Genomic DNA, 51,044 nt, shown 5'->3' with positions numbered 1-51,044 from the left:
CAAGCACGGTTCTGAATGGGAGAGGGTGAAGGTGACTTCACTCTCGACCCCTAACCCTTTAAGGGGAAAGGATGTGATTGAAAGCTAATGCCTAACTGTAATGGTTAGGATATGCCCACTAATCACGGTGTGGATATAGAGACCGCGATAAGTAGGAGTTTAATGGCGAAAGCGAGTTTAAAGACTAACGCAAGCATATAGCTCTGAAAGTTGAAGTACGAAAGCAAGGGGTAGTAACCTTGTTCCTACTGACAAATAGGGTATCCACATCAGGAGCCGTGTGATGGGAAACTATCAAGCACGGTTTGGAAGTGGAGTTGGGGAAGGTGACTTCCCTTTCGACCATAACCAGGTGGCAATACCGCTCACATCGTGAAAATTCTGCTGAAATAGCGCAGCACTTTTGAGGAGAAAATAAACAAGCAAGAGCTACCGAAAACTCTTTAAACAGGGCAGTAACCGAAAACTCGGCGAATGAATTAGTCAGCGTAGTGCTGTAGAAATATTTTTGCTGTAAGGTAGATAGGGTAGGGCATACCCGAATCTTGGTTGCAATACCAAAACGCTTGGAGAGCATGATTTAATCTCAAATTAGGTTAATATTTTAGGGCAATATGGTATAATAAGCGAGAAGAGTTGAGGATAAACCTATTGCCAGATATGTCAAACCCAAGGAAGCGGCCCAAATCCTTGGAGTCCATGAAAGAACACTCCGCAGATGGGACGACAATGGCTCAATCGAGACCATCAGAACCCCCGCTGGGCAACGACGATACAACGTTGAGTCATATACTGCCAAATCAGGCAGTGACAAACGCAAAGTCGTTATCTATGCCAGAGTTAGTAGCCGCGCCCAGCAGTCCGACCTCAACCGACAGGTGGCCGCACTGTCCAACCTCTACCCCGAAGCAGAAGTCGTCTCAGAAATCGGAGGCGGGCTCAACTTCAAGGGAAAGAAAATGCTGGCCTTACTGGGACATCATTTGTCAGGAGATGTCCGCATGGTTGTCGTTGCCCACAAAGACCGATTGGCAATATGGGGATTTGACTTGTTTCGATGGCTCTGTGAGCAAAACAGGTGCTCACTCATGGTTCTCAACCAGACAAGTCTCAGTCCAGAACCAGAAATGGTTGAGGACATCCTCGCCCTCTTCCACTGCTTCAGTTCCCGATTATACCGACGGAGTAAATACAAAACTCAGGTCAAAGAAGATCCGGATTTACCCCAGCCCAGAGCTAAATCAAGTCTGGCGTAAATGGCTGGCTGCTTGTCGGTATTGCTATAACCAAGCAATTGCATTATCCCGGAGTGGTAAACGACTAAGCAAGTTAAAGTTACGCAATCAAGTGATGCAGAGTGACTTACCCGAATGGGTCAAAGAAACACCCTGCCACATTCGGCAAAATGCCATCTTTGATGCCTATCAGGCTTTGAGCGCCAGTCCTGGCGCAAGGTTTAGGAGCTGTCGGGCTAGTTCTCAAGCCATCAAGTTTAACGATGCTAATTTCTCTTCAGGGAGTTGGTATCCAAGACTAACGAAAGGATTAATTTTCATGGTTTCCGAACCCATCCCTAAAGCTTGCGGGCAAGGGACTCAGTTGGTGTTTACCAAAGGTCGATGGTTGGCGATTTTCCCTGAACCAGTTGCCGTTACCCCAACTGAAGCTACTGGCGTAATTGCATTAGACCCGGGTGTGCGAACTTTCATAACTGGGTTTGATGGCTCTCGGTTTCTGGAATTGGGCTCCGGGGATATTGGAGGCATTACTAGGCTATGTCAACATTTGGATGATTTGATGAGCCGAATCGCCAAGGAACCCTGTCGTTCAAGAAGGCGACGGATGAGGCAAGCGGCTCAACGAATGAGAACCAAAATCCGCAATCTAGTTGATGAAGCCCACAAACAAATTGCTCACTACTTGACTCACAACTACAGCCTAATTTTTTTGCCCACCTTCGAGACTTCCGATATGGTTGCCAAGGTGAAGCGTCTAATCAGGTCTAAGACTGCCCGCGCCATGCTGACATGGGCGCATTATCGATTCAAACTAACCCTGAGACATCAAGCCGAGATAACTGGAACCACAGTTGTAGATGTGACGGAAGAATACACCAGCAAAACCTGTACTCACTGTGGTCATGTGCATTCCCAGCTAGGTGGCTCAAAAGTGTTCCGATGTCCTGAGTGTGGGTTCACTCTACCCAGGGACTGGAACGGTGCTTTTGGAATCTTTCTAAAAGCTTTGCGGGATACCGCCTCTGTTACCTTAACGGGTAATAGTGCTATCGTCGCATTGTCAGGCAATAGCCGGATAAATGTCGCGTAAATGTATCAGTTTGGTGAGATGATAGCCTTAGCTTAAAATCGAACTATAATATGTAAAATTTTGTTAATCATCCAGCCTGAGTTGGCAAACCCATGACCTCTCGCACTCTTCTATTTTCGACCGTTGAAGCAGACCTAAAACTGCTAACCGATAACCTGAAACAACTGGTGGGCGCTCGTCACCCGATCCTGTATGCAGCAGCAGAGCATTTATTTAGCGTACAGGGAAAACGGGTGCGTCCGGCGATCGTGCTGCTAATATCTAGGGCAACCATGCCCGATCACGAAATCATACCTAAGCACCGCCGTCTGGCTGAAATCACAGAAATGATCCATACTGCTAGTTTGGTTCATGATGACGTGGTGGATGAATCAGAACTGCGGCGGGGTGTCCCGACAGTTCACAGTTTGTTTAATAACCGGGTGGCGGTTTTAGCCGGAGACTTCCTATTTGCCCAGTCCTCCTGGTATTTAGCCAACCTGGATAACTTAGAGGTAGTTAAACTTCTGTCACAGGTGATCATGGATCTGGCAGAGGGAGAAATTCAACAGGGACTAAATCGATTTGACACTAGCTTGTCCATTGAAGCCTATCTCGAAAAGAGTTACTACAAGACAGCATCTTTAATCGCCAATAGCTCTAAGGCGGCTGGTCTGTTAAGTGGAGTGTCAGCAGAACTAGCAGAAGATTTGTATAAATATGGTCGTAATATTGGCTTGGCGTTTCAAATTGTCGATGATATTTTAGACTTTACAGGTTCGACGGAATCTCTAGGTAAACCGGCTGCTTCGGATCTCAAAAGCGGAAACCTGACAGCCCCGACGCTGTTTGCTTTGGCAGAAAAGCCTTTTCTGGAAACTCTGATCGATCGCGAATTTGCTCAAGATGGGGACTTGGAACAGGCGATCGCCTTAATTCAAGAAAGTTCTGGGATTGAGAAATCCCGAGAACTCGCCATCCACCACGCCCAAGTCGCCGTAGAACATATCAAGCAGTTACCCCCTTCGGAGTCTCGTCAAGCTCTGGTGGAATTAGGGGACTATGTGGTGAGTAGAATATACTGATTTATTAGGTTCGGTGGGGGTGGCGACATCTCCCCCATCAGGGATTTGGTATCAATTTCCATGGTGAAAATTGCCAGTTGGGGAGACTTTGGTTATACCAAAACCCGGAGAGTATGGGCCGCCTGATTCAGGTTTTGAGTACCGACTTGGGTTTGTTGAATGCCACTAGCGGTTTCCACTGCTGCATGATTAATAGCATTGGTAGCTGTGACAATTTGCTGAATAGCGATCGCCTGTTGTTCAGAGATTTGAGCAATTTTTTGATTACTCGCGACCACATTTTTAATGCCATCAGCCACCTCTACAAATACATTAGCAGTATTTTCCGTCATTTTCATACCCACCTTAACGTTTTCTGTTCCCTTTTGTGCAGCTTCAATGGTAGATTTCAGGGAATTTTGAATCAGACCAACCAAATTATCAATCTCCCTAGCTGAGTTTCGGCTTTGGTCTGATAACTTACGAACCTCCAGCGCCACCAAACCAAATCCGCGACCGGCTTCTCCCGCACGCACAGCTTCAACAGAGGCATTCAGAGCCAATATATTTGTCTGATTAGCTAAACTAGATACCAAATTCGATATAGTGCTTATTTCCGCCGTATGCTGTCTCAAAACCTCAATTTGTTCTGAGATATTTTCGACATTATTAGTTAATTCAGCAATACTTGCCAAGTTTTGTTGGACTACTTGATTGCCATGTTCACTGATGTCTAAAACCTGTTGAGCCTTTCCTAAAGCGTGATCAGCATCCTCCGCTGATTGTTTAGCCCCTTCGCTAATTTGTTGAATAGCATTAGTAGTTTGATTAATGGAAACAGCTTGACTGCTGGCTAGTCTCTGCTGTTGTTCAGTAGCCACGGCAATTTCTGCTGAGGAGGTAGCCAGAACCTGTGTAACTTGTTGAATAGGATTCATAATCACACGAATCACAATAAAGCTAGTTATAGAGCCAATGGTGATTACCAGCAAAAAATTACCCCAATTAATGATTATTGCTAAATTTTCGAATACTTGATAACGCTCATTTCGGTCAATCAATAAATTTTGTTCCTCCTCAATCATCCTATTAATTTCACTGCGAATATTATCCATAAGTTGCTTACCAATTCCCGAATTAACCCAGGCTAAAAATTGTTCTGATTCTCCGGATCTAACTGAATTTATGGTTTGTTCAAGTAGCGCCAATTTTTGGTTAGTTAAGTTTTGAAGATTGGTTAATCTCTGGGTTGGTATGGAATTACCTTGCAGCAATTGAGATAAAGTGTCTAAATTACCCTCGATTTTTGTATTAGCTGAATAATAGGGTTCCAAAAAACCTTGGTCTTTGGTAATAATGAATCCCCTTTGAGAGCTTTCTGCATCGACCAAATTTTTGTAAATATCCTGCAAATTCAGCTTAACTTCGTAGGTATGAACTACCAACTTAAAGGATTGATCTAGAGTTCTTTGTTGCCACTCTTCCACTAAGGTACTGATGCCGACTAATAAAAAAATTGCACTAAATCCTAGATATATTACTTGATTAATTTTCATAATACAAAGCTGCCAGATTTTGGTGAGAAATAGTTGACCGTGTGAGCAGTTTTGATGAACGGAAATTGCTGCCTGACCCCACCCGAATCCTAGGTGGAAATAGCAGATGCAAGGGGCTGATTTAGGGAAAATTTTTGGGGGTTAATTAACAGTCACTATAATTATATAAAATACCTGTGATTTTGACAATTAAGAAACCATTAAGAAACGGAGTTTTGAGGGTCAAGGGAAGGAGAAAGTGGTACGGGGGTAAGGGGACTGATTTAAGCAATATCTGGAGGGATAGGGCGAGACTTAGAGCGACGCAGAGACTGATATTGTTGTAGGTAAACTTGGATAGTATCCTGTACATCTTGGCGTTTAACCTCAGTAGCAGCGTCAAGATGACCAGGCTGGTCAAAGAAAATAAAACTATCTAGTTGGGGGATAGCGATCGCCTGAAACAAAATGTGGGTAACGGGAACGGGGACAGCGACCACAGAAGTGGAAAGATCTATCCTAGAGTGAACGGAAGCATCATCTAAACTAGAAAAAGCATAAATAACTTGCTTTTGTAGATCGGGATTATCCACATTACCGAGAGTAGTTAATACCAAATTTTGGTCAAGACTGGTCAAAATAAAATACTGTAGGTGTGCTAATTGAGCGGCCAGTAATTTGAGACCGGGAGCGATCGCCTTAATAATGTCAGGAGTAGAACCATCCTGGGGGGCATTTTCAATCAAGGCTTGAATTTGTTGGTCGAAATCCATTGTTAAACTTGAGTAAGTGCTGATTTTCGCGCTACATGATAACCGAGAAAACCCCAATTGATCAGGTAGGCGACTAGAAAATTGCCGGTGTTGTGATCGTAACTAAACACAACCCGGTTGGGAAACCCTCCGGAAACTCAGAGGCTTTACTGGAAAGCATAGGTTAGGGTCATTGTTACTAAAATTATCATCATGGGGGAAATCTGCCAGAGCCATAAAATTTTTCAACGGTTGTCCGGTGAGCTAAAACAGGCCACCCAGGCATCTGAGCAGAACTGTCAGGATATCGCTTGGCGCTTAACAGAAGAAGCAATTCGGATCTGTACAGAAAGCCAGCGCATCCAAGCCTCGGGGGATGTGGAGACTTGGGCGATGACACTCGCACAGCATCGCTTACAACAATGTCTTCACTATTATAAACTCAGGTCAAAGCAGGCACCGTTGGAACTCCACAGCACTCTCAGTGCCATTATCTATCGATATATCACACCGCGCCAGGTTCAATCAAGTTATCACGCTAGATTGGAACTGATTAGGGACTTTTTACAGGGGTTTTATGTTGAATCACTAAATGCCTTCCGCAAGGAAAACCAAATTCCGGCCGATTATCGTCCCCAGACATTACTGGAACTAGCGGAATATCTAGCCTTTACGGAACGATATGGAAAACGGCGTATTCCTCTCGCCCGAGGTCGTAGTCAACAATTAATCATTCTACGATCGCAGACATTTTCTCAACAACAACCCAGAGAAGCGTTTGTGGATCTTGATCAAGCCGCAGAAGGTGGGATACAGGATTCTGATCAAACCTGGAACGACTCATCTGTACAAGAGGTGCGAGCCGCCATGGTGGCTGAGTCCAACGAACCAGAACTAGAATCCCTACGCCAAACGGTTGTGGAAGAGTTAATCGAATATCTTGAGGAACACAATCAAAAAGACTGTGCCGATTATTTCACCTTGCGAATGCAAGATTTGCCAACTCGAGAGATAGAGGCGATTTTGGGGCTAACCCCTCGCCAACGGGATTATCTTCAACAGCGATTTAAATATCATTTGTTGCGATTTGCTTTGAGTCATCGTTGGGAATTGGTGCATCAGTGGTTAGAAGCGGATTTAGATCGCAATTTGGGTTTACTCCCCCACCAGTGGGAGGATTTCCAGAGTCAACTTAGCCAAGATCAAAAGGATTTGCTAAGGTTAAAGCAAAAGGGGCTATCTGATCATGCGATCGCCGAAAATCTAGGTTGCAAGGCGACTCAAGTACAAAAGCGGTGGTTTAAAGTTTTGGAATTAGCCTGGGATCTTAGAAATCGTTCAGTGTCCGGAGCTAGTGCATCTACTGATGAATAACGAAATAAATCCAGATCGTCAACTCTCCGAGTGCCAGTTTTTCGAGGGGTCTGAATCACAACCCCTTGAGACTGCTTCCTCTGCTGCTGGTGAACCTGCTACCTCAGCAGATCAATTAGCAAATAGTTCTAGGGTCGAAGAACCAGGGTGGTCAGAAGCCGATCTACTGGACTATGAAGAGATTGACGTTTTCTACCCCAACGACGAACCAATTAAACTGGGAGAGATACCAACCGTGAAAGACAGATTTGAAAGCCTGTTAAAAAACAGGTTAAGAATTGAGATCCAAGAAAAACCACCGCTATTCCCTTGGGAAACTGAACTCGGCGCTGATGCTATTTACCCAGACGTGATTAGCGATCCGACTGTTCCCAATCCTTCTTGGTGGAATGCTCAAAGGGAAAACCTGAAATGGTCTACTTTTCTACCAGAAACGGTTTTTGCTGATCTTCTGACTCCGTGTCAGAAGGTTTTGCATTCAACCCTACAACAAGGCGCGAAACTGGTGGAAGCGGTGGAAAGTTTTTTCCCACAAGCCTCTGATTTGCTTAATGAATGGGCAGGTAGGCTGGTTTTAGGGGAAGTTCGCGATCCTGAATTGAACAAGCTACAACTCCCCCCCTATGAGACGGCTAATCAACAACAGCAAATGGTTTTGTTGCTACTGGCGGCGCGAGAAATCCTCGATACGCTGACGATAACTTGTTTTTTGAATAAGTCGGTAGGGCTTCAGGAGTGGCAAACTAGCTTAGGGCTGTTAACAGTACAAGCCCAATATCAGACCCGCGATTATGGCAATTGCTTAATGATTTTGGCTAAATTACCTGCCGGTGGATGTCTGCAATTGAAGGGAAATCATGGCGAAATCACGGCTAGACGCACCGAGGCTGGATATGTGACCATGGAGCTGGTAGATCCAGAGCCTAATCATATCTATCGACTCAATGTGTTGTTTTATGACTGCGAACAAAATCCCCTCTGTTTTGCCATTTACCCTCGGATGATGAGTTAAATTTTGATAGGTGAAGCTGATTTTCAGAAATATGGGTTACAGTAATCTGAGAGTGACTAGCAGATTTTCAAATCCATGACAGCCGATATCCCTATCTTCAGTCAATTGTGGCGACGGATCGAAGCAATACCTCAACCTGAGCCAGAGGACTCACTTCTGCTCCGCATTTTCGTGCAGTTATTGGTGGTTGTGGGCATTATTGCTACTGATGTGGCGATCGAGGAGCCACTAAATCTATGGGCGATCCCTGTCAGTTTGGTGGGGGCGACCTGGAGTTGGTTTCGTCGTCGTCATCGTAATGTGCCAATTAAATTTTGTATTGCTATTGGTATGTTGGTAGCAATGGCGGTTTTTTTCAGTCGTCTAGTGCTGGAGTTGATCGATACCAGGATTGTTTTGGCACAACTGTTAATTAATTTGCAGGTTCTCCATAGCTTTGATCTGCCCCGACGCAAGGATCTGGGCTATTCGATGGTCATTGGCTTGATTTTAATGGGGGTGGCTGGTACTCTTAGCCAAACTTTGACTTTTGGGCCGGTGATTTTGGTGTTTTTGGCGCTCTCGTTGCCAACTTTAATCTTAGATTACCGTTCCCGGTTGGGATTGGAAAAGTTGAACCCCTCGGAGGCTAGTTCTCCTAAATTGAGGATTCCTTCTAACTTGAATTTCAAGTTTTTGGGGGTTAGCTTTCTGGCTATTGTGGCTTTGGGATTGGTGATTTTTGCCCTTCTCCCTCGGTTTCCTGGCTATCAACTGCGGAACTTTCCGATGAGTTCCCCTATTCAAATGCCACGAGGGGAATTTGATGGCAGACAAATTTTTAACCCTGGTTATACGGGGGATTCTGGAGATGGCACGGGGTCGGGAATTGGACAAAATCAGGAGTCGGGGGCGGGTGTTTTAGATGAGGTTCAATATTATGGTTTTAACACTCGGATTAATCAGAATCTTAGGGGAAATTTAAGGCCGCAGGTTGTGCTGAGGGTTCGATCGCAAGCACGGGGATTTTTTCGGGTGATCGGCTTTGATAAGTACACGGGTCAGGGATGGGAAATTTCCCGCAATGACCAGGTAGAAACTGTCCAACGCACTTGGTGGTCCTATCTGTTTAATCTGTTTCCGCCACCGACACAGGCTAGAACTAGGGAGGTGATCCAAAGTTATACGGCGGTGATTCAATTACCTAATTTAATCCCGGCTTTAAAACAGGCTAAACAATTGTATTTCCCGACTGAGGAAATTGCGATCGACCGAGAGGGAACTTTGCGATCGCCTTTGATGTTGCGGGAGGGATTAACCTATACGGTGATTTCCAGAGTCCCCTATCGTAACCGCACCCAGTTGGGTCAAGCCTCCACTGACTACACACAAGCTATTCGTGATTACTATTTGCAGGTTCCTGATGAAATTCGGGACAGGGTGCGACAAAGAACCGAGGAGATTTTGGCGGCGCGGAATCAATCCAACCCTGAGCAACAAGCCTTAACATCTCCCTATGAAATAGCCCTTTATTTAGCTCAATACTTAAAACAAAGCCCCGTTTATAAACTACAAGAAGACCCGCCTTTTTTGAGACCTGATGAGGATTTGGTGGAGGCGTTTTTGTTTGGCTATAAAGATAGTCCAGAGGGAGAAATTATCAGAGGCGGTTATCCAGATCACTTTGCGACGGTGTTAACCATTATGTTGCGTTCTATTGGCATTCCGGCGCGACTAACGGCGGGTTTTGAACCGGGTGAGTTTAACCCATTTACGGGGTTATATGTGATTAAAAATACTGATGCTCATGCGATGACGGAGGTTTATTTTCCTGAATATGGTTGGTTTGCTTTTAATCCCATTCCGGGGATGGATTTAATCCCGCCTTCTATTGAGGAAAATCAGACTTTTAGTGCGCTGAGGGCTTTTTGGAATTGGGTGGCGGGATGGCTACCTTCTCCGGTAACAAATAGTTTACAGAGGATATTGGCGACTATTTTCGGGGCGTTGGATACGGTTGTCGGCTGGTTTATCGATCTGTTTACTAGGGGGTGGGTTGGCTTGTTTACGGCGACGATAACTTTATCTGGTGTCGGGTTCCTAAGTTGGTTGCTGTGGGATGGATGGAAAAATTGGCGCGAGAGGCGACGCTTGGCTAAATTACCCCCGGAAGAAAGACTATATCAAAAACTGTTGGCATTATTAGCCCAACGGGGTTATCCGAAACATCCCGCCCAAACTCCGGTGGAGTATGCAGAGGCGATCGCTAATCAATGTTCTGTTGATGAAGCTGAGGCGATATCAGAAGTTTGTCAAACTTATGTGCATTGGCGATATGGACGCAGAAACACTAATTTAACTCAACTGCAACAGTTAGTTAAAAACTTGGAAAAAGCCGGGATTAAGCGATTTCAGCAACGATACAGACGCAGATAGTTAGTGGCTATTGTGTTCTGGGTAATTCGCGATCACATATTGGTTTCTGCCATTGTTTTTGGCTTGGTAAAGGGCGCGATCGGCATCAAAAAGAAGTTGGGTTGGTGATTGTTTGTGGCTGGGAATTTTACTGGCAATTCCCATACTCACAGTCACCCGTTGGAAGTTAGCAGGAATTGCGCCGGGCTGCATATTTAACTTGAACACAGCTTCCTGTATTTGTTGGCTAATTTCTAGACCACCTTCTATGGGTGTGTTGGGTAATAAAATCACAAATTCTTCGCCACCATAACGGGCGACTAAATCCCTCGGTCGTTTCAGGGAATTTTTGATGGCATTAGCTACCCTTTGCAGGCATTTATCCCCGGCAATGTGTCCATAAGTGTCATTATAACACTTAAAATAATCAATATCACACATGATTATTGATAGGGGTTGTTTTTCCCGTTGCAGTTGTAACCATTCCTGCTGTAAAATATGATCAAAATGGCGGCGGTTAGCGATTCCGGTCAGAGAATCGAGATTGTAGACTTTCTCGAGTTCCTCATGGGCTATCTGAAGCTGATGATATAGTTCGCCTTGTTGAATGGCGATCGCTAACTGTTCTGTTAGTTGTTTCAGCATATCGATTTCTGCGGGTTTATAGTTGTTATCTTCTGAGGAAAAATAAGCGATAAGTAGTCCCCAAAGTTGCTCGGCTTCTAACCAAATGGGGAAGATTAAATGAGTCGGTCCTTGAAATTTTTGCCACCTTTCCACAGAAGCATTAATTTTTCCGGTGCGACAAGATTGGGCAATTTCCAAAATTATTTGGTCAATTTTGATAGTCATGACCGGATCTATTGCACAAAAAAGTAGGTCAGAGTCCCTAGATAGTTCCCTAGAATGAGCGATGATTTCATAACTCCAATTTAACTGGAATTTGCAAACTAAAACTATGTCATTTCCCAGAAATTTGGAGACTTCGACAACGGTGGTATTAAGGATATCCTGAACATGGAGCGATCGCCTGATTCTATTGGTGACTTTTGATAAGATATCCTGTCTCTCAGATTGTTGTTGAATGGCAATTTCTGCCTGTTTTAATGAGGTTAAATCTCGGACAGTGACAATCACTTCATTTACTGTGCCATCAGGTTGCAAAATCGGGGAATAGGTGGCTCCGATAAACCTGGGTTCTCCCGGAAAACTTAACCAGGCTTCATAGCGGACTATTTCTCCGGCTAGACATCTATCAAATAGAGGCTTAACTATTTCATTAAAAATCTGTTTACCTAATACATTTTCGATGATATTGCCAATAATAAAATCCTCGGATTTTCCGGTTAAATTGGCGTAGGTTTGATTAACAATTTGGTAAATATAATCCCGATTAATTAAGGCGATCGCTTCCGCAGTCGTGGCAACAATACCCTGGAAACGCCGCAGATTTTCTTCATATTTTTTGCGTGCAGTAATATCAAAAACAATGCCATGCCAAATATTACCTTCTGGGGTTGATTGGGGTTGAGCATTACATTCTACCCACTTCATTTTTCCCGAATTAGTAATAACCCGACCTTGCCAATACCAGGGTAAAAATTCCTGCAAAGATTGTTGCATTGATTCACGCAAAGACGGTAAATCATCTGGGTGGATTAAGTTAATCAGAGAATTGATGTCTGCCAGAATAGTATTAGCTTCTAATTCAAAGATATCAAAGCAGTGATGACTCACAAATTTAAAATCAGGCAGATTTTGGGAGTTGTTTGGACAGTAACTATAGACCATTCCCGGCATATTAGTTACCAATGCTTCAAACTTGGCTTGACTAAGTTTTAGGGAGGTTTCGGCTTGTTTACGGTCAGTTACATCTCTGGAAATACAAAGGATAGATGTAAGATTTTTGCCTTGGTTAATTTCTGGGACGATCGCCATTTCAAAATAGCGCCAACCATTAACTGTCTCAGCTTCAAATTCAATAATCTGTTTTTCACCAGTTGTTAATAACCGATTCGCCGCCGCCTCCCAATTCTCAGCCATGGCTGCCGAAAATGGCAAATCCCGGCAAGTTTTGCCAATCCAAGTCTGTAGAGGAATTTCGGTTAATTGGCTTAAAATGGGACTGACATAAATATGTTTAAAACTGGTATCAAAGCGTTGAATAATATCCGGGGAATTTTCGATGAGGGTTTGATATTGTCTTTGGGAGTCTAGGAGGATGGCTTCTATTTGCTGTCTGTGGATGATTTCATTTTGCAGTTGCTGGTTAATTTTTTGGGTTTTGCCAGCATAACGCCAAGCATATTGACCTAAATAGACGGTGAGTGCCATAGTCCCAACTATGATTAAACCTGCTGATAAAACCAGGGTAGGAAGGGGAGATTTTTCCTCTTCAATCCAAGCAGGTTGCGGAGAAATTTGGACTGTCCAATCGGCTCCATAGGCGCGGACAATTGAGGTTTTTTGAAAGGGAGATTCTGAGAAATCACCATTGCTATAAACTAAATCCCCACGGTCATATATTTGAATCGTATACAAGGGAGATATGGGCAAAATCCCATCAAAGAAAGATGTAAATTCAAAGACTCCCACAATAAACCCATCATGGCGCTCATTCACAAACAAAGGAATAATTACTAGAAATCCCTCGCCACCCTGAACTAATGAAATATGTTTACTCAGGATAATCTGATTGAGGTCTCTGGCTACTCTTAAACTAATTCGGCGACGGGGTTCTTGTGTCCAATCCATATCCTGGACTTGTTCGTTTCCCTCTAAAGGAACTATCCAACGGACGATAAAAGATGGATCTACCCAGAGTATGGCTTGATAGCCATGAGTATCATCTAAATAGTTGCTGACATCAGCTTCCCAAAATTCTCGGGAAGTGCCATTACTGAGTTCCCAACGCTTGGCGATACGATTTAGGGATACAATGTGGCTGGATAACTCTCGATTGAGGATAGACTGGATACTGTTGGCTTGTTGTTGCACCAGTTGTGCAAAATGCCGTTGCTCTCGGATGTAGAGTTTGTGCCAAATCAGCAGCACGGCGAGAGTGGCGATCGCACCAATGAATAAAGCTAACCAGCAGTATTTAAATCGCCTCTTAATGGACTGTAACCATCGATGTAAATGTGACAAGACCGCTGACCCCCATATAATAAGAGTCTATATTTGGTATATTATAGCCCTTGGGGTTCCCGTAGAGAGTTACGGCTGTACATATTGTAATGGCGTTTATTGGGATGATGTTGGCTTTTTGGCAGCTAAAATCAGGGTTAAATCATCATCGGTGCGCTGATTTACCCTAGGCGATCGCAAAAATGAAATTAACTGTTGTTCGGCTTCTGTGCGATCGCAGATAGTTTCCACAAATTGAAATAGAGGAGAAAAAAACGGAGCGTGCGGTTTTCCTTCAGGCATTTTTAATCCTAACATTTGTAAACCATCGGAAAATATAGCCAAATACTTAGGCATTCCAGACCATACCTGAATTTGAGCAGATTCTAACGCATTCGGGGAAACCAGAAAGGTGGTTTCGTTTAAATATTCTCCACTGGCGGGAATAGTTAAAGCCATCAAAGTTCCCTGTTGATCTTCAACTACCACCGCGCCATCACCTATCTGAACTACAGCAATGGTGGAAGCGGTAATTACCCCTAAAATTAATGTCGTTGCTAGTTCCCGCGCCAATATATCCCTGTGGTCGGCTTCGGCTTCGATCGCCTGTTTGGTTTGGCTAACAACAGCTAACAATTGACTGTTCCAGTCCACGGCGGCGGTGTCATCGACGGAGGATAGATACTCTTCGATTAATTGGGTGGCGGTTTTAACTGCTAGTTGGGCTCCCACATCAGCCAGGGAAGCTGAACCCGCACCATCGGCTACAGCGACAATAAATTGATGGGGGTCAATCTCCCGATAGATATGAGCATCTTGACAGGGAATGGCTTGCTTTTCGTGACTGGTTCCGGCCACGGAAGCTGAGATAATTTGCCAGTAGGCAGAATTTGGGTTCATGGTAAAAGGTCTGCGATCGCATGAGTTTTTGGCTAGACAGTTCCCCATCCTGGCGGTGGTAGGGCTACCTGTTCGTCAACTTTGGAGTGAGAAACTGTTTGCATACTGGCGGATAGCCAAATGAACATTTCCCGAAAATCTAACCCTTTCAGTTTCAGGGGGGTTCGTTGGGCCATCTCTCCTAAGCGCTCCATATTAGCCCCTTCTACGCCTACCGCAAAGAATGCGACCTGTTTGTTGGCTTCCTCGTCTCGAATGCGTTTAATGGCCTGTTCTGTAATGCGATCGCTTTCTCCCTGGGGTTCGCCGTCGGTAATCATGAACACCCAAGGACGATAGTAGGTAATCCCATTATTGCGATACTCCGCTTTGCGACTGGCAATCATGTCTAAAGCCTCCCCTATGGCTGTTCCCATATAGGTTTGACCCTGGGCGTTTAACAGGGGGGGTTCAAAGCGATCGGCTGTGACAAAATCCTGGATGATTTTTACCTGGTTATCAAAGGTGATGATGGCGATCTCGACCCGTTTTTTGGCGAGTTCGTCTTTGATTAGGTTCTCCCTAAAAGTCATTAATCCTGCATTGAGACCATCTAGGGGTTCTCCCTGCATAGATGCTGATGTGTCTAGCAATAACACACAGGGACACCGGGGTTCCGGGTTTTCGGCAAATTCAACCGCTTCCTCAAGTCTCATATTTTGATTTTTGACTCTGACCATCCACATCACCTAGGATATCAGTCAATTATCAACAATTAAGAATCCACAAAGTGGCGTTTTTGTCAATAGGCATAAAAAAGGCGATCGCTTTTCGCCAGAAAACTCGTGCATCGCCAGTTTAATATTTTCGTGAGAGAATAATGTTAATCGCGATATAATCGGGGTTGTAGGCTCTATTTTTGCAGAAAGACAGAGAAAGCCCTTGGGTGCGATTTATTTGATGGTATCATAACCCCCAGAATCTCGTCAACTTTTTGCGAGCAATTTTCAATAAATTTGTAATAATTCTTAACATTCTTTTGAAAATCAAATAACTTGGAGATTGATAGATTATCAGAAGTTATGAATAGCCAGCTATATCAATAACCTGTTTAGGAAGATTAGCTATAATAGTCGCTAATTAATTATTAGATAGCAAATGATGATTAGCAATAAAGAAAGAATTGGGGACGCTTTAGAGTTATTAGCTGAGGGCTTATATCCTCCGTTTAAACAGGAAATGACAAACAAATATTCAGACCAATGGCAGGAGGAAGCTCAAAAATATATCACCAAATACAAAAACATGAAAAAGCGAGAATTGGAGGAGAGGCTATCTCAAGATATCGGAGCATTACTGCAAGTTATATCGAATAAATGGGATAGTATTTTTAAAAACAATGAAAATGTGGATAATCAACATAGGGGGATAATATTTGAGTTAATTCAACTTAGGAATAACTGGGCTCATGGGAATGAATTTTCTCACCGATATACGGAACGTGCTATAGATAACATGGTGCTGCTGTTGACGGCTTTTCAGGCTGAAAACTCCATAATTAATCAATTAAAACAACATCAGGAGATTATGTTAAGTAAAATTATCGAAGACCAAAATATGGATCCTGACCGAGAAAAAAAACTGCGGCGAGAATTATCGAAATTGCTGAAAAAAATACCTTTTCAAAATGTGGATTTACTCAATCACGCCTTAACTCACAGTTCCTATCTATATGAACACCCGAAGGAAGTTAAGCGGGATAATGAATTGTTGGAGTTTTTGGGGGATTCGGTGTTAAATTTTATATCGGGGGAGTATCTTTATAATAAGTATAAAAGTGTCAGGAATGAAGGTGATTTAACTAAGTTGCGATCGGCTTTGGTGGAAAATAAGCAGTTGGCTAAGTTTGCGGAAAAATTAGCCCTACAACAATATATCAGATTAGGGAAAGGGGCGGCGCTAAATCCTTCCTTATTAAGCAATACGTTTGAGGCGATGATTGGGGCTTATTTTTTGGATTCTGGGATGAAGAAAGTACAGGAATTTCTACAACCTTTGTTCGATTCGGTGATAGCTGAAATTACTTCGCTTTCTCAAGGTAATTCGGGGAAAGTGGCGGCGGACTCGAAAAATAGATTACAGGAATGGGTGCAAAAAAATATAGGTCCAATTACACCAGAATATGAAACAATTAAGGAGGAAGGAGCCGACCACAAAAAACAGTTCACTGTCCAGGTTATGGTTCAGGGTAAGGTTTATGGAGAGGGTAAAGGTTCCAGTAAAAAAGAGGCTAGTAAAAAGGCGGCTGAAAAGGCTCTGGCTAAAATCCATAAACTGGGTTTATAATAGTGGTATTTGCACAGATGGACAAGGTTAAATTTTGATTAAATGGGAGTGACTGTAAAATGTCAAATTATGAAAATGTGCAACCGGAAGTTATCCGACTCAATGAAAAAGCGGTTTCCTATTTAAATGAAAGAAATTGGGGGGAGTCGATTAACTGTTGTGAACAAGCGTTAAAAATCGACCCTAATTTTGCGTTGTCTTATAAAACTTTGGGGACGATAAGACAGTTACAAGGGGATTTTATGGCGGCGGAGTCTTGTTATCATAGTGCTTTGAAAATCGCGCCTAATATGGCGGAAGTTTATGCTAATTTAGGAAGTCTTTACGCCCAAAATAAACGCTGGAATGAGGCGATAAATGCCTATGAAAAGGCTCTGGAAATTCGCCCTAATATGGCGGGGTTCTATCGTAATTTGGCTAAGGTGTTTACCCAATGTGGTCAGCCAGAAAGGGCGACAGAATATTGGTGTAAAGCTATTTTGTTAAGTGCTGACCCGGTGAGTTTTCAAGATTATCTGAATTTGGGGAATCAGTTACAACAGCAACAGCAATTAGAAAAGGCGATCGCTATTTATCAAAAAGCAATTGTCAATTATCCTAATCAATCGGATGTATTTTATCATCATTTAGGGGGAATTTTTAAACAACAGGAAAGGTGGGAAGAGGCGGTTAAATGCTATCAAAAGGCTATCGAAATTAACCCGAACCAGTTTTACTATTATTATGGACTAGCCCAAGTTTTGAAAACTCAGGAAAAATGGTCGGAATTAATTCCGGTCTGTGGTCAGGCGATCGCTTTAAAACCTGATGTAGATTGGCTGTATATGAGTTTAGGAGATAGCTTACTAGAAACGGGAGAAATTGAAGAAGCGATCGCTAATTATCGCCAAGCCATTACACTCAATCCTCAACTTTCTTGGTTACATCAAAAATTAGGTCACGCACTGAAATTAGCAGGTCATATTGATGAGGCGATCGTGGCTTATCAAAAAGCGATCGAACTGAAACCAGAGTTAATATGGCTTTATGGTATTCTCGCACAACTGTTAACCGAAAAGCAACGTTGGCAAGAATTACAAGACCTATGTATAGAGGGATTAAAACGGAAGCCAGACTTTCTAAAAGCATATTATTATTTTAGTGAAATACTACAGAATAAAGGTTTAAGTGACGAGGCAAATAATGCCATAGTTTTTCAGAAATTATCATCAAAGTTGATCGAGCAAATATTGCCTAATTTATCAGAACAAACCACAACCAGCCCAAGTCATCCCCGTATTCAATACATCCCCATATACCCAGCCCAGACTATTGAGATTAAACCCGCTAATATTTTAATTGCTAACCTTCCCGAAACATTTACAACCTGTCAGATATCAACCGGAGATTTCGGGGTGGCTATTGTGGAAAATGGGCGCGTGTGGGGAGATATGGCGACCAGTGCAGTTTTCACAGATGATGGCAAATTAGTCACTGATTTAGCTAGTGGTGGGGCGGAGTTTGTCGCCGTATCCGAACACCTACCGCCACCCCATGAAATTGATGGTGTGGTTGCCTTTTTATCCGTGCGTTTTGGGGCGGGATATTTTCACTGGATGTTAGATATTATCGCCCGTTTTCATTTATTAGAAGCTGCGGGAATTGACCTGAACTCAATTGATAAATTTGTGGTAAATGCTTGGGAGACACCTTACCAGAAACAGGCTTTAGAGACCCTCAAAATTCCACCCGAAAAAATCATCAGCAATAAAGATATCAATCATCTGAAAGCCGCGCAAATAATTATCCCAACTCCTAACCTTTCATCCCACCGAGGCTTACAAATTAGCCAGTGGAATTGTGATTTTCTCAAACACACTTTTTGTCCGAGTCTGGGGGATACTAAACAGCGAATTTATATAGATCGCACCTTAGCACAATCTCGCCAGGTCTTGAATAATTCCCAGGTGATAGAATGCCTAACACAGTTTAATATTAAACCAGTACAATTAGAATCAATGACTCTTAAACAACAAGCGGAACTTTTCGCTACTTCTGAAGTGATTATTAGTCCACATAATGCAGGACTAACTAATTTAGCTTTCTGTCAAACTGGTACCACAGTTATTGAAATCTTATCACCAGATTATTGTCCGTCAATTTATCGGTTATTGAGTGGTATTTGTGAACTGGAATATTATCCTATATTAGGAGATAATTTGCCGGAAAATGAACCGAAACTTATCGGCAAAAATATTAATATTGTCATCAATATGGACAGGCTTATGCAGACAATTAAAGCCGCTGGTTTAGCTTGATATGAAAAATAGGGCGGCATATACAGCAACGGACATCCCGCCCATTTCACCAGTTACTCAATTGATAGCCTTTATATCATCCATATTTGAGGATTTCCAAGGGTTTGACTTTGGTACTATACCCGCAGTAATAAATCTCCGGTTTATTGACTCCCCATGGATAGTTAAATTGTGGTTAAAAGATTACTGAGACTGGTTATTCCTGGGAACAGACATAATCAATCATATCAGAGGTAGCGTGACTGTTTGGGGAATATACTTCATCGTAACCGCTGACATACCAGGTGCGTGAGTCACAGTAAGCTATTGCATAGATGGTTTCTTCACCAATGCTATAAATAAATCTCAGTCCTTCCCGGTTGCGTGAAATACTATCAGCATTCACATATACATCTTCCCCGGTGGCAGCCTCACCCATAAAATCCAATTTTCCGCCCAAGCTGGGACTATTCCCCAAGAAAATGCGGTCACAGCTACACCTGCCATTAAAGACCAAGATTTGGTTTTCATGAAAACTATTACTCAATTTGGTTTCGGGTTTAAGTATAAATTAAAATTAGGTGAAGATCGCCTATGACAAGTCAAGATTTACAAACAAGTTAGGGTAGACTCAAAATATAGATAAGCAAAACTGCTCATAACTATTATATCACAGTTTGTTGACTATACTATCATTAAATTGATTAAGCTATTAATTACCCAAGTAGTTATAACAATAGCGCTGAAAATAGGATAATTTGTTATCTTATTAGTATTGATGCTAATGCCTTCTCAAGTAGAGTAGCGCAACTAATGTCTACACCCACTATTAAACCTTGGTTTATGTCCACTCCAACATTAAACGACATCATCCATAGAGACCCCCTAACGGTTGTTCCTAATACCTCCCTCATGGAGGTCATGGCTTTAATGAGTCAGGAACCATCAGACCAGTGGGGAACAGAAAACTTCCCCCCTAACAGTTGTGTACTGGTGGTGGAAGATGGTAAATTGGTGGGTATGTGGACGGAACGGGACGTGGTGCAGCTAATTGGTGCGGGCGAAAATCCGGGGGACTTGGTTGTGTCTGAAGTGATGAGACAACCCCCTGTAGTCTGGCGAGAAGCAGATGAGCTGGACATTTATGCAATTATTCAACAATTACAAATCCATAAAATTCACCATATCCCCGTTATAGATGATCAAGATTATTTGACCGGAATTATTACGAAGTCACGAGTATTAGAACAAATTATTGATTCCCCTCATCCCCAGATTACCAGTAGAATTCACCCCACAACTCTACAACAGCAACTAGCAAAATTTAAGGACCAATTACAAAATACCAATGCTAAACTACAGGGGGAAATCAGTCAACGGGGTATGATCCGTATGATTGAAAACAAATTGCGAACTTCGGAGCCAAATATTCGGACATTTTTTGATGCTTTGACTGATATTATTCTGATTATTAATACTCGCAGTAATTCTATTTATGTGCCGCCCAAGTCTCTGCAAAATTATCATCAATACTTAGGTCAAAAGTATGCAGGTGATACATATAAGATAATTAATCAGACTCGGGAACTATTTTCTCCGGCTGACCCCCACAATATCTTTGTTGAAAAAGTTAATCAATGTTTAACAGTAGGTACTATTATCAATTTTGAATATCATCTGAATGTAGAAGGTAATTGCTTGTGGTTTTCGGCAAATATCTCCCCGATTTCCTCGGAATCTGTGGCTTGGGTGGCTCGTGATATTACTGAAAATAAGCGAGCTGAATCAGCTTTACAAACTCTGACGGCGGAATTGGAACAACGGGTGCAAGAACGTACCTTTGAGCTGCAAAAAATTAATCAAATGCTCACTAAGTCTTTGGAGCAAAAAAAACATTCAGAAAAGGAGCTATTAAAAGCTCATAAAACAATGCGATCGCACGTGGAAAATTCTCCTCTAGCTGTGATTGAATGGGACCCAGAATTTAAGGTACAATATTGGGGAAAGCAAGCGGAAAAAATCTTTGGGTGGAAGGCTGAAGAAATCATAGGTATTCATTGGGGAGAATGGCAAATCGTTTTTGAAGAAGACTTACAATTAGTAGAAACAGTTATCGGTGATTTAATCGGGGAAAAAACCAATAAAAATATTTGTAAGAATCGTAACTATACCAAAGACGGGAGAGTAATCTACTGTGAATGGTATAACTCAGTATTACGGGATGAGTCCCATCAGATTATATCGATTTTGTCATTAGTTCAAGATGTTACGGAACGGGAATTATTAGAAATTGAACGTTGTCAGGTTGAGGATGCTTTGCGAGAAAGTGAGGCTCGCTATGCGACTCTTACAGACATTTCTCCGGTGGGGATATTTCGGACTGATGCTGAAGGTAAATTTGTCTATATCAATGAGCGTGGATGTGATTTGGTTGGCTGTTCAGTCATGGAAATGTTTGGGCATGGTTGGACTAAAAGGCTTCATCCTGATGACCGAGAGCGGGTAATTAATGAATGGAATAAATGCGTTAATAATCATCAAATGTTTCAGTTAGAATATCGTTTTTGTCATGGTGAAGGCCAGGTGGTTTGGGTTTTTTCCCAAGCTGTTCCTGAGCTAAATGATGATGATGAAATAGTTGGTTTTGTGGGAACTCTCACTGATATTAGTGAACTAAAATCCGCTGAAAAATCTCTGCAAGAATTGAACCAAGACTTAGAAATGCTGGTGGAACAGCGAACATCTCAACTACAAGAAACTAACGAAAAGTTGCGAGTTGAAATTGCGGAGCGACAAAAAATTGAGGCGGAAATTGCGACTAAGGCTTATCAGCAGGCTATGGTAGCTGAAGTTGGACAAAAAGCTCTCTTGGGTATTGACTCGGAAATATTAATTCAGGATATTGTCGGGATGGTGGGTCGATGTTTACAGGTGGATTATTGTAAGTTATTAGAAATACGGGTGTCTGAACCCGATCGCCTGACGGTGGCGATCGCTAACCATCAACACACCCATAATCATCGCTTAAAAACTGACAAATATCACCAGGTTTACTCATTTATTTTACCTGAATCATCATCAACTACACCCTCTCCTAGCCACCACCTTAACCTAGGAATAGAACCGTCGTCAAATATTTATCAGTTTCCCCATATTAATGGGATCAGTATTCCCATTGAAAGCCAAAATTCCTATTATGGCATTTTGGGGGTTTATACGACCGAAACTAGAGAATTTGTGCAGGAGGATGTACACTTTCTGCAAAGTGTAGCTAATGTTTTAGCAACGGCGATCGAACGCCAACACGCTGAAGAACAATTAATGAACTCCCTTAAAGAAAAAGAAATTTTGCTGAAAGAAATTCACCACCGAGTGAAAAATAACTTGCTGGTAGTTTCCAATTTATTAGAGTTTCAATCGGATTACACGGACAACCCAGAAGTAATCAAACTTTTGTCAGATAGCCAACAACGCATTCAATCTATGGCTCTGATTCACGAAAAACTATATAAGTCAACAGGTCTGGATAGGATTAACTTTGGCGACTATCTCAATGATTTAGTTGAGCAACTATTTGACTCTTACGGGACAGAAGCTCACACAGTTGACTTAGAATTAGATATAGAATCCGTTGAACTTAACCTGGAAACAGCTAACCCTTGTAGTTTAATTGTCAATGAGCTGATATCTAATGCTTTTAAACACGCCTTTGTCGATGAACGTCCTGGTAAACTTGGGTTAGAACTTCATCAAGATGATCTTGGTATTATTACTTTGATTATCCGGGATAATGGGGTCGGTATTCCAGAAGGACTAGATATTCGCAATGTGGAATCCCTAGGAATGGAGTTGATCTGGACCCTGACTGAGCAGATAGAAGGAAACTTAGAACTATTGGACGTAACCGAGGGAACAGCATTTAAACTGATTTTCTCGGAATTGTCCTATAGACAAAGATATTGAAATTATTAAGTTGTTATATGAGAACATCAATAATGGTGATCAATTTTGTATAATTACGATAATTTTCAGCATACCAAACCAACTAGGTGCAATACCATGAACACTGTCCAAATTCTGATTGTCGAGGATGAGTTATTAATTGCTAAAGGATTGGCCAGAAAACTCAAGTCTTTGGGATATACTGTAGTGGGGATTGTTTCTTCGGGACTAGCGGCGATCGCCAAAGTGGCGGAAACTAACCCTGATTTAGTATTAATGGATATTGTTATTAAAGGGGATATGGATGGTATTGAAACCGCCGCTAAAATTCATGAACAATATGGAACTCCGGTAATTTACCTGACGGCTTATGCTGATGATAGTACCCTAGAAAGAGCTGAATCTACTGGGTCTTATGGTTATCTTTTAAAGCCTTTTAAGGAGCGAGAAGTTCATGCAGCTATTCGCATGGCATTAAAGAGATATGAGCAGGAAGTACAAGTCAAGGAATCTCTGAATTTATTTCAGGAGTTAGAAGCTGAAAAAACACGACTGTTATCCATAGCATCCCATGATTTAAAAAACCCTCTAACTTCTATTCAAATGTCTACGGATTTGTTAGCTAAATATGACTCGAAACTAGATGAGCAGAAAAAACTTAAACATTTTCAGCGAATCCAGTCATCAATTAATAGTATGAATCAATTACTAGAAGATGTCTTAACATTAAGTAAGTCTAGTTCGGGAAAATTGACTTTTGCTCCTAAGTTAGTTAATGTGGTCAAGTTGATCCAACTCTTAATAGACCAGTTAATGGTGCAAGTGAATGACCAACACAAACTCGAATTAAGAACCTCGGGAGATTTAGATGATCCGATCATGTTAGATGACAAATTGCTGGGTCATATTCTAGCTAATTTATTATCCAATGCTATCAAATATTCTCCCGATGGTGGGGTGATTAATTTTGATGTTATTCGCCAAGAAAATCAGATAATTTTTCGGATTAAGGATGCGGGTATAGGTTTACCACCAGAGTATAAACAAAAGCTATTTCAAGCCTTTGAACGTGGTTCTAATGTCGGAAACATCAAAGGTACAGGATTAGGATTATCTATTGTTAAGCAAGCTGTAGATTTGCATGGAGGAGAGATTACTGTTGACAGTGAATTAGGACAGGGAACCACATTTACAGTGATTTTGCCAATCACAGAGGTTTCCTAAATATCTAAATATGGCATAATTGAACCTATTAACTGATTTAACCGATCTAGGTATAGGTACAAAATTAGAATAAACGAAAGCAGAATTAATATGGCTAAAGTTTTAGTAATTGAGGATGAAGAGACAATTCGGGAGAATTTGGTAGAATTACTGGAGATAGAAGATTTTGATGTGATCTCGGCTGAGAATGGCAAGTTGGGTGTAGAACAGGCTCACAAACATTTACCGGATTTAATTCTCTGTGATGTGATGATGCCTGAGTTAGATGGTTATGGAGTATTAAAGGAGTTAAGATCCCATATGGAAACGGCGACAATTCCGTTTATATTTTTAACGGCTAAAGCCGATCGCGATGATTTACGGGAGGGGATGAATTTAGGAGCGGATGATTACCTAACTAAACCCTGTTCTATGGAAGAATTGTTAACAGCGATCGCCATCAGATTAGAAAAACAGTCTTTAATCAAACAGCAATCGGAAATACAGATCCGGGAATTACGGGAAAATATCACCCATTCCCTCCCTCATGAATTACGAACTCCCCTAAATGGCATCATCAGTAATACGGAGTTACTACTCTCAAATTTAGACTTATTTGAACCGGATGAAATCAAGGAAATTTTGCAAGATATTCGGATTTCCGGTCGCCGCCTCTATCGTTTAATCATCAATTTTTTGCTATATGCAGATTTAGAAATTATCGGTTTAAATGTAGAAAAAGTGCGATCGCTCCGATCCATTCAGGTCAAAGACAGCCAATCAGTTATTATCAAAGCCGCCACCCAACAAGCCCAAGAACACCAAAGGGAGACAGACCTAGAATTTGACCTAGAAAATGCCACGGTACAGATGGCAGCTAACCAGCTTGAAAAAGTGGTAGTAGAATTGATTGATAATGCCTGTAAATTTTCGGAACCCGGTACACCAATTCAGGTAATTAGTCAAGTAGGTGAGGAATTTTTATTACTAAAAATAAGCGATCGCGGTCGAGGGATGACCCCAGAACAAATCAGTAAAATTGGCGCTCACGTACAATTTGAGCGAAAACTGTACGAACAGCAAGGCTCAGGACTAGGACTAAGTATTATTAAATGTATTGTAGAACTGCATGGCGGCCAGTGGAGAATTGAAAGCGAATCTAACCAACAAACCACCATTTCCCTAAACTTACCCCTAGGCTTGGATGTACTCCCAGGCTGAAACCAAATAGTTGACAAGGAGGAGAGGGAGTCCTCCAATAGCCGCAAGACTCCCTATTCGATGAACTGAGGATATAGGTTATAGGTTGATGGGCAGGAATTACATCATTCCCATGCCACCCATACCACCCATGCCACCCATACCACCCATACCACCCATACCACCCATGCCGTCCATATCTGGCATTGCTGGTTTAGGCTCAGGCTTCTCAACCACGAGAACCTCAGTGGTAATCACCATTCCCGCAATTGAGCCAGCATTTTGCAGGGAAGAGCGAACCACCTTGGCTGGGTCTAAAATTCCTGCCACAATCAAGTCTTCAAAGTTACCCGTTAAAGCATTGTAACCAATATTAGAGTCACTGTTACGGACTTGTTCAACAATTACAGAACCCTCAACCCCTGAATTATTAGCAATTTGACGCAGAGGTGCTTCCAAAGCTCGTGCCACAATTTTAGCTCCCAGCTTTTCCTCTTCTATGCTGAAAGTTGCAGCCAGTTGCTCTACCTTTTTGACCAAGTGAATTAAGGTTGTACCGCCACCGGGAACAATTCCCTCATCCACAGCAGCTTTAGTGGCATTCAGAGCATCTTCAATACGAAGTTTACGGGATTTCAGTTCAGTTTCGGTAGCCGCACCAACTTTAATGACCGCCACACCGCCAGCTAACTTAGCAATACGTTCTTGCAGTTTTTCCTGATCATATTCGGAATCAGTTTCTGCCAGTTGCTTACGCAATTGTTCGACCCGCTGTTGGATCTCACCTTGATGACCGGAACCAGAAACAATGGTGGTGGAGTCCTTGTTAATTGTGACTTTAGTGGCTGTTCCTAGCATCTCTACGGTGGCTGTTTCCAAGTTTAAGCCAATTTCTTCGGAAATCAACTGACCCCCGGTAAGAATGGCAATATCTTGGAGCATGGCTTTCCGACGTTCGCCGAAACCAGGGGCTTTAATAGCGGCTACATTCAACACACCCCGGGCTTTGTTGACAACTAAGGTGGCTAGGGCTTCCCCGTCGATGTCTTCGGCTATAATGAGCAGGGGTTGACCAGAACGGGCGACTTTTTCCAGGACGGAAACAATATCCTGAATGGCACTGATTTTTTTATCGGTGATCAGGACACGAGCATTGTCTAACTCTACTGTCATCCGTTCGCTATCGGTGATGAAGTAGGGGGAAATATAACCGCGATCGATTTGCATCCCTTCCACAACTTCTAATTCGGTGGTTAGGGACTTGGACTCCTCAACGGTGATTACTCCGTCTTTGGTCACTTTGTCCATGGCTAGGGCGATCATCTCTCCCACTTCCTTATCATTCCCGGCGGAAACTGTGGCTACCTGTTCGATCGCACTTCCTTCGACGGGTTTAGCTAAGGATTCAATTTCTTTGACCAGATACTGAACGGTTTTATCAATTCCCCGCCGCAAAGCCACGGGGTTCGCACCCGCCGCCACATTCTTCAAGCCTTCCTGTATCATGGCTTGAGCCAAAACTGCTGCTGTGGTAGTACCATCTCCAGCCACATCATTGGTTTTCGCTGCTACTTCTTGAATTAACCGCGCGCCTGTATTTTCTAGGGGATCTCCTAATTCGATCGCTTTGGCTACGGTAATTCCATCACTGACAATATCCGGTACGCCAAATTTTTTCTCTATCAGTACATTGCGACCTCTTGGACCGAGGGTAACACGAACTGCGTCTGCTAGGGCGTTGACTCCCCGCTCGATCGCTCGCCGTGATTCTTCGTCAAAGGCTACGATTTTCGCCATATTACACCTAATTTAGCTCTCCAAATAGTCAATTTAGCACTCATGGTGTACGAGTGCTAATTCGTGGAAACCGTACCAAATTGGGGTGGGGACAGTCCCAAGTTATTAGTCCTGTGGTTAGAGGTCTAAGCCATGACCATGCCACCATCAACATTGATAACCTGACCCGTGATATAGGCGGCGGCGGGGTCAGCAGCCAAAAATCTGACTAACCCGGCGACTTCTTTGGGTTCACCGTAACGACCTAGGGGAATAAATTTCAGGATCTCTTCGGTGTTTTTTAAGTCTTTGGTCATGTCTGTGGCTATAAAACCCGGGGCGACGGCATTAACTAACACTCCCCGAGTCGCAAATTCTTTGGCTAGGGTTTTGGTTAAACCTATGACTCCGGCTTTGGCGGCGCTGTAGTTGGCTTGACCGGGGTTCCCCATTTGACCCGCCACGGAAGCAATATTGATGATCCTACCCGATCGCGCTTTCAGCATGATTTTAGCTACCGCGCGACAGCATAGAAACACTCCGGTTAGGTTAAGGTTGATTACGGCTTCCCAGTCGGAGGGTTTCATCCTCAACAATAGGGTGTCGCGGGTGATACCAGCGTTGTTGACTAGGATATTGATGCCACCACACTGGTCTACAATATCTTTGATTAGCTGATCTACTTCCTCGGCTTGGGATACGTCCGCTTTCATGGCGCGCGCCTCTCCTCCGGCTTCGGTAATTTCCGCTACTACTTTCTCGGCGGCTGTGCTAGAACTGGCATAGTTGACAACTACTTTAGCCCCTTGTTGGGCCAGTTCTAATGCGATCGCTGAACCAATACCCCTAGATGCACCAGTTACTAAGGCCACCTGCTGTTTTAACTGCTGCATTGATTCTGGTAACATTTCCATCGGGATTTTTCCTTTCCAGTTAACTTCCAACTCAATTATGATAAGGGGAATGGGGTTTGAGGTACAGCGATATATAATGGGAAATTGAGCAATAGCTAATTCATGGGGATTATGGCAGTTAAAAAGCAGTTTCAGAATTTTCAGGAACTTCTTGAGAGTTCCGAAGTCCCTGTTTTGGTGGACTTTTACGCCACTTGGTGCGGTCCCTGTCAAATGATGGCTCCGATTTTGCAGGAAGTTAACCAAGAGATGAAAGAACAAATCCAAATCGTCAAAATTGACACCGATAAATATCCTAAAATTGCCTCGGATTATCAAATAGAAGCTCTCCCAACTTTGATATTTTTTAAAAATGGTCAACCGGTAGACCGTTTTGAAGGGGTTAAACGCGCACCAGAACTGATTCAATGGCTTTATGGGTTGCTGTAACCTACGGAGTGGCGATCGCTTGTGGGGGTGTTCCTTTTATAGGCGATCGACTATGAAACTTGAAATGCGTCAATAAATACCTTATGGTAATTAGGCTTATATTTGGTGTGGGAGTCCTGGATGTATCCCTTTTCTAGTTCCGGTTCCGGTTGTGGTGACATGAAGCCACACAATGGTAAAGTTGTCAATACTTGCACCCCAGAGATTTATGGTCTTTTACCTGTTCCCGAAGGTCCGTTAAGGATTTCTGGAGAAGTTCCACAACCAACGGATTTGGATCGTCCGTCAATTCTGCTGTCCGTAGCTATTCCCACTTTTCGGGAAAGCCAAAATATACCCATCTTGATTGATCGCCTCACCGGGTTATTAGATCAAGTCATTCCTAGACAGTATGAGTTGATTGTAATTGACGATGATAGCCCCGATCGCACTTGGGAAGTCGCCACCAACATAGCTACTTATTATCCCCAGTTGCGGGTTATGCGCCGCCGAGGAGAAAGGGGTCTATCAACCGCCGTAATTAGAGGCTGGCAGGTGGCGTTGGGTGAGATTTTAGCTGTCATTGATGCTGACCTACAACACCCCCTAGACACGATACTACAATTGTGGTCGCAAATCCAGTCTGGGGCTGATTTAGCTGTGGCTAGTCGTCATGTTTCTGGGGGTGGGGTCAGTGATTGGAGTTTGGCGCGACGGATTTTGTCTCGTGGCGCACAAATGCTGGGGTTGATGATTTTACCCGGGGTAGTGGGTCGGGTTTCTGATCCTATGAGTGGTTATTTTATGCTGCGGCGCGATACCCTGGCTAATATCGACCTCAACCCCGTGGGATACAAGATTTTGATTGAGGTATTGGGTCGGGGGAGAATTGCTAACATTCAGGAAGTCGGCTATGTGTTCCAAGAACGTCAGGAGGGGTATAGTAAAGTTACCAGTAGGCAGTATTTTGAGTATTTACAGCATTTGCTAAGATTGCGGATCGATAATTGGCCAGTGGGTCGGTTTGCCAGATTTGCAGTGGTCGGGTTTAGTGGCTTATTTGTCGATATGGCTATCTTTTATCTGTTATTAGATGGCTGGGGTTTACCCCTGACCCTAAGTGCAGTGCTATCGGCGGAAATGGCGATTATCAATAACTTTATCTGGAATGATCAATGGACTTTTCGGGATTTGTCTCGCCAACAGTCTGGCGGTCATCGAAAACTTAAAAGATTGTTAAAATTTAATCTGATTTGCCTGATGGGGTTAGGATTGAATGTAATCATACTCAACCTGTTGGTTTCGGTGTTGGGCTTAAATGCCTATATGGCTAAATTGGGTGCGATCGCGATCGTGACATTTTGGAATTTCTGGGTTAACCTCAAATTGAGTTGGCGAGTTACAGAGGTCAAACCATAAATTTGCCAATTCGAGTTAGGAGTCAAGCCCCATATTTATGGAAACAATAGATCAATTTTCATACCCAAGACTTATGTTATTTAGACCCAGACCACCTTTAACATGATTTGAAAAAATCCCCAGCAAAAATCATACCTAAATCCGTTAATTAATTAGTAAATTTCATCAAAGTCGCAAATAAAACGAGATCATTAATAAGAATGAAAGTTTCCATAATTGTTAGCGATTTATCCTCCCAAGGTGCAGGCCGGTGGGGTGGTGCTGTGCGACCATTTTTGTTGGCTAAAGCCCTTAAAAAAATAGACTGTGAGGTGGAAATCGTTGGTTTCTATCGCCGAGATAAAGAAGGGTTAAGCTCTAGTCCAGATGTGCCAATCATTGCCATCCCCACTCATCCGTCCTATCCCAGGTTTTTGACTTCAGTACCCAAATTGCTTAATCATATTACTGGAGATATTATTTACGCTTATAAGGTTAAACTACCCAGCTTAGGTATAGCTTTGCTGCATAAAATCAAAAGTGGCTATCCAGTAATTTTAGATATTGATGATTGGGAGTTAAGTTGGAATGGTGGTGATGAGTATCAATATAAACCCTCTGTATTTAAATTATTCAAGGATATCTGGGAACCTGATGGAGCATTGCACAAAATTGAGCATCCAATATATCTAAGATGGGCAGAAAAGTTAGTGGCTAAGGCTGATGCTGTCACTATTCATACTCAGTTTCTGTACGACCGCTTTGGTGGTATTTACCTACCTAATGGTAAAGATACGGCACTGTTTGACCCATCTCTATATAATCCAGAAAATAGTCGTGATAAATATGGTCTAAGTAATTATCGTATCGTAATGTTTCCTGGGGCTCCCACGCCTTCTAAAGGTTTACAAGATGTTTTAACAGCATTGGATATCTTAAATCAGCCAGATATTAGATTAGTAATTGTTGGTGGTAATCCTTATAACGACTATGATCGTCAATTAACAGACAAATGGGGGCGGTGGATTATCAAAATTCCCAAGTCCCCACCTACTGTTATGCCGGAAATTGTAGCTGCTGCCCATATTATTGTAGTTCCTCAAAGAGATACTCCCAAGTCTCTAGCTCAGTTTCCTTTAAAACTTACAGACGGAATGGCAATGGCTAAACCTGTGTTGGCTGCTCGTGTTGGCGATATTCCTGAAATTTTAGGGGATACAGGTTACTTAGTTGATCCTAGTTCACCTGAACAAATTGCGGATACGTTACAATTAATCTTTTCCGATTTAGAAGCAGCTAATAACAGAGCATTAAAAGCCAGGGAAAGATGTAAAGAGTTTTACAGCATTGAAGCTATGGCTAATGTTTTATCTGGTGTGATAGAAAAAGTCCTATAGATTGAGAGCGCATGATTCCGAGGAATGGTTCATATAATGTTAAGAATTACTTGGCGATGATTGGGGGAGCAATAATTTGCTCAGAAATGATCAATGGACTTTTCGGGATTGGTCTTGCCCACAGTCCGATCTTCGTCAAACAGTTAAAATATTATTAAAATTTGGTTAAATTGCTCTGGTTAAGTTAGCATGGAAGGTGATAATGTTCAACTGGTTAGTTTCTCTGTTGGGCTTAAATGCCTATAGGGGTAAATTGGGTGCGATCGCGATCGTGACATTTGGGAATTTCTGGGTTAACCTCAAATTGAGTTGGCGAGTTACAGAAGTGAAGATGTAAAAATTGAAGTGAGGATAACAGCAGCTCCAATGACAATGCCAAATTTTCTTATTATCGGTGCTGCGAAGTCAGGAACCAGTTCTTTAGAATATTATCTCAAGCAGCATCCACAGATTTACATGAGTTATGCTGAAGAAATGCACTTTTTTGCATTTGAGAACCAGAAATTGAACTTTCAAGGAATTGGCGACATTTCTTTGATGCGACGGGCTGTTACCAGCCTAGATGATTACCAAGCTCAATTTCAAGATGTTTCTGAGGAAATAGCAATTGGTGAAAAATCAGCTTGGTATCTTTACCATCCGAAAGTACCGGAAAGAATCAAGCATTACATTCCAAACGTTAAACTCATCACTGTACTTCGCAACCCAGTAGATAGGGCTTATTCGAGTTTTTTGCATCTCATTCGGGATTACAGTGAGCCGATTCATGATTTGGAAGTGGCTCTGGAAGCGGAACCACAGCGCATTGACAACAATTGGGAATATTTGTGGCATTATCAACAGGCTGGATTTGATTACCAGCAGCTTCAACGATATTTCGATATATTTGCTCCTGAACAAATTGGAATTTTTATTTATGAAGACTACCGGAAAAATCCAGAAAAGTTTCTTGTAACTATTTTTGATTTTTTGTGTGTAGACAAAACATTCAAGCCGGACTTGTCAAAGAAAATAAATGTGGGAAAACTAAAGGCAAAAGTTCCTAAAAACCAGACCTTCCATAATTTTGGGAGTGAACCCAATATCATTAAATCTATGGTTAAAAATTTTTTACCTATCAGCTTGAGGGAAAGGATTCGGGAGGGACTCAAACAGACAAATTTAGGTCAGCCTCCACTCCAGCCCCAAGTCAGAAAAAAAACTCTTAGATATCTATCGGTCAGATATTATGAATTTAGAAAGGTTGATTTCCAAAGACTTGTCTCGATGGTTAGAACCATAAATAGACCCATAAACTGTTTGATTGATTCAATATGAAAGTCATCCACAGTCTAAGTTGGTATTTTCCCCAGAGTTCCGGTGGTACAGAGGTCTATGTTGATGGTTTGGTGCAAGAGTTGCGATCCCTAGGAATAGAAAGTGTTGTTGGTGCTTCCCTAAATGGAACAAAGGAGCAGAGCTACCAACATAATAACATTTCCGTTTATCGTTATCCTTTATTTCCAAATCCGACTCAGGCACAACTTTACGAACTCGAACCTCCAACCGGTTTCAACTATTTTTCATCGTGGTTAGCCGACCATAAATCAGATATATACCACCAGCACTCTTGGCGATTCGGCTGTGGAGTACACCACCTTAATTGTGCTAAGGAAAACGGTTTAAAAACTTTAGTGACCATTCATATGCCAGAACCCTTATGTCTTAGGGGTACTATGATGCTACATGGCCAACATCCCTGTGATGGAAAAATTCAAGACGTGCGCTGTAGTCAATGCTTGGGATTGCCGGCAAAAGTGCCGAATTGGGCAATACAAGGATTAAGTCGAGTGCCCTCGTCTTTAGCCACGAATTTTCAAACTCAATTAAAAACTTCGAGTTCGGTTCGATTGCAGCAGTTAGGAAGGACAATAGGTACACCTCCAAAAGTTATAAATCATCAAAAAAAACTGCACAGAATGTTCGAGCTTTCAGACCTGGTTATTGCGCCTTGCCAGTGGATTTATGACGGCTTAATTGCGAACGGTTTTGCCAGAGAAAAAATTGTTTTGTGTCGCCAAGGAGTCTCGAATTTTAATAGAAATTTTGAAAAAAAGCAGAGCCAAGAAAAAAAATTAAAAATCGGCTTTTTAGGACGTTGGCAGGATACTAAAGGAGCGCAAATGTTGGCAGAAGCAGTACATCGCCTGCCACCAAATTGTCCGGTAGAACTGATTATTCATGGTATGGGTGGAAGTAAACAAGATCTGGCGAATCGAGAAAAAGTGATGGCTTTGGCATCTACCGACTCCCGAATTAAAATAGCCGATCAACTTGCGAGGGAAGACGTTCCAAAGGCTTTGGCACAATTGGATCTCTTGGCCGTACCTTCCCAGTGGTTGGAAACGGGGCCTCTTGTCGTTCTCGAAGCTTTGGCTGTGGGGACTCCAGTTATCGGTTCCAAACAAGGTGGAATTGCTGAATTAGTCCGTCACGGCATCGATGGTTGGCTGGTTCCCGTCACTGTAGAAGCTTGGCAAGAAGCCATTGCCTATCTCGCTGTGAGGCGAGATGTAGTCCACCAATTAAGTCAGTCTATAAAGCCAGTCCGGACGATGAAAGAAGTTAGTAAAGAAATGGTTGTACTTTATCAAAAAGTGTTGAATTAAAATTAGAGAACCCAATTGTATAATTGATTCACTCAAAATTCATGAAAGTCAAAAAAAAGTATGAAAGTCCAACCCCATGATTTCAAAAAATTGAAAATTTCGATCATCAGCCCAGAAATGTCGGGGGCTGGAGTGGTGAGGTCTTTTTTGCTCGCCCAAGCTTTAAAAATGCTAAATTATCAAGTAGAAATTCTGGGTTTTTTGGTAGAAGGTAAAAATATTTATGTGACTCCAGCTTTTGATGTTTCTATTTTCTCCGTAGCCGTAGATGATAATTATCAAAATTTCATATCCGCATCCCCAAAAATTCTTGAAAAAGTTGATGGAGATATCATTTATGCGGTTAAACCCAGAAGCAGCAGCTTCGGTATTTCTCTAATTAAAAAAGTCATGAGTCGTCGCCCCTTAGTGTTAGATATAGATGACTGGGAACTCAGTTGGCAGGGAGGGGATGACTGGAAGTATAGCCCAAATCCGAAGCAATTAGCCAAAGATATCTTGAAGAAAGATGGGGTTCTCAGGAATCCAGACTATCGTTTCTATTTAAAGTTGATGGAGAAATTAGTGTCCTATAGTGATGCCGTGACTGTCAATACTAAGTTTATTCAAAATCGCTTTGGTGGTGTATATTTGCCCAATGGCAAAGATACGACTTTATTCGATCCGAGCAAATATAATCCCGAGATGAGTAGAAGTCGTTATCACCTCAGCGAATATAAAATACTAATGTTTCCCGGCGCTCCCAGACCCTATAAAGGGGTAGAAGATGTATTGATGGCTCTCGATCTGATTGACCAGTCGGATTTCAAGTTGGTAATTGTTGGGGGTAGCCCCTATGATAATTATGATGATATACTCATGGAAACGTGGGGACGCTGGATTATCAAATTGCCAAACTTTCCAGCCGAAAAGATGCCGGAGATCGTTGCCGCCGCCCATGTTATTGTGGTTCCCCAGCGCGATCACCCGGCGACTAGGGCGCAGTTTCCCCTGAAGCTGACCGATGGAATGTCTATGGCTAAACCTGTCTTGGCGAGCCGAGTTGGTGACATTCCCGAAATTTTAGGAGATACTGGGTATTTGGTCGAACCGAACTCTCCTGAACAAATTGCTGACACACTCCAACTGATATTTCAAGATTTACACGTTGCTAATGATAGAGGATTACAGGCTAGAAAAAGATGTGTAGAATTGTACAGTATTGAGGCGATGGCAAATGTTCTGTCTAATGTGATTGATCAAGTCATGTAAATTTTAAAAAGGGGAATAATTTATGTCATCGGAAAAATTACTGTTAAATTTTGCTAGAAAATACCCGGTCAGAATTGTAGTTATCGTCATTCTGGGATTTTCAGGAGCCATATTTAATGGGGTCAGTACGACCTTGATTGTCCCGATTATTCTCAATATATTAGGGGTGCAAGCTAACCTAAAAGATGCCCCAGCATTGATTCAAAATATCATGTCTCCATTTGACTCAGTGCCAGAAATATACCGTCTACCCTTAATGACAGGAGCTATTTTACTAGCGATTATTTTAAAAAATTTAACTAACTATGTCAAAAGTTTGGCTTCCAGTGCGTTAACTCGTGCTTTAACCGCTGACATGAGAGAGTCAGGCTTACGGTTATTACTGAATGTAGATTTGGACTATTACTCTCAAATGAAGGTGGGGGATATCGTCAACAGATTAGGGGGTGAAATCAGTAGAGCATCAAGTACCATTAGCACATACATTGGGATGCTCATAACATCGATTACAATTTTAGTATTTGTGGCGATGCTGTTGGCAATTTCCTGGCAACTGACATTGGTAGCTACAGTTTTGCTTTTATTCGTTACAGCCATTAATCAGGTAATAGTTAATCGTTCTAAAAGATTTGGTAAAAAATTGTCAGAACTATCAAGAGGATATTCAATTAAACTATTAGAAATACTTAATGGTATTAGATTGGTAAAATCTACCGGTAATGAAGAACAGGAATATGAACAAGTTAGCCAGTTAATTCGCGATCGCGAAAAAGCGGATTTTGAGGAGCAGGTAAACTCAGCAGCTATTGGACCCATCAATGAAGTCGTTAATATTTTAGTGATTCTTTTGTTAGTGATGATCGGCAGGATATTTTTGCAAGAACAAGTATCATCATTGGCAACCGTTCTGCTCACCTATTTATTTGTACTATTTAGAACTCTTCCCCTAATTTCCGGGTTAAATAGCTCCCGAAGTCAAGCAGCCAATAAATCGGCATCCGTAGAAATTGTGCATGACTTTTTAAGACAGGATAACAAAAGTTTTATGAAGAATGGTGAGCAAGAATTTAAGCGTTTAGAGAAGGAAATTCATTTTAATCAAATCTCTTTTGCTTATCCAGGGCATAAAGATATGGTCTTAAAAAATATCGATTTGCACTTGCCACGGGGAACTACCTTGGCCTTGGTTGGGGGCTCTGGTTCAGGAAAATCAACCTTAGCATCCCTACTCCCTCGGTTTTATGATCCGAGTCAGGGTGCGGTGATGATAGATGGAAAAGATTTGCGCGATTTTGAGATAAAAAGCATCCGAAAGGCTATGGGAATTGTGAGCCAGGATACATTTTTATTTAATGCCTCAGTTCGCTACAATTTAGCTTATGCCAAGCCAGAGGCCACAGAAGAACAAATCATTGATGCAGCTAAACGAGCCAATGCTTATGAATTTATTGAAAATTTGCCCCAGGGCTGGGATACCCAGATTGGCGATCGCGGTGTGTTATTATCGGGAGGTCAAAGACAACGACTAGCCATTGCTAGAGCTTTGCTACAAAATCCCGATATACTTATCCTAGATGAAGCCACCAGTGCATTGGATACAGTCTCAGAAAGGCTGGTTCAAGAAGCGATTGAAGAACTCAGCAGAGAACGGACAACTTTAGTGATTGCTCACCGTCTTTCCACTATTCAAAAAGCTGATCAAATTGCCGTTTTAGATGAAGGAAAAGTAGCTGAAGTCGGCAGCCATGATGAACTACTAGCTCAAGGGGGAAAATATGCCCGCCTCTACACTTTGCAGTTTGCCGACGAAGCCGAACGCGATCAAGCAATTATCAAGAGTTCCTACGATGTTCGGACTCGTCTCAATCCCATGATTGGTTTCTTGCAATTACTGTCAGAGGATATGATCGATGAACCCGAAGAACGCGAAGAACTCTTAAATGAGTCTTATCATTCGGCTACCCACATTCTGGAAAGTTTAGAGTTTATCGAACAAAGTGTTAAACTTCGGCTAAGTAAAAGGCAAGAATCATCCTCAAATTAAGGAATAAATTTTCAATGGCTAAACATTACCTATTTTTTACTCAAAAGACTCTCCCTCAACCCAACGTAGCGAGTTTAGTTCAAGTGGTTCATTCTGCGAATGCCGCGGCAAATTTGGGCTACCAAACTGTTTTGGCTTATATGAGTCCCCAAAAGTCCACTTTTAACCCAATTGGGTTGATGCGACCCTTTAATCCCCAAAAGCCAGAGCCACAACTGATTGAACAATATAATATACAAGAATACCTCAAAGTCTCTCCCTTACCCATGCCGTGGCCTGTGAATGCCAAGTGGGGTGGTAAATGGACAAACTCTAGCACTGTTGTATCAAAATACTACTTGCCTGTTCATATCAAACCTGATACTAAAATTGTTCATACTCGAGATTGGAATTTCGCTAAAGCTGCTATTAAACATAGATTACCAGTCATCTACGAACAACACCATTATGATCAGAAAAAATTTCCGCCAGAAATTGTTAGATCTCCCTGGTTTCAAATAGCGGTTACAGTAGCAGATACTGTTAAAGATAATTTGATTGCTAACGGTATGCCTCCCGAAAAAACTATCAAACTTCATAACGGTTTTAATCACCTATTTATATGTAGACATGATCAAGAAGCCGAAGAATGGCGAAAAAAACTTATCCCAAATGAACGCAACCATCTAGTTGTTTACTCGGGGGGACTTTATCCTTTTAAAGGTGTGGATCTGCTCATTGATGTGGCTAAAAAATTACCCAAAATTCAATTCGCATTTGCTGGAGGTAATCAATCTCAGGTACTAGAGTACCAAACAAAAGCCAAAGATAATCAAGTTGATAATGCTGTATTTCTGGGTTTTCTCCCTCAAGATCAACTCGCCAGTTTACTGCAAGCAGCTGATGTTTTAGCTCACCCTCATCTCATGACTGAGGCAGCAACTTTTACATCTCCTTTAAAGTTTTTTGATTATCTAGCATCAGGAACCCCCATTGCCGCCAGCGAAATTCCCCCGTTAAGGGAATTTAAGTCATCAAATATTGCGGTGGGATGGTGTGAACCAGACCATCCCACCGTTTTCGCTGAGTGTATTGAAAAAGTTTTGTCAACCTATCCTAGAAAGACGGGAGGATATCCAGAAACTATTGAGTTTGCTACTCAGTTTTCTTGTGAAAATCGAATCACGAAAATTCTCAGTTATGTCGATGAATCAATGCGACCAGAGTTAGTTAATTAATCATAGGTAAAATCAAAATGGAACCCCAAATTGTTGGTATGATTACCAGTTACCCAAACGCCAATCAAACAGATTGGTTGTGGCAACAAACCCCTGATCATTTTGGCAGATGGGGAAATATCGCGATCCAGTCAACTCATCCACATCCTGATTTCTTACTCCTGTATCAATTTGATTTTCCTAAGCCTCGTCAAAAAACTTCCTGGCGCGATCGCCTGCAAGACTTGGTTAAACCACAGCAACCAGCACCCGATATCAGGGAAAAATTTAGGGGTGTTCCCAAAGAACGCATGATTTATCTGCTCCGAGAACCGCCTTTAAGTAAAGTCGTTGAAAGAACTCAATATAACTACCGGCAGGCTGAATTGTATTGTGATTATGTTTCTGGACCAGATAACTTTGCTCCAGTTCCTGATTATATGCCAGCCATTTGGTATCATCATAATTCCTTTCGAGAACTTAATGAAATGGAACCACCCACCAAAGAGCTTTTTTGTTCTTGGATTACTTCGGGAATTAATCGCAGTGAAAACCATCAGCAGAGGTTGAATTTTTTAGGACTAATGCAAGAAGTAAATGTGGAGTTTGATTTGTATGGCCGCCAGTTGCCTCCCGCCTCCAACTATCGAGGACAACTAAGTAATAAATGGCAGGGTATGGCACCTTACTACTATAATTTAGCGATTGAAAATTATGCTGACAATGATTTATATGTGAGTGAAAAGCTCTGGGATTCTTTGTTGGCTTGGTGTTTGCCAATTTATTATGGAGGACCGGCGGCCGATAAGTTATTACCACCTGGAAGTTTTCTGAGATTGCCAAGCCTGGATGAAAAAGGGTTAGAATACATTAAGGAGGTGACTGCTACTGCTGATGCTTGGTATGAAGCTAGAGAGGCGATCGCCGAAGCTAGACAAATTATTTTGCACAAGCTTAACTTACTCGCTTGGTTGGACAATTTTGCCAAAAATCATTAAGCATGGAGCAACTCAATGGCTAATAATTCTCAAGAGGGAAATACCAAAAATTCTCAAAGATTGTGGGAGTTGGATGTGCTGCGAGGAATCGCAGCATTAAGTGTGGTCTTATTTCATTACACCAGTCAGTATAGTACACTGTATGGGCATTCCGATCAAGTCTGGTTTTATTGGGGATTGGGACGACATGGAGTTGAGTTTTTCTTTATTGTCAGTGGTTTTGTGATTTTGATTACCCTGGAAAGAACGAAAAGCTGTTTAGACTTTATAATCAAGCGCTTTTCTCGACTGTATCCGGCTTACTGGGTGGGGATTATTTTGACATTTACAATTACAGCGATCGCTCAATTACCAGATCTACAAGTCAGCTTCTCAGACGCTTTATTAAATCTGACAATGTTTCAATGGTTATTTAATGTTCCCAATGTAGATAAGGTATATTGGACTCTCAGAATTGAAATTTGTTTTTATATAATGATGTTACTCATCTACAAACTGAGACTTTTAAAGCGCGTAGAAGTAGTCGTATCTGGATGGTTAGCATTAACTTTATTTTATTCGATTAAAACTTATATGGCAAGCCGAGGATTTGAATTTTCATATAGTGAAAATTACTTAGAAGCAAATAATTATTTTTTAATGGGTAGTTCAACTTTAAACAACCTTGATTATTTATCAATGGGAATAATTTCTAACTTAAAAAGTATAGTACGCGAACTAATTATCATTAAATATGCACATTTATTTATCGCAGGATTAATGATTTACAAGGTGAATAAGCAAGGTTTTTCGATTCATAGATTCCTGATAATTATGATTTGTGTTTTGGCCCAAAGGTTTGCTTATCCCTGGGAAAATTCTTGGTCTACAACTATTATAGTAGCCAGTTTTATAGTGTTACTATATTTGGGAACTCAGGGTTATTTGAAATGGCTCAGGTTGCAGCCGTTAATTTTTTTAGGCACTATTTCTTATAGCTTATACCTAATCCACCAAAATATCGGCTATGCCTTGATTAGACAACTTTACCAATATGGTTTTAATCCTAACCTAAGTATTATCCTAGCCATCATTTTGTCTATAGCTTTGGCATCTGCTATCACCTTTATGATAGAACTACCCGCCAATCAGTGGTTAAGGTTAAAATATCAAGAATATCAGAATAAGTTATTGTCATCAACTTGAACCCAACTCGCGATTTTAAGGAGGTCAGAATTATGCGTGGTATTTGCAGTCTAGGTAACGATGTTGTTTATGATCAGTTAGTAGGACTTCTCAACAGTATAGATGCAATTTTGGGTCCAGAAACCCCCGTTTGTATCTATCCATTTGATGATCGCATCGAAAAAATTGCCGCCGAAATTGCCAAGCGACCTAACGTCACCCTTTACGATGATAAGGAATCAATCCAGCGTTGGGATAGTTTTATGGCTGCGGCGGCTCCTGAAAGACTGAATAAAGAGAAATTTAGATTATATGGCGCTCATCGGCGGTTTTGTGCCTTCGATGGTCCTTTTGACCAATTCATTTATATGGATGCCGATACCCTGGTCATGAACTCTTTAGATCCCGTGTTCGACAAGTTACAAGAGTATGACTGGGTAGTGTATGATTTTCAGTTCACAGATCCGACTAAAATCTATAACTTACAGTCCCCCAAATTGCCAGAAGTTTTTGACAAACAGAGGATCGATTCAGAAATATTCTGTTCCGGTTTCTACGGTTCTAAGCGCGGGGTATTTGACGAAGCAACCAGAAACGATCTGTTATCGAAGTTAAAAGCGGGAGAGTATGAGATTCTCTATCCGGGGGCGGGGGAACAGCCCTTGCTAAATTATATGGTCATGGGTTCTGGAATTCCCAGCTACAATTTTGCCAAAGGTTTGCCAGACTCACAAAAGACCGGGTGCAGCGCCACTTCCAAACATTTTGAAGAACGAGACCACATCTTGTATGATAAAGGCAATCGACTCACTTACATCCATTATATCGGCGTTCAACCTCAGTTAATTTCTCGCGTTTGTGCGGGTGAAAATCTTGGTTTTCCATATCGGGATGTGTTTCTGCACTATCGCTATCTCCACGAACCGGAGCAGCGTCCAGTGTTTACCACACCCCCCAAAACTGAGAATTCAGAAACCCGCCAGGGTTTGATCAAACGAATTCTCAGAAAATTGAAATTAACTCGTTAAGAATAGGAGAATTTATGACCCGAGGAATTTATATTGTCGCCAACGATCGCGTCCAGGAAAATGCGATCGCCCTCCTGAATAGCATTCGTCGCCATAATCAGAGTGTTCCCGTGGTGATGATTCCCTTTAATGAGGAATATCATCAAGTTTTTAACACCTTAAATCGTCTCCATGATGTGCAGCTATTTCCTAACTTAGAATTCCTCGAAGAATTAACCCAAAAAGTGGGAGCAATTTTTGACAGAGATTTTCTCAAACTCCCCAATAAAATGCGAAAGCTGGCTGTCTGGTTTGGGCCGCTACAAGATTTCCTTTATATTGACACTGATATTATTGTTTTTGAAGATATTGCAGCTAACCTCGATTATTTATCCGAGGTCGATTTTTTCTGCTGTGACTATCATCACGCTGGCGAAAAATTGCGGAATATTTTTTCCCCCGTCGTTATCGAACAAAATATCTTCAGTGAAACCGATTTAGAAGATGTCTTTAACAGCGGTTTTTGGGCTTCTAAAAAGGGTGCAATTACCTTAGATAAACTATACCACACCTTGCAGGAATGCTCCCAACACCGGGAGTATTTTGACTTTACACAGGGTGTCACCGACCAGCCAATTTTTAACTATCTGGTACTCAAACATATTCCCAAACGTGGTAATTTGGTCAAGCGTCCCGGAGGAGATGTCGGGAGTTGGGCCGGTTCTAAACACTTTCAGGAGCGGAACCATATCCTGTATGATAAGGAGAAACCTTTAAAGTACCTTCACTGGGCAGGTACTCCCTTAAATCCTGGGCAAAACTATTGGGATATCTGGGAATATTATCGTTATCTCCATGAAGGAAAACCAGCATGGCAGAGGAAACTGAGCCGCTTATTTTCTTTTCTAAAACCCTAAAAAACTAGACCTAGACAAGGACTAAACCTATGACAGACGGTATCTATACTTTTGCCAATGATGTCGTTTACGACCAACTCGTTGCTTTACTGAATAGCATTGAAGTCAATGAAGGTCGAGAACTACCCGTATGTATTATTCCTTACAATAATCAGTTAGATAAAATTCGTGCGGAAGTGGCTAAACGTAACCATGTCACTTTGTTTGACAATCAAGAATCAATTGCTTTTTGGGAAAACTTTTCAACTCAAGCCTGGAATACCCACGACAGAGCACAAAAAATTTGGGCGGAACGGGGACTTTCCTCGCCTTACCGTCTAGCCATGCACCGAAAACTCTGTAGCATTAATGGCCCGTTTGATAAGTTCGTCTATTTCGATGCGGATACGTTGTTGATGGGGCCTTTAGACGCAGTTTATGAAAAGTTAGATCAATATGACTGGGTGACAAATGATTTTCAATACAAATCCGATATCAAATATATCTTTGATCGCCCTGAAGGGCAATTATATCAAGTTTTCGATCCCCAATATGTCAAATCCCATATTTTTTGTGCCGGTTGGTTCGCGTCGAAACGGGGTATTTTTACGCCGGAAATTTTGGATCATATATTGCATAATTTAAAAATGGGAGAATCTGATTCAATGGCGTTGTTTGGACCTGATCAATCTTTATTGAATTACATGGTTTTACGGAGCAATATTTCATACTACAATTTTGCCTACCATAATTTAGAACAAGCCACAGGAAGTCACTGGTCTTCTACTTTTGATGTCGTGGATAACGTGCTTTATGATAAAGGTCAGAAAATTACTTACATTCATTTTATGAGCATATCTGCTGGTAAGTTTACTCAGCTTTGCGGTGGTGAGGATGTCAAAATTCCTTATCAGGATGTGTTTTTGCATTATCGATATTTGAAATCACCGTCAGACCGTCCTCAGTTGAAGCCACCGAGTTGGTTGGTTCAGGTACAGAGGAACCTTAAGAATGCGATCGCTAAAATAAGCGATCGCGTCATCTCAAAAATCCGTAAAATTAAACGGGGTTTATCATAATTTGGTCCCCAGTCGGCATCAAAATTAAGGTTTCCCATGCAAAACCAAGAACAGAAGCCAATGAACATCCTGCTAATCGGATATTACGGACAAAGAAATATCGGCGATGATTTGTTTGTCAAACAGCTAACCAATTATTTTTCCTGCCAATCTAACGTCGGCAAAGTTTTCGTTTTATGCAAGGAAGATTATTACCCCAAAATTAGCGAAAAAGTTATTTATTTTTCCGAATCAAACTTGCCCAAATTAAAGAAGCTGGGATTGATTTTACGCAGTGATTATATCTTTTGGGGAGGGGGTACATTAAATATTGGAAGTAGCCCCCCTAAAAATTTATTGAGGCTGAAAACCTTATCCAAATTAATGGGCAAAGGCTTTGGTTTTTTGGGAGTGGGTTTGGAAGGGAGTAATTCCGAAAGCTACCAGTTATTTGACAAGTGCTATTTGCTCTACCTGAGAGATAAGTATTCTTATGAACTGGCTTTAAATAATTTTAAGAATACACAATTTATTTGTTTGGGAGGAGATTTGGCTTTTTTAGAACTCACTTTTTACGAACCATTTATCGCGACAAAAAATAGGTCTGAATTCAAAAATATATCATTTTCTGGTAAATATTGGTGGGGAGAAGGAAGAGGGGAGTTTTATGCCAAACAGTTGATTCCAGTTATTGAAAAATATAACTCAGTTATTCATTTACTTCCCAGTCATGTGGGAGACGAAACAAATGACAATCGGTTTCATGAATTTTTGAGGAAGTATCTGCCAGAGAAAAATTGCCAATTACATTCATGGCAAGAACCGCAAGAATTTATCAAAATTTTAAGTGAAATGGACTTTCACCTCGGAAACCGACTGCACTCCATTATCATTGCTGATATTTTAGGAGTTCCCAATATAGGTATCCAAAAATCTGGCTCTAAAATTGACAACTATCTTCAGAAAACTGGGGTATTACCACAGGAAAGAAGGGTCGATGTCCTGGGAGAGATTGGACTAGACCGGATGGAGAAAATTTTCAACCAATATCAGCGTCCAGACGCATTTATTAAAAATGAGTCTGAACAAGTCAAAAAATGTTTGGAAATCATTGGGCAGTAAAAACTAATTATCAATGCAATTGCCTCTGAAACTTTGGTTCATTCATCCATGCATTCTAAGTTAAATCGGATATATTTTCAATATTTCTCTAGCAGCATTTTCGACATCTGAGGCATCTTGAACAAATTTACAAAAGGGAATTTCGTGAGTCCAAGTTTCATAAAATGATTGATTTTTATAGTAAGAATTGGCTAAAAAAACGTGGGGAATTTCTAATAAAATGCCAAGTATATGACCGTGGAGACGGTTGGTAATTACTAAACCGTGAGGTTTAAACTGATAAACTCCATCATGCATAAATTTCCAGGAGTTCAAGTGCCAAGATGGGTTATCCATTTGCTGAAATTTGACAACGTAGGGATGGAATAACTTCCACTGTTGCCGAGAAAACCATTCCTTTAATCTACCTTGTTGAATGAGAGTGGTTAAGCCTTTCAACGATAAAGCACTGGGAGTACCTTGATACTCGTAGGATGCCCAATCCTGTGTCACCACATTCGGCAAATTCAGGGTTTTTGGCGCTGAGTCTTTGTTTAACTCTTTCCCAGTTCGACAATGGTACAGGATAGAATTAGAACGATGATTTTTGTTTGGTAAACCTGGCATATTAACCAGTTGAAAAGCCATATCGGGAGCTAAGAAAACTCGACAGCTATGGAAATATTCAAGAGCGATATTGTAACTGTAATTTTCTCGCGCAAATATGGTTAGATTGGGGTGGGAGTTAAATATATTAGCGACCTTATTTAAACGTTCCTGCTCCGTAAAATAAATGCTTTGGGGTAGGATAATTATTGGGCGATCGCCATACTCCGAAATAATCTCTTCATAAAAATTTATATGTTTATAAATATCGTTTAAATTCCCTCCACCCGTAAAGATTAGAGGAGATTGTTTGTCGAGCTTTGGCTCAATCTGACCTTTTGATAAATTCTGAACTGCGACATGGTTGATGGTACAGCCAACCACGTCAGTTAGATACAAAATTGCTCCTAGCCAAATTAAATGGTCTCCTATATTGCCATAATTGGGGTAGTTAAGCAATGCACATTTTTCAAAACTTCCTACGTTTCCTAAAGCCTGATGCAGCTCTTCCTTAATAATTTCTGGTTGGGAAATATCCATTTATTTTTCCTTATTAGTAAAGACAAGTTGGCAGATTCTAACCATAATAAAATTCCCAATCTTTCAAGGCTTTAATGCGAGCCAAGTTTAACCTTGAGTGGTACTTCAGTTTAAATTTAAGTTCGTCTCCCATGGTTTTAAGTTGAGAATTAGGCAGTTTTTCCGTTGGGTCTTTAGAAGCATCCAGGTGTCTCCTCACTTTAATTAAATCTTGAAAACCGTGGGTATTAACAGTCCATCCCACCTTAGCAGCCGCTAAACCGATCGCATTTCCATCTCCTCGATGAATTTGTCTCAATTCCAAATATCTGCCAATTCTACCCCACTGTTTAATAAACTCTTTTTCTCTGCCTTCATCCCTCGCCACAATATACAGAGCTTCTTGAATCCAAAAGGTATTCTCTAAGGAAATCCCTAGTTTGGAGGCTATTTTGTGAAAAGCTTCTCGTTCTTTCGGTATTTTTTCTCCCAGATATTTCTCTTTCGCATCAAGATGGCCGATAATATTTTGGAATTTACCTTGGCCAGATGTGATTCCAGGCTGCCAATCTATTTCCGGCACTTCTTCAATAATTGTTGTATCGGCATCAATATGAATAGCAACCCGAAATAATGACAAAGCCTTTTCAATTACGAAACGGCGATCGTGGAAACAGTAGAGGACACCCTGAGACTGATGAGGAAACGCTAAAATATTGTTTTGATCCCTTAAATCTTCCGGTAAGTCTGTATAAACGACTAATGAAGTTCCTGGAGAATACTGTTGGATATCCTGAGCCAGTTGTTTCACTAACCGTCGGTACTTTTCACCCAGAGCCAAGGTACAAAAACAAAAATCTTTATCACGGTTAATCATGATTTGTCCCTACTATGGCTATATATCCCATCTTACCATAGATTAGAGTTGAAGGTAGTTATCATTTGTGTTGTTTTGTAAAGTAATTATAACCATAACTGGGGTCTAACTCCTGAGCAAGTTTTTTCTCGATAAAATCGATGTCCTCTAGTGAGATCTTATCTTGATACCCTCCCACCTTTGCTTCTCTGACTTTTAAGGATTCTTGATCGATATTGGGATGGGTTTCATTTAGCAACTTTCTCTGAGTTTCTTTCTCTCTCATTTGCTCAAATGATGCCCGTTTGACTGCTTCTTGAATCAAGCTGTCACTAACTTGTAAACCCAAGAATTTCATGACTTTTGTCAACTCTCTCTGAGTATCTTGACGGATATCCTCATATCGTAATAGCAAAAATGATTTAGGTAGATCATGATATCCCTTCCAGGCATTACATAAAGCGATGAAGTCGTCCAGATAATACCCTTCGCGAATGAATTCAGATAAACTCTTCTGAATCCATTTAGGACTTTTATCTCTCTTGGTTTTCAGAAAATAGTTAGATATCACAGCATCTCTGGGATCTCGAACTAATAAAATTATGTTCTTGTCTCGGTAATCCTCTGGATTCTTAAATCGCTCGTGGACGGCTTTTACATAAGGAATTTTAGGACTTAATTCGGCAAAATAGGAAATATTTTCAGGGTCTATATTATTCAAGCCTGATAACGATTGGAAGACATTTCCAATCATTACCCGCAGCCAAGTTCTACCACTATTCGGCTGTGATATTATTAAGTATTTAGCGGCATCACGCTCTCTGTCTTCCTGGCTTTTATGGGGGTCAATAATGGCTTGAATTCGCTTTTTGAGAGCCAGAATTTTGGTTTTCATGATATTTAGTAAACCTTGCTAATTTAACTACAACCCGACCCGACCAGATGATTTATCAAACATCATATTGATGTGTTTAGATACACTGAAATCGGAAAAAACATGGCCATAGCCGGAAGTTTATGAGTATGGCACAATCTGAAAAATCAGACGTGGAGGCATCTTTCGATCGCACCATAACAGGAAAGTATAAACAGCACAATTGACACCTACAAATCGCCTTGGGAAAACCAGGATATACAGGCGATTCACTTCACGTAAAACTCCTGGGAGGGTTGGAAGCTCCGTGATTTATCACGGAGAGGAAAACCGACTCAAGCGGCTTTAGCCGCCAGCACCCCCTTGCGGGGTGGAGGGGTATGGTTGCCCCTCCATGGAGCTATGGTTGGCTCCGACTCCCTTGCGGGGTAATGTTTGCGCTTGCGCTAACGCGCACGCTGCGCGAACGCCAATGTTCAGAGTCGGTACTATCCAAATCGCACGTCCTTAACCCCTTAGAGATGTTTAACGATTCGGTTCATGAGCCTGGAACTAGCACGCATTCCAGGGTAGGAACTTTAACTCTTGCTCTGAACGGAGCCAGTTAAGGCTTAAGCTGGTCAGCTACCTGAAAGGGGGGCACGAAGCCCCCGTGCTTCAGCCGGGGGTGCTGACGTCTACTAAAAAACAGCTATGCTTGCTCATAGTCCCACCATTTTGAGTTTATCAATAGTTGGGTATGATGTCAAGCATTTTGGTAAAAATTTCCCAATAATAAACTAGCAGCACTGGGTTGATCGTGGCGGATTGTCTACCCTCCCAGTCGCCACACTGTCGCTGGTAGGGGTCGAAAGGGAAGTCGCCTTCCCCAACTCCCATTCAAAACCGTGCTTGATACTTTCGCATCACACGGCTCCTGATGTGGATACCCTATTGTCAGTAGGAACAGGGTTACTACCCCCTGCTTTATAACTTCAACTTTGGGAGCTATATACACTACGTAGTCTTTAAACTCGCTCTGGTCATAAGCACTCCTACTTGTCGCAGTCTCTATATCCACACCGTGACTAGTGGGCATATCCCAACCATTACAGTTAGGCATTAGCTTTCAGTCACATCCCTTCCCCTTATGGGCATACGCTTACACTTTTTACTACTCTACGAGATGTACTCGTAGAGAGCCCAATAGGGGTTTAAACGTTCCGTATATATGGGCATTCCATCTTTAGATTTGTCCTATCCACCGGGGTATCTTTAAAGGTCTGTGTAGGTAGTAAATTGAGCCTCCTACTTTTCCCCTTGTCCTTTTGGACGCAGCGTGTCAACCTATTTCGCTGCTTCATAATTACGATGGTTCAAGCCAGACATTCGGTTTCCCTAATCATGGATGGTTGGCAGTGGTCGGATTTTGGGAATGGGTTTTCCCTCACGCCTTCCGTTCCCCGCTTCAATCCCAGATTTGTGATTTCTGAAACTGGGGGTGGCTATCGCCTTTACTCTTTCCCATAATCGCCCCAAGTGAGTTATAATACTCCTCCTAGGTAATACTTGGATGGTACATTGCGATTTCTTAAAATGGGATTGACCTTGAGTTCCCTGCCTTGCTTAGAGTCACGACTTCTAAGCGTTGGGACATATATACAGTTAAGGGGTAAACTGGTCGAGTTAGTTTATCTCCCTCTAGGAGGTTATTTCAGGCATTGCAGCCTTATTTCACTCCTAAACGTCTCGCACCAATACTTCTTATGATAATAACTCTGAGCCTGACTGGCAACCGCCTGGCTGTCATCCCGACACCCACCTAAAGGGAAGGGATGCGGGGATGAAAGCGAATGGATCTAACTCTGGGGATGAAATGGATGTGCTTTTACTCCGAGAGATAGAGTTCCTCTTGCAGGACTTGTTCATAAACCCTGGGGAGGGAACTGGTCATCATATTATCCTCAATCCCATATCCTAAACTGGTCCAAGTTCCTGAGAGCAACTTCAAAACTTCATTGAGTCGTCCCTCTTGTAACATTCGGGAAATATCGACACCCCAAAAATCCTGATCCAATAACCAACGATAAACTACTAGGTCTTGATATTCTGGCTCAAAACTATAGGGATGCCAATACCAAAATCTGGCAGGTTTGGGATGGTAGCGATCGGCCATCTGTTCCCAGGTAGATGATAAAAACTGGTAACGTCCGGCCGCCGTGGTGCATTTACCTTGATTGGGTCCAGCAACAATGGTAACACAGCGATCGGGGTGGTGACTCAAATCTGAGACATACTTGCCACCGTAAATGACATGATAGGGTCGCGGATAATTAGACTCACTGGCTGAAATCGTCCGCATAAGAGATCTAATGTAAGGATCACCTCCGCGCATGACTAACGGTGGCCATTCATTACTAAGATGGTGGTCGATCGCCACCCGACCTTCACCAAATCGGGTAACAACCTGACCCCATAGCCAACCGACCCCCCAGAGTAGCAAAAAACTCAGTAACAGAAGTTTGAATAACCCTCCTCTGCGCCGAGTCCGTCGATATGGCATCCCCGCCAATGGTGATGGCATCATTTCAGGAGTCAAATCGCCGCCTGCTATAGTTTTCGATCGCACCACACGGCGATCGCGTCTTCTAGGGGATCTTGATTGGTGCATAATCAACCATTAAGGCACACTAGCGAACAACTGAGAGAGGGAGTTTTGTGGTTCTCCCGGTTTACTGACAACTTCCACAATTTTATTACCAGCCTCTGGCACAAATAAAGCCTCTACAGACACTTGAGCCACCTGAGTCCGGGGAATACTGCCATCAAACAAAGTATCCGGGGCCCCCATAACAATGGGATAATCAGTCTCCTCATTTTTCAAACCCCCAGGCCTAACAATAGTATAAGTCAACCCGCTATTTTGTAGATACTCCTCAGCTTGTTTCTTCCACAGCAAAATCAACCAGAACAGATTGAGAGGGTGAAACAACTGTGACACACACAACGACGAGACCATTACAAAATGCTGAATTCCCTTATCCTTAGAAACATTGACCAAATTCTTAGTCCCCTCGTAATCCACCCGATAGGGACTCGTGAAGTCGAAACTGGGAGTCGCACCCGTTGCACACAAAACCACCGTACTATCACCGATACAATCTACCAAAGTTTTCGGGTCCAATACATCCCCGACTACAATCTCGACTTGCTCCGGAAACATACCCTTAGCCTTCTGCAAATCTCTAACCATAGCGCGGACAGGGATTTGCCGTTCACAAAGAGCCTGGACAATTCGGCGACCTGTTTGACCTGTCGCACCTGCTACAAATGCCTTCATCTGTTACACCTATGCTCAACCCAGTGAAATGCCAGCCATTTTTCCTAAAAAAATAATGGTAGATTTATTGTAGCGGTTTTACCGAGCTACAAGGCATTCTAGTAGATAGAAGCAAATGGCATATTCGAGGAGCATGATTTAATCTCAAATTAGGTTAACATTTTACGGCAATACGGTATAATACCAAGTATGGTGCGAGACCTT

The 51,044-nt window shown here is 41.9% G+C and carries 40 protein-coding genes and 1 pseudogene; 28 read left to right on the top strand and 13 right to left on the bottom strand.

Annotated elements, in window-relative coordinates:
* Positions 1-650: 650 nt before the first annotated feature.
* From ACTIE0_RS05350 to sds, 3 genes are all read left to right on the top strand, one after another.
* Positions 651-1,256, top strand: a complete 606-nt coding sequence (locus tag ACTIE0_RS05350; protein WP_439516855.1) for an IS607 family transposase — start codon at positions 651-653, stop codon at positions 1,254-1,256.
* Positions 1,213-2,328, top strand: coding sequence for an RNA-guided endonuclease InsQ/TnpB family protein (locus ACTIE0_RS05345; protein WP_439516854.1), 1,116 nt, complete (start codon positions 1,213-1,215; stop codon positions 2,326-2,328). Before ACTIE0_RS05350 ends, ACTIE0_RS05345 begins: the two co-directional genes overlap by 44 nt.
* A 92-nt stretch (positions 2,329-2,420) precedes the next feature.
* Entirely contained in the window at positions 2,421-3,392 is a 972-nt protein-coding gene (sds, locus tag ACTIE0_RS05340; protein WP_006625848.1) for a solanesyl diphosphate synthase, read from the top strand.
* 92 nt (positions 3,393-3,484) lie between these two features.
* Here the strand turns inward: sds and ACTIE0_RS05335 are convergent, their stop codons facing one another.
* Both ACTIE0_RS05335 and ACTIE0_RS05330 read right to left on the bottom strand, forming a co-directional pair.
* Positions 3,485-4,927 carry a CHASE3 domain-containing protein gene (locus ACTIE0_RS05335; RefSeq protein ID WP_006669684.1) on the bottom strand — a complete coding sequence of 481 codons (1,443 nt, stop codon included), beginning with the start codon at positions 4,925-4,927 and terminating at the stop codon, positions 3,485-3,487.
* Between the two features lie 263 nt (positions 4,928-5,190).
* Complete coding sequence (locus ACTIE0_RS05330; protein ID WP_006625846.1) at positions 5,191-5,679, bottom strand: hypothetical protein; 489 nt, start codon at positions 5,677-5,679, stop codon at positions 5,191-5,193.
* Positions 5,680-5,871: 192 nt separating this feature from the next.
* Here ACTIE0_RS05330 and hetZ point away from each other — a divergent pair, with 192 nt between their 5' ends.
* The 3 genes from hetZ to ACTIE0_RS05315 all read left to right on the top strand — a co-directional run bounded on the left by hetZ (position 5,872) and on the right by ACTIE0_RS05315 (position 10,459).
* Positions 5,872-7,032, top strand: coding sequence for a heterocyst differentiation protein HetZ (gene hetZ, locus ACTIE0_RS05325; protein WP_006625845.1), 1,161 nt, complete (start codon positions 5,872-5,874; stop codon positions 7,030-7,032).
* Positions 7,025-8,044, top strand: coding sequence for a hypothetical protein (locus ACTIE0_RS05320; RefSeq protein ID WP_006669685.1), 1,020 nt, complete (start codon positions 7,025-7,027; stop codon positions 8,042-8,044). The genes hetZ and ACTIE0_RS05320 overlap by 8 nt, the downstream gene beginning before the upstream one ends.
* A gap of 75 nt (positions 8,045-8,119) precedes the next feature.
* The gene (locus ACTIE0_RS05315; RefSeq protein WP_006625843.1) at positions 8,120-10,459 is read left to right on the top strand and encodes a transglutaminase TgpA family protein; all 2,340 of its coding nucleotides are present in this window, start codon (positions 8,120-8,122) and stop codon (positions 10,457-10,459) included.
* Here ACTIE0_RS05315 and ACTIE0_RS05310 read toward each other — a convergent pair whose 3' ends face one another.
* From ACTIE0_RS05310 to ACTIE0_RS05300, 3 genes are all read right to left on the bottom strand, one after another.
* The gene (locus tag ACTIE0_RS05310) at positions 10,460-13,585 is read right to left on the bottom strand and encodes a diguanylate cyclase (RefSeq protein WP_006669686.1); all 3,126 of its coding nucleotides are present in this window, start codon (positions 13,583-13,585) and stop codon (positions 10,460-10,462) included.
* Positions 13,586-13,681: 96 nt separating this feature from the next.
* A complete protein-coding gene (locus ACTIE0_RS05305) occupies positions 13,682-14,464 on the bottom strand; it encodes a PP2C family serine/threonine-protein phosphatase (RefSeq protein ID WP_006625841.1) in 783 nt (260 codons plus the stop codon).
* Between the two features lie 32 nt (positions 14,465-14,496).
* The gene (locus ACTIE0_RS05300) at positions 14,497-15,159 is read right to left on the bottom strand and encodes a vWA domain-containing protein (protein WP_039933273.1); all 663 of its coding nucleotides are present in this window, start codon (positions 15,157-15,159) and stop codon (positions 14,497-14,499) included.
* A gap of 442 nt (positions 15,160-15,601) precedes the next feature.
* On the opposite strand from ACTIE0_RS05300, the gene rnc reads away from it, so the two are divergent.
* Complete coding sequence (gene rnc / locus ACTIE0_RS05295) at positions 15,602-16,789, top strand: ribonuclease III (protein WP_006669688.1); 1,188 nt, start codon at positions 15,602-15,604, stop codon at positions 16,787-16,789.
* 59 nt (positions 16,790-16,848) lie between these two features.
* Positions 16,849-19,086 (top strand): tetratricopeptide repeat protein, encoded by a 2,238-nt coding sequence (locus ACTIE0_RS05290; RefSeq protein WP_006669689.1) that lies wholly within the window; start codon positions 16,849-16,851, stop codon positions 19,084-19,086.
* A gap of 196 nt (positions 19,087-19,282) precedes the next feature.
* On the opposite strand, the gene ACTIE0_RS05285 is transcribed toward ACTIE0_RS05290, so the two are convergent.
* A complete protein-coding gene (locus tag ACTIE0_RS05285) occupies positions 19,283-19,612 on the bottom strand; it encodes a hypothetical protein (protein ID WP_231296390.1) in 330 nt (109 codons plus the stop codon).
* 266 nt (positions 19,613-19,878) lie between these two features.
* On the opposite strand from ACTIE0_RS05285, the gene ACTIE0_RS05280 reads away from it, so the two are divergent.
* The 3 genes from ACTIE0_RS05280 (at position 19,879) to ACTIE0_RS05270 (ending at position 25,431) form a co-directional block, all read left to right on the top strand.
* Positions 19,879-23,028, top strand: coding sequence for a PAS domain S-box protein (locus ACTIE0_RS05280; protein WP_006669691.1), 3,150 nt, complete (start codon positions 19,879-19,881; stop codon positions 23,026-23,028).
* A gap of 96 nt (positions 23,029-23,124) precedes the next feature.
* On the top strand, positions 23,125-24,231 hold the full coding sequence (locus ACTIE0_RS05275) for a hybrid sensor histidine kinase/response regulator (RefSeq protein WP_006625835.1): 1,107 nt from the start codon (positions 23,125-23,127) through the stop codon (positions 24,229-24,231).
* A 90-nt stretch (positions 24,232-24,321) separates the two neighbouring features.
* Positions 24,322-25,431 (top strand): hybrid sensor histidine kinase/response regulator, encoded by a 1,110-nt coding sequence (locus tag ACTIE0_RS05270; RefSeq protein WP_006625834.1) that lies wholly within the window; start codon positions 24,322-24,324, stop codon positions 25,429-25,431.
* A gap of 99 nt (positions 25,432-25,530) precedes the next feature.
* On the opposite strand, the gene groL is transcribed toward ACTIE0_RS05270, so the two are convergent.
* Both groL and fabG read right to left on the bottom strand, forming a co-directional pair.
* Positions 25,531-27,207: a chaperonin GroEL gene (groL, locus tag ACTIE0_RS05265; protein WP_006625833.1), complete on the bottom strand. Its 1,677-nt coding sequence runs from the start codon at positions 27,205-27,207 to the stop codon at positions 25,531-25,533.
* 125 nt (positions 27,208-27,332) lie between these two features.
* On the bottom strand, positions 27,333-28,100 hold the full coding sequence (gene fabG, locus ACTIE0_RS05260; protein WP_006669692.1) for a 3-oxoacyl-[acyl-carrier-protein] reductase: 768 nt from the start codon (positions 28,098-28,100) through the stop codon (positions 27,333-27,335).
* A gap of 102 nt (positions 28,101-28,202) precedes the next feature.
* Between fabG and trxA the strand changes: the two genes are divergently transcribed.
* The 15 genes from trxA (at position 28,203) to ACTIE0_RS05185 (ending at position 44,687) form a co-directional block, all read left to right on the top strand.
* A complete protein-coding gene (trxA, locus tag ACTIE0_RS05255) occupies positions 28,203-28,529 on the top strand; it encodes a thioredoxin (RefSeq protein WP_006669693.1) in 327 nt (108 codons plus the stop codon).
* A gap of 120 nt (positions 28,530-28,649) precedes the next feature.
* Positions 28,650-29,927 carry a glycosyltransferase gene (locus tag ACTIE0_RS05250; RefSeq protein WP_006669694.1) on the top strand — a complete coding sequence of 426 codons (1,278 nt, stop codon included), beginning with the start codon at positions 28,650-28,652 and terminating at the stop codon, positions 29,925-29,927.
* 200 nt (positions 29,928-30,127) lie between these two features.
* On the top strand, positions 30,128-31,303 hold the full coding sequence (locus tag ACTIE0_RS05245; RefSeq protein ID WP_006669695.1) for a glycosyltransferase: 1,176 nt from the start codon (positions 30,128-30,130) through the stop codon (positions 31,301-31,303).
* A 202-nt stretch (positions 31,304-31,505) separates the two neighbouring features.
* Positions 31,506-31,640 carry a hypothetical protein gene (locus ACTIE0_RS05240; RefSeq protein ID WP_006625827.1) on the top strand — a complete coding sequence of 45 codons (135 nt, stop codon included), beginning with the start codon at positions 31,506-31,508 and terminating at the stop codon, positions 31,638-31,640.
* Positions 31,613-32,620 (top strand): sulfotransferase family protein, encoded by a 1,008-nt coding sequence (locus tag ACTIE0_RS05235; RefSeq protein WP_228116535.1) that lies wholly within the window; start codon positions 31,613-31,615, stop codon positions 32,618-32,620. Before ACTIE0_RS05240 ends, ACTIE0_RS05235 begins: the two co-directional genes overlap by 28 nt.
* Positions 32,617-33,951: a glycosyltransferase gene (locus ACTIE0_RS05230; protein ID WP_006625825.1), complete on the top strand. Its 1,335-nt coding sequence runs from the start codon at positions 32,617-32,619 to the stop codon at positions 33,949-33,951. Before ACTIE0_RS05235 ends, ACTIE0_RS05230 begins: the two co-directional genes overlap by 4 nt.
* 60 nt (positions 33,952-34,011) lie before the next feature.
* The gene (locus tag ACTIE0_RS05225; protein ID WP_006625824.1) at positions 34,012-35,202 is read left to right on the top strand and encodes a glycosyltransferase family 4 protein; all 1,191 of its coding nucleotides are present in this window, start codon (positions 34,012-34,014) and stop codon (positions 35,200-35,202) included.
* 22 nt (positions 35,203-35,224) lie between these two features.
* Positions 35,225-37,246, top strand: a complete 2,022-nt coding sequence (locus ACTIE0_RS05220) for an ABC transporter ATP-binding protein (protein WP_006669696.1) — start codon at positions 35,225-35,227, stop codon at positions 37,244-37,246.
* 14 nt (positions 37,247-37,260) lie between these two features.
* Positions 37,261-38,463: a glycosyltransferase gene (locus ACTIE0_RS05215; protein ID WP_006625822.1), complete on the top strand. Its 1,203-nt coding sequence runs from the start codon at positions 37,261-37,263 to the stop codon at positions 38,461-38,463.
* Positions 38,464-38,480: 17 nt separating this feature from the next.
* Positions 38,481-39,440 carry a glycosyltransferase family 10 domain-containing protein gene (locus tag ACTIE0_RS05210; RefSeq protein ID WP_006669697.1) on the top strand — a complete coding sequence of 320 codons (960 nt, stop codon included), beginning with the start codon at positions 38,481-38,483 and terminating at the stop codon, positions 39,438-39,440.
* 15 nt (positions 39,441-39,455) lie between these two features.
* Entirely contained in the window at positions 39,456-40,625 is a 1,170-nt protein-coding gene (locus tag ACTIE0_RS05205) for an acyltransferase family protein (RefSeq protein WP_006669698.1), read from the top strand.
* 32 nt (positions 40,626-40,657) lie between these two features.
* Positions 40,658-41,632, top strand: coding sequence for an Npun_R2821/Npun_R2822 family protein (locus tag ACTIE0_RS05200; protein ID WP_006669699.1), 975 nt, complete (start codon positions 40,658-40,660; stop codon positions 41,630-41,632).
* A 14-nt stretch (positions 41,633-41,646) separates the two neighbouring features.
* The gene (locus ACTIE0_RS05195) at positions 41,647-42,528 is read left to right on the top strand and encodes an Npun_R2821/Npun_R2822 family protein (protein ID WP_006625818.1); all 882 of its coding nucleotides are present in this window, start codon (positions 41,647-41,649) and stop codon (positions 42,526-42,528) included.
* A gap of 29 nt (positions 42,529-42,557) precedes the next feature.
* A complete protein-coding gene (locus ACTIE0_RS05190) occupies positions 42,558-43,586 on the top strand; it encodes an Npun_R2821/Npun_R2822 family protein (protein ID WP_006669700.1) in 1,029 nt (342 codons plus the stop codon).
* Between the two features lie 36 nt (positions 43,587-43,622).
* Positions 43,623-44,687 carry a polysaccharide pyruvyl transferase family protein gene (locus ACTIE0_RS05185; protein ID WP_006625816.1) on the top strand — a complete coding sequence of 355 codons (1,065 nt, stop codon included), beginning with the start codon at positions 43,623-43,625 and terminating at the stop codon, positions 44,685-44,687.
* 60 nt (positions 44,688-44,747) lie between these two features.
* Here the strand turns inward: ACTIE0_RS05185 and ACTIE0_RS05180 are convergent, their stop codons facing one another.
* The 3 genes from ACTIE0_RS05180 to ACTIE0_RS05170 all read right to left on the bottom strand — a co-directional run bounded on the left by ACTIE0_RS05180 (position 44,748) and on the right by ACTIE0_RS05170 (position 47,542).
* The gene (locus ACTIE0_RS05180) at positions 44,748-45,812 is read right to left on the bottom strand and encodes a polysaccharide pyruvyl transferase family protein (protein WP_006669701.1); all 1,065 of its coding nucleotides are present in this window, start codon (positions 45,810-45,812) and stop codon (positions 44,748-44,750) included.
* Between the two features lie 37 nt (positions 45,813-45,849).
* Positions 45,850-46,668, bottom strand: coding sequence for a hypothetical protein (locus tag ACTIE0_RS05175; RefSeq protein ID WP_006625814.1), 819 nt, complete (start codon positions 46,666-46,668; stop codon positions 45,850-45,852).
* Between the two features lie 61 nt (positions 46,669-46,729).
* On the bottom strand, positions 46,730-47,542 hold the full coding sequence (locus ACTIE0_RS05170) for a sulfotransferase domain-containing protein (RefSeq protein ID WP_006625813.1): 813 nt from the start codon (positions 47,540-47,542) through the stop codon (positions 46,730-46,732).
* A 202-nt stretch (positions 47,543-47,744) separates the two neighbouring features.
* Between ACTIE0_RS05170 and ACTIE0_RS05165 the strand changes: the two are divergent.
* A pseudogene (locus ACTIE0_RS05165) lies at positions 47,745-47,953 on the top strand (hypothetical protein).
* Between the two features lie 918 nt (positions 47,954-48,871).
* Positions 48,872-49,030 carry a hypothetical protein gene (locus tag ACTIE0_RS05160; protein ID WP_006622681.1) on the top strand — a complete coding sequence of 53 codons (159 nt, stop codon included), beginning with the start codon at positions 48,872-48,874 and terminating at the stop codon, positions 49,028-49,030.
* 358 nt (positions 49,031-49,388) lie between these two features.
* Here the strand turns inward: ACTIE0_RS05160 and ACTIE0_RS05155 are convergent, their stop codons facing one another.
* Entirely contained in the window at positions 49,389-50,171 is a 783-nt protein-coding gene (locus ACTIE0_RS05155; RefSeq protein WP_006625810.1) for a glycoside hydrolase family 24 protein, read from the bottom strand.
* A gap of 9 nt (positions 50,172-50,180) precedes the next feature.
* A complete protein-coding gene (locus ACTIE0_RS05150) occupies positions 50,181-50,840 on the bottom strand; it encodes an NAD(P)H-binding protein (RefSeq protein ID WP_006625809.1) in 660 nt (219 codons plus the stop codon).
* Positions 50,841-51,044 lie beyond the last annotated feature (204 nt).

The organism is Limnospira sp. (assembly GCF_051859755.1).
Classification (GTDB): Bacteria; Cyanobacteriota; Cyanobacteriia; order Cyanobacteriales; family Microcoleaceae; genus Limnospira; species Limnospira fusiformis.
Note: the sequence above shows the minus strand (reverse complement) of the source record. Positions and strands in the feature narration are given on the sequence as shown.

Bases quoted from the DNA above. Each gene is read 5' to 3' on its own strand.
- ACTIE0_RS05215 (WP_006625822.1), top strand. From the start codon at position 37,261: ATGGCTAAACATTACCTATTTTTTACTCAAAAGACTCTCCCTCAACCC.
- ACTIE0_RS05210 (WP_006669697.1), top strand. From the start codon at position 38,481: ATGGAACCCCAAATTGTTGGTATGATTACCAGTTACCCAAACGCCAAT.
- ACTIE0_RS05160 (WP_006622681.1), top strand. From the start codon at position 48,872: ATGGTTCAAGCCAGACATTCGGTTTCCCTAATCATGGATGGTTGGCAG.
- hetZ (WP_006625845.1), top strand. From the start codon at position 5,872: ATGGGGGAAATCTGCCAGAGCCATAAAATTTTTCAACGGTTGTCCGGT.
- ACTIE0_RS05230 (WP_006625825.1), top strand. From the start codon at position 32,617: ATGAAAGTCATCCACAGTCTAAGTTGGTATTTTCCCCAGAGTTCCGGT.
- ACTIE0_RS05275 (WP_006625835.1), top strand. From the start codon at position 23,125: ATGAACACTGTCCAAATTCTGATTGTCGAGGATGAGTTATTAATTGCT.
- ACTIE0_RS05170 (WP_006625813.1), bottom strand. From the start codon at position 47,542: ATGAAAACCAAAATTCTGGCTCTCAAAAAGCGAATTCAAGCCATTATT.
- ACTIE0_RS05290 (WP_006669689.1), top strand. From the start codon at position 16,849: ATGTCAAATTATGAAAATGTGCAACCGGAAGTTATCCGACTCAATGAA.
- ACTIE0_RS05250 (WP_006669694.1), top strand. From the start codon at position 28,650: ATGTATCCCTTTTCTAGTTCCGGTTCCGGTTGTGGTGACATGAAGCCA.
- ACTIE0_RS05270 (WP_006625834.1), top strand. From the start codon at position 24,322: ATGGCTAAAGTTTTAGTAATTGAGGATGAAGAGACAATTCGGGAGAAT.
- ACTIE0_RS05245 (WP_006669695.1), top strand. From the start codon at position 30,128: ATGAAAGTTTCCATAATTGTTAGCGATTTATCCTCCCAAGGTGCAGGC.
- rnc (WP_006669688.1), top strand. From the start codon at position 15,602: ATGATGATTAGCAATAAAGAAAGAATTGGGGACGCTTTAGAGTTATTA.
- ACTIE0_RS05315 (WP_006625843.1), top strand. From the start codon at position 8,120: ATGACAGCCGATATCCCTATCTTCAGTCAATTGTGGCGACGGATCGAA.
- trxA (WP_006669693.1), top strand. From the start codon at position 28,203: ATGGGGATTATGGCAGTTAAAAAGCAGTTTCAGAATTTTCAGGAACTT.
- ACTIE0_RS05175 (WP_006625814.1), bottom strand. From the start codon at position 46,668: ATGATTAACCGTGATAAAGATTTTTGTTTTTGTACCTTGGCTCTGGGT.
- ACTIE0_RS05180 (WP_006669701.1), bottom strand. From the start codon at position 45,812: ATGGATATTTCCCAACCAGAAATTATTAAGGAAGAGCTGCATCAGGCT.
- ACTIE0_RS05195 (WP_006625818.1), top strand. From the start codon at position 41,647: ATGACCCGAGGAATTTATATTGTCGCCAACGATCGCGTCCAGGAAAAT.
- ACTIE0_RS05150 (WP_006625809.1), bottom strand. From the start codon at position 50,840: ATGAAGGCATTTGTAGCAGGTGCGACAGGTCAAACAGGTCGCCGAATT.
- ACTIE0_RS05320 (WP_006669685.1), top strand. From the start codon at position 7,025: ATGAATAACGAAATAAATCCAGATCGTCAACTCTCCGAGTGCCAGTTT.
- ACTIE0_RS05200 (WP_006669699.1), top strand. From the start codon at position 40,658: ATGCGTGGTATTTGCAGTCTAGGTAACGATGTTGTTTATGATCAGTTA.
- ACTIE0_RS05240 (WP_006625827.1), top strand. From the start codon at position 31,506: ATGTTCAACTGGTTAGTTTCTCTGTTGGGCTTAAATGCCTATAGGGGT.
- ACTIE0_RS05305 (WP_006625841.1), bottom strand. From the start codon at position 14,464: ATGAACCCAAATTCTGCCTACTGGCAAATTATCTCAGCTTCCGTGGCC.
- ACTIE0_RS05335 (WP_006669684.1), bottom strand. From the start codon at position 4,927: ATGAAAATTAATCAAGTAATATATCTAGGATTTAGTGCAATTTTTTTA.
- ACTIE0_RS05280 (WP_006669691.1), top strand. From the start codon at position 19,879: ATGTCTACACCCACTATTAAACCTTGGTTTATGTCCACTCCAACATTA.
- ACTIE0_RS05300 (WP_039933273.1), bottom strand. From the start codon at position 15,159: ATGAGACTTGAGGAAGCGGTTGAATTTGCCGAAAACCCGGAACCCCGG.
- sds (WP_006625848.1), top strand. From the start codon at position 2,421: ATGACCTCTCGCACTCTTCTATTTTCGACCGTTGAAGCAGACCTAAAA.
- ACTIE0_RS05205 (WP_006669698.1), top strand. From the start codon at position 39,456: ATGGCTAATAATTCTCAAGAGGGAAATACCAAAAATTCTCAAAGATTG.
- ACTIE0_RS05225 (WP_006625824.1), top strand. From the start codon at position 34,012: ATGAAAGTCCAACCCCATGATTTCAAAAAATTGAAAATTTCGATCATC.
- ACTIE0_RS05330 (WP_006625846.1), bottom strand. From the start codon at position 5,679: ATGGATTTCGACCAACAAATTCAAGCCTTGATTGAAAATGCCCCCCAG.
- ACTIE0_RS05190 (WP_006669700.1), top strand. From the start codon at position 42,558: ATGACAGACGGTATCTATACTTTTGCCAATGATGTCGTTTACGACCAA.
- ACTIE0_RS05220 (WP_006669696.1), top strand. From the start codon at position 35,225: ATGTCATCGGAAAAATTACTGTTAAATTTTGCTAGAAAATACCCGGTC.
- ACTIE0_RS05155 (WP_006625810.1), bottom strand. From the start codon at position 50,171: ATGCACCAATCAAGATCCCCTAGAAGACGCGATCGCCGTGTGGTGCGA.
- fabG (WP_006669692.1), bottom strand. From the start codon at position 28,100: ATGGAAATGTTACCAGAATCAATGCAGCAGTTAAAACAGCAGGTGGCC.
- ACTIE0_RS05185 (WP_006625816.1), top strand. From the start codon at position 43,623: ATGCAAAACCAAGAACAGAAGCCAATGAACATCCTGCTAATCGGATAT.
- groL (WP_006625833.1), bottom strand. From the start codon at position 27,207: ATGGCGAAAATCGTAGCCTTTGACGAAGAATCACGGCGAGCGATCGAG.